General features: G+C 33.5%; 48 protein-coding genes and 1 pseudogene. 30 read left to right on the forward strand and 19 right to left on the reverse strand.

Features of this window, described 5'->3' with window-relative positions; genetic code table 11:
• The first annotated feature begins 220 nt into the window (after positions 1-220).
• Entirely contained in the window at positions 221-1,075 is an 855-nt protein-coding gene (locus tag Q0800_RS01945; protein WP_299127139.1) for a hypothetical protein, read from the forward strand.
• Positions 1,076-1,476: 401 nt separating this feature from the next.
• Here the strand turns inward: Q0800_RS01945 and Q0800_RS01950 are convergent, their stop codons facing one another.
• The 3 genes from Q0800_RS01950 to Q0800_RS01960 all read right to left on the reverse strand — a co-directional run bounded on the left by Q0800_RS01950 (position 1,477) and on the right by Q0800_RS01960 (position 4,098).
• The gene (locus Q0800_RS01950) at positions 1,477-2,754 is read right to left on the reverse strand and encodes a cell surface protein (protein WP_299127140.1); all 1,278 of its coding nucleotides are present in this window, start codon (positions 2,752-2,754) and stop codon (positions 1,477-1,479) included.
• A gap of 77 nt (positions 2,755-2,831) precedes the next feature.
• Entirely contained in the window at positions 2,832-3,413 is a 582-nt protein-coding gene (locus tag Q0800_RS01955) for a DUF4331 family protein (protein WP_299127142.1), read from the reverse strand.
• A gap of 31 nt (positions 3,414-3,444) precedes the next feature.
• Positions 3,445-4,098, reverse strand: a complete 654-nt coding sequence (locus tag Q0800_RS01960) for a DUF4331 family protein (RefSeq protein WP_299127143.1) — start codon at positions 4,096-4,098, stop codon at positions 3,445-3,447.
• Positions 4,099-4,240: 142 nt separating this feature from the next.
• On the opposite strand from Q0800_RS01960, the gene Q0800_RS01965 reads away from it, so the two are divergent.
• Positions 4,241-5,413 (forward strand): LETM1-related biofilm-associated protein, encoded by a 1,173-nt coding sequence (locus tag Q0800_RS01965; protein ID WP_299127144.1) that lies wholly within the window; start codon positions 4,241-4,243, stop codon positions 5,411-5,413.
• 32 nt (positions 5,414-5,445) lie between these two features.
• Here Q0800_RS01965 and Q0800_RS01970 read toward each other — a convergent pair whose 3' ends face one another.
• From Q0800_RS01970 to Q0800_RS01995, 6 genes are all read right to left on the reverse strand, one after another.
• The gene (locus Q0800_RS01970; RefSeq protein WP_299127146.1) at positions 5,446-6,201 is read right to left on the reverse strand and encodes a LytTR family DNA-binding domain-containing protein; all 756 of its coding nucleotides are present in this window, start codon (positions 6,199-6,201) and stop codon (positions 5,446-5,448) included.
• Between the two features lie 158 nt (positions 6,202-6,359).
• Positions 6,360-6,698, reverse strand: a complete 339-nt coding sequence (locus tag Q0800_RS01975) for a 2TM domain-containing protein (protein ID WP_299127147.1) — start codon at positions 6,696-6,698, stop codon at positions 6,360-6,362.
• A gap of 6 nt (positions 6,699-6,704) precedes the next feature.
• Positions 6,705-7,016 (reverse strand): 2TM domain-containing protein, encoded by a 312-nt coding sequence (locus tag Q0800_RS01980; protein ID WP_299127149.1) that lies wholly within the window; start codon positions 7,014-7,016, stop codon positions 6,705-6,707.
• A gap of 11 nt (positions 7,017-7,027) precedes the next feature.
• Entirely contained in the window at positions 7,028-8,380 is a 1,353-nt protein-coding gene (locus tag Q0800_RS01985; protein ID WP_299127150.1) for a histidine kinase, read from the reverse strand.
• Positions 8,381-8,388: 8 nt separating this feature from the next.
• On the reverse strand, positions 8,389-9,009 hold the full coding sequence (locus tag Q0800_RS01990) for a hypothetical protein (RefSeq protein WP_299127152.1): 621 nt from the start codon (positions 9,007-9,009) through the stop codon (positions 8,389-8,391).
• Positions 9,010-9,020: 11 nt separating this feature from the next.
• The gene (locus Q0800_RS01995; protein WP_299127153.1) at positions 9,021-9,443 is read right to left on the reverse strand and encodes a DUF2141 domain-containing protein; all 423 of its coding nucleotides are present in this window, start codon (positions 9,441-9,443) and stop codon (positions 9,021-9,023) included.
• A 185-nt stretch (positions 9,444-9,628) separates the two neighbouring features.
• On the opposite strand from Q0800_RS01995, the gene Q0800_RS02000 reads away from it, so the two are divergent.
• Both Q0800_RS02000 and Q0800_RS02005 read left to right on the forward strand, forming a co-directional pair.
• Entirely contained in the window at positions 9,629-11,434 is a 1,806-nt protein-coding gene (locus Q0800_RS02000) for a serine hydrolase (RefSeq protein WP_299127154.1), read from the forward strand.
• Positions 11,435-11,639: 205 nt separating this feature from the next.
• Positions 11,640-11,876 (forward strand): annotated as a pseudogene (locus Q0800_RS02005) (serine hydrolase); the annotation flags it as partial.
• 906 nt (positions 11,877-12,782) lie between these two features.
• Here Q0800_RS02005 and Q0800_RS02010 read toward each other — a convergent pair.
• Complete coding sequence (locus Q0800_RS02010; protein ID WP_299127155.1) at positions 12,783-13,202, reverse strand: nucleoside-diphosphate kinase; 420 nt, start codon at positions 13,200-13,202, stop codon at positions 12,783-12,785.
• Positions 13,203-13,421: 219 nt separating this feature from the next.
• On the opposite strand from Q0800_RS02010, the gene Q0800_RS02015 reads away from it, so the two are divergent.
• The 3 genes from Q0800_RS02015 to Q0800_RS02025 are packed head-to-tail and all read left to right on the forward strand — an operon-like array spanning position 13,422 to position 16,183.
• Positions 13,422-14,444, forward strand: a complete 1,023-nt coding sequence (locus Q0800_RS02015) for a bifunctional oligoribonuclease/PAP phosphatase NrnA (RefSeq protein ID WP_299127156.1) — start codon at positions 13,422-13,424, stop codon at positions 14,442-14,444.
• A 10-nt stretch (positions 14,445-14,454) separates the two neighbouring features.
• On the forward strand, positions 14,455-14,988 hold the full coding sequence (gldI, locus tag Q0800_RS02020) for a gliding motility-associated peptidyl-prolyl isomerase GldI (RefSeq protein ID WP_299127157.1): 534 nt from the start codon (positions 14,455-14,457) through the stop codon (positions 14,986-14,988).
• Positions 14,981-16,183 (forward strand): peptidylprolyl isomerase, encoded by a 1,203-nt coding sequence (locus Q0800_RS02025; RefSeq protein ID WP_299127158.1) that lies wholly within the window; start codon positions 14,981-14,983, stop codon positions 16,181-16,183. Before gldI ends, Q0800_RS02025 begins: the two co-directional genes overlap by 8 nt.
• Before the next feature lie 111 nt (positions 16,184-16,294).
• On the opposite strand, the gene Q0800_RS02030 is transcribed toward Q0800_RS02025, so the two are convergent.
• Entirely contained in the window at positions 16,295-17,755 is a 1,461-nt protein-coding gene (locus tag Q0800_RS02030; RefSeq protein WP_299127159.1) for an aminoacyl-histidine dipeptidase, read from the reverse strand.
• A gap of 219 nt (positions 17,756-17,974) precedes the next feature.
• On the opposite strand from Q0800_RS02030, the gene Q0800_RS02035 reads away from it, so the two are divergent.
• The 3 genes from Q0800_RS02035 to Q0800_RS02045 all read left to right on the forward strand — a co-directional run bounded on the left by Q0800_RS02035 (position 17,975) and on the right by Q0800_RS02045 (position 23,432).
• Entirely contained in the window at positions 17,975-19,042 is a 1,068-nt protein-coding gene (locus tag Q0800_RS02035) for a DUF3810 domain-containing protein (RefSeq protein ID WP_299127160.1), read from the forward strand.
• A gap of 79 nt (positions 19,043-19,121) precedes the next feature.
• Complete coding sequence (locus Q0800_RS02040; RefSeq protein ID WP_299127161.1) at positions 19,122-22,112, forward strand: amidohydrolase family protein; 2,991 nt, start codon at positions 19,122-19,124, stop codon at positions 22,110-22,112.
• A 12-nt stretch (positions 22,113-22,124) separates the two neighbouring features.
• Positions 22,125-23,432: an amidohydrolase family protein gene (locus Q0800_RS02045; RefSeq protein ID WP_299127163.1), complete on the forward strand. Its 1,308-nt coding sequence runs from the start codon at positions 22,125-22,127 to the stop codon at positions 23,430-23,432.
• A 247-nt stretch (positions 23,433-23,679) separates the two neighbouring features.
• On the opposite strand, the gene Q0800_RS02050 is transcribed toward Q0800_RS02045, so the two are convergent.
• Positions 23,680-24,477, reverse strand: a complete 798-nt coding sequence (locus Q0800_RS02050) for a DUF6503 family protein (RefSeq protein WP_299127165.1) — start codon at positions 24,475-24,477, stop codon at positions 23,680-23,682.
• A gap of 66 nt (positions 24,478-24,543) precedes the next feature.
• On the opposite strand from Q0800_RS02050, the gene Q0800_RS02055 reads away from it, so the two are divergent.
• From Q0800_RS02055 to Q0800_RS02115, 13 genes are all read left to right on the forward strand, one after another.
• Entirely contained in the window at positions 24,544-25,341 is a 798-nt protein-coding gene (locus Q0800_RS02055; RefSeq protein ID WP_299127167.1) for an RNA methyltransferase, read from the forward strand.
• Between the two features lie 130 nt (positions 25,342-25,471).
• Positions 25,472-26,704: a M48 family metallopeptidase gene (locus Q0800_RS02060; RefSeq protein ID WP_299127169.1), complete on the forward strand. Its 1,233-nt coding sequence runs from the start codon at positions 25,472-25,474 to the stop codon at positions 26,702-26,704.
• Positions 26,704-27,876, forward strand: coding sequence for a hypothetical protein (locus Q0800_RS02065; RefSeq protein ID WP_299127171.1), 1,173 nt, complete (start codon positions 26,704-26,706; stop codon positions 27,874-27,876). The genes Q0800_RS02060 and Q0800_RS02065 overlap by 1 nt, the downstream gene beginning before the upstream one ends.
• A 68-nt stretch (positions 27,877-27,944) precedes the next feature.
• The gene (locus tag Q0800_RS02070) at positions 27,945-30,152 is read left to right on the forward strand and encodes a RelA/SpoT family protein (protein ID WP_299127172.1); all 2,208 of its coding nucleotides are present in this window, start codon (positions 27,945-27,947) and stop codon (positions 30,150-30,152) included.
• A gap of 105 nt (positions 30,153-30,257) precedes the next feature.
• Positions 30,258-30,710 carry a transcriptional repressor gene (locus Q0800_RS02075; RefSeq protein WP_299127174.1) on the forward strand — a complete coding sequence of 151 codons (453 nt, stop codon included), beginning with the start codon at positions 30,258-30,260 and terminating at the stop codon, positions 30,708-30,710.
• Positions 30,711-30,721: 11 nt separating this feature from the next.
• On the forward strand, positions 30,722-32,002 hold the full coding sequence (locus tag Q0800_RS02080; protein WP_299127177.1) for an adenylosuccinate synthase: 1,281 nt from the start codon (positions 30,722-30,724) through the stop codon (positions 32,000-32,002).
• Between the two features lie 87 nt (positions 32,003-32,089).
• Positions 32,090-33,874, forward strand: coding sequence for an OstA-like protein (locus Q0800_RS02085; protein ID WP_299127178.1), 1,785 nt, complete (start codon positions 32,090-32,092; stop codon positions 33,872-33,874).
• A gap of 3 nt (positions 33,875-33,877) precedes the next feature.
• Positions 33,878-35,053 carry an aspartate aminotransferase family protein gene (locus Q0800_RS02090; RefSeq protein ID WP_299127180.1) on the forward strand — a complete coding sequence of 392 codons (1,176 nt, stop codon included), beginning with the start codon at positions 33,878-33,880 and terminating at the stop codon, positions 35,051-35,053.
• A gap of 264 nt (positions 35,054-35,317) precedes the next feature.
• Positions 35,318-36,724 (forward strand): tetratricopeptide repeat protein, encoded by a 1,407-nt coding sequence (locus tag Q0800_RS02095; protein WP_299127181.1) that lies wholly within the window; start codon positions 35,318-35,320, stop codon positions 36,722-36,724.
• A gap of 36 nt (positions 36,725-36,760) precedes the next feature.
• Positions 36,761-37,729: a DUF368 domain-containing protein gene (locus Q0800_RS02100; RefSeq protein WP_299127183.1), complete on the forward strand. Its 969-nt coding sequence runs from the start codon at positions 36,761-36,763 to the stop codon at positions 37,727-37,729.
• On the forward strand, positions 37,729-38,748 hold the full coding sequence (locus Q0800_RS02105) for a DUF368 domain-containing protein (protein ID WP_299127184.1): 1,020 nt from the start codon (positions 37,729-37,731) through the stop codon (positions 38,746-38,748). The genes Q0800_RS02100 and Q0800_RS02105 overlap by 1 nt, the downstream gene beginning before the upstream one ends.
• A complete protein-coding gene (locus Q0800_RS02110) occupies positions 38,717-39,478 on the forward strand; it encodes a shikimate dehydrogenase (RefSeq protein WP_299127186.1) in 762 nt (253 codons plus the stop codon). Before Q0800_RS02105 ends, Q0800_RS02110 begins: the two co-directional genes overlap by 32 nt.
• Before the next feature lie 150 nt (positions 39,479-39,628).
• Positions 39,629-41,614, forward strand: coding sequence for a DUF349 domain-containing protein (locus Q0800_RS02115; RefSeq protein ID WP_299127187.1), 1,986 nt, complete (start codon positions 39,629-39,631; stop codon positions 41,612-41,614).
• Positions 41,615-41,956: 342 nt separating this feature from the next.
• On the opposite strand, the gene mazG is transcribed toward Q0800_RS02115, so the two are convergent.
• The 4 genes from mazG to ruvX form a co-directional block, all read right to left on the reverse strand.
• Entirely contained in the window at positions 41,957-42,730 is a 774-nt protein-coding gene (gene mazG, locus Q0800_RS02120) for a nucleoside triphosphate pyrophosphohydrolase (protein ID WP_299127188.1), read from the reverse strand.
• Position 42,731: 1 nt separating this feature from the next.
• Complete coding sequence (locus Q0800_RS02125; RefSeq protein ID WP_299127190.1) at positions 42,732-43,160, reverse strand: DUF5606 domain-containing protein; 429 nt, start codon at positions 43,158-43,160, stop codon at positions 42,732-42,734.
• Between the two features lie 98 nt (positions 43,161-43,258).
• On the reverse strand, positions 43,259-43,849 hold the full coding sequence (gene def, locus Q0800_RS02130; protein WP_299127192.1) for a peptide deformylase: 591 nt from the start codon (positions 43,847-43,849) through the stop codon (positions 43,259-43,261).
• 132 nt (positions 43,850-43,981) lie between these two features.
• Positions 43,982-44,395, reverse strand: coding sequence for a Holliday junction resolvase RuvX (gene ruvX, locus Q0800_RS02135; protein WP_299127194.1), 414 nt, complete (start codon positions 44,393-44,395; stop codon positions 43,982-43,984).
• A gap of 499 nt (positions 44,396-44,894) precedes the next feature.
• Here ruvX and Q0800_RS02140 point away from each other — a divergent pair, with 499 nt between their 5' ends.
• A complete protein-coding gene (locus tag Q0800_RS02140; protein ID WP_299127196.1) occupies positions 44,895-45,710 on the forward strand; it encodes a 2,3,4,5-tetrahydropyridine-2,6-dicarboxylate N-succinyltransferase in 816 nt (271 codons plus the stop codon).
• A gap of 63 nt (positions 45,711-45,773) precedes the next feature.
• Positions 45,774-46,841, forward strand: a complete 1,068-nt coding sequence (locus Q0800_RS02145; protein ID WP_299127199.1) for a glycosyltransferase family 9 protein — start codon at positions 45,774-45,776, stop codon at positions 46,839-46,841.
• On the opposite strand, the gene Q0800_RS02150 is transcribed toward Q0800_RS02145, so the two are convergent.
• Together Q0800_RS02150 and Q0800_RS02155 are read right to left on the reverse strand one after the other, a co-directional pair.
• The gene (locus Q0800_RS02150) at positions 46,838-47,659 is read right to left on the reverse strand and encodes a glycosyltransferase family 2 protein (protein WP_299127215.1); all 822 of its coding nucleotides are present in this window, start codon (positions 47,657-47,659) and stop codon (positions 46,838-46,840) included. The two genes, Q0800_RS02145 and Q0800_RS02150, sit on opposite strands and share 4 nt — an antisense overlap.
• A complete protein-coding gene (locus Q0800_RS02155; protein ID WP_299127202.1) occupies positions 47,652-48,485 on the reverse strand; it encodes a glycosyltransferase family 2 protein in 834 nt (277 codons plus the stop codon). The genes Q0800_RS02150 and Q0800_RS02155 overlap by 8 nt, the downstream gene beginning before the upstream one ends.
• Positions 48,486-48,526: 41 nt before the next feature.
• On the opposite strand from Q0800_RS02155, the gene Q0800_RS02160 reads away from it, so the two are divergent.
• Positions 48,527-49,288, forward strand: coding sequence for a glycosyltransferase family 2 protein (locus Q0800_RS02160; RefSeq protein ID WP_299127205.1), 762 nt, complete (start codon positions 48,527-48,529; stop codon positions 49,286-49,288).
• On the opposite strand, the gene Q0800_RS02165 is transcribed toward Q0800_RS02160, so the two are convergent.
• Entirely contained in the window at positions 49,285-50,052 is a 768-nt protein-coding gene (locus Q0800_RS02165) for a lipopolysaccharide kinase InaA family protein (RefSeq protein WP_299127207.1), read from the reverse strand. The genes Q0800_RS02160 and Q0800_RS02165 overlap by 4 nt on opposite strands.
• A 113-nt stretch (positions 50,053-50,165) precedes the next feature.
• On the opposite strand from Q0800_RS02165, the gene Q0800_RS02170 reads away from it, so the two are divergent.
• The 4 genes from Q0800_RS02170 to Q0800_RS02185 form a co-directional block, all read left to right on the forward strand.
• On the forward strand, positions 50,166-51,170 hold the full coding sequence (locus Q0800_RS02170; RefSeq protein WP_299127209.1) for a glycosyltransferase family 52: 1,005 nt from the start codon (positions 50,166-50,168) through the stop codon (positions 51,168-51,170).
• An 87-nt stretch (positions 51,171-51,257) separates the two neighbouring features.
• Positions 51,258-52,682 (forward strand): HD domain-containing protein, encoded by a 1,425-nt coding sequence (locus Q0800_RS02175; RefSeq protein ID WP_299127211.1) that lies wholly within the window; start codon positions 51,258-51,260, stop codon positions 52,680-52,682.
• Positions 52,683-52,759: 77 nt separating this feature from the next.
• Positions 52,760-53,227 (forward strand): GNAT family N-acetyltransferase, encoded by a 468-nt coding sequence (locus Q0800_RS02180; RefSeq protein WP_299127213.1) that lies wholly within the window; start codon positions 52,760-52,762, stop codon positions 53,225-53,227.
• Positions 53,211-54,084, forward strand: an 874-nt coding sequence (locus Q0800_RS02185) for a COX15/CtaA family protein (protein WP_299127214.1), incomplete at its 3' end; no start/stop codon positions are given. The genes Q0800_RS02180 and Q0800_RS02185, both read left to right, overlap by 17 nt.

The following is a 54,084-nucleotide window of genomic DNA, read 5'->3' on the forward strand; positions in this document are numbered from 1 at the left end:
CGACACTTTTACCATTGTCGAACTCTTTTAAAATCTTTGCAATCTGTTGCGGTGAAAATTTACTTCTTCTCATAATTACTGTTTAAAGTTAAAACTATTTTTATACTTTTAAACAGTTCGGTTTTAAGGGAAGCTTACATAAGCATTATCAGTTTATAATTATTTACTAACTTTAATGCTCAAAAGCACAATATTTTAAACTGAGCAAAGCAGGTAAAAGATGAATAGATTATTAATTATTACGTTTTTAATACTTCTATGCTATTCTTGCGGAATTAAACATGAGATAAAAAAGGAATCTAAACATCACCAATTTGCTTATAACAAAGATCTTTTACTGTTAAATTATGATTGTAAAACAGATGCGGATGACCTTCATACAATCGCTGCATTTGCATCGCTTGTAAGACTTCCAAATTATTCAAAAATAAATTATTATGCCGTTGCAGGAAGTTATGGTATTCAAAAAGGGGAATATATTCCAGCGAACTCATTATTTAAACTGGTATTTAATGACCGTTGGAGCGATGCACATACAAACTACGAAAATGCTATAAATGAGGTTTATAACAAAGCGATTAAAACCCTCAACAATGGCGGAAATATATGGATCGCAGAAGCAGGTCAGTCAGATTTTTCTGCTAGTTTAGTAAAAAAGATTCAGAATAATACCAACCAATTAAATACAAAGAACAGAGTTTTCATAGTTCAGCATAGCGACTGGAATGAACAAATGACTAGAGCAGAAAATCTAGCATTCGTAAAGAAGCATTGTAATTATCAAAAAATACCAGACGGCAATAAAGCAAATAACGGAAGTCCAGGATATGCAACGTCTAACCCTATTGATTGGGAAAACATTTTAGATGATAAAGAAATACTTTCAATTTGGACCTTAGCCACTACGCTTGCTAATACCTATAATGGTGTGCAAAATAGATATCTTAATAAAACAATTAAAGCTGGTGGATTAGATTTTTCAGACTTTAGTGAAGTTCACCATATATTAAACTTAGAAGAACTAAATACTTGTTCAGCGTTTTTCAAATTTATTCAAAACGAAAATCGACCATAAAAACGAGTATGTAATGATAAAACTTAAAATGCCTAGTACAAAATACATACCTTATAAATAGGCTTTTATTTCTTTACTCTGAATACCTTTTTGATTTAAATAGGACCTCTATTAAACACAGAGGGAAATGGAAAACAGTAAGCTTTACCTATAGTTATCTAAAAAAACACCCAAGTTATAACTTGGGTGTTTAACTAACAAAAATCTCAAAATCCAAATAATTTGTACTGGTTTTTAAACCAGATCTAGCTTAAACTAGAATTCATCTTTTTGCTAGCAACCAATCAACTTAACCTAATTTGCTTCCCCACAAATTAAGTATCGTTAATATTTATATAATTAGTCTTTTGTTTACTTAGTTATAATGCGCCTAAGAAACTAAAAGGTTATTATTGTTTGTTTTATAATTGCTTAATTTTAGATGCCATAGTCGGACCTAATTCATATATACTGGCAATAAGTTCGGTTTTTAAGTCATAAATCTTATCTGTTTTACCAACAGCCTTATATATTTCTGCTATGTGATACAGCACTTCAGGCTCAGATGTTTGTCCATCAACATAAGTTTCAACTATAGCATTTGCCTTCTTTATATCACCAGTTTTAAAATAACTCCATGCCAGCAAGTCATAAGACTGAGGTGTAGGTCTATTTGCAACTTCTTTCTCAGCAATCTTTATGGCTAAGTTTGTTAATTCAAAATCTTCAGTATATAGCATTACATTGTATTTATTGTACATATCACCATAAGACGGGTTACTTACTGCTTTTTTATAGTTATTTAAAGCTTTTGATTTTAATACAGTATTATTAGTATAATCTGCTATCTCTGCTCTTAATAAATCGTAATCTGGTGCATAGTAATAGGTTGAAATATGATCTAAAATATGAAGCGCCTCATCTGGCTTGTTTTCATAAGAATATAATATCCATGCTATACCCTTTTTTGCATAAGCATTATTAGCATCTAAGTCTAGTGCCTTTAAATAATGATTATACGATTTTTTTAGGTCACCTGCATGCCCATAAAAGTCGGCCAAATTAGTATAAGACCATTGTTTTAGGCTTTTAGAATTCATTGATTCTGCAATCCGTGTTGCTTTTTCCATTTGTTCTATAGCACCATCAAGATTACCTTTATGATCTTCCCATTTTGCCAATCTAATGAGATAATCAAAATCTGAAGTGTTCCTAATATCATTTAAATAAGACTCAGCCGCTAAATAATTACCTAGCTCTAAATGTACATCAAAAAGCATTTTCTTTGTGCCATTAAGCTTTTCGCCATTAGCCTCTGCCTCTTTCAATAATTCTAATGCTTCTATAAAACGGTGTTGGGAAATATAATTGGTGGCTAAACCCTTAAGAAATGACGGGAATTTTCTCCCTGTTATAGCTATTGCAGCTTTTAAATCATTTTCAGCTTTTATTAAATAGGATATGTCGCCCGTTGCATTAAACAATCTCGTGTAAACACTGGCTCTTTTTGCCATTTGTGTAAACTGGTTTGGAATGGCTTCAATCTTGTTAGAAAGTATTTCTGTTTGCGTAGATAGGTCTGTAATATCTAATTTTGTTGTGATAAAATTAGTATAGTCTTTTTTGTCTGTTACCTCATTAGAATTGCAACTAAAAAATAGAACTAAAATAATTAAGGGAAGTATGTTATTAAGTCTCATGGTTTTTGAAATTAGGATTAATAAAACCTGAAGTAGAGTTACTTACCCTACCTCAGGGTATTATTTATTTAAGTAGCCTACCAAGGTGTAGCTAGATAAGGAAATGATGATAAGAATGGTTTATCATTAGCATCTACATTATCATTTGATAATCCTGGAAATTCTGGGTTAGTAAGTCCTTCCTCACCTCCAAAGATTAATATTAATTCTACCGTAATAACATCGTCTGTTAAAGCTCTACCTGATAAAGTATTATTAGGGTCACCATCAAAGAATGTAGTTGTACCGTCTAGAGATACGTTTAATACATCCGTTGCTAATAGCCCTGTAAAAGTAGCTGAGTCTAAACCTAGTGCGTTTGTATCACCAGGGTTAGCATAAGCCGGACTTAACGCTTCTAAATTAGTTTGAAACATGGCTTGGAAACTAGCACTTTGGTTAGACGGTATTGTAGTATTGAAAGCATTTTTCATTGCACCAGAAACAAAAACAGTATTAATTGCTGGCCTTCCCATTTGATCTTGTTGTACGTAAGTACCAGAAAAATCTGGACCTGTCATCATTGCATCTCCTCCGTTATCATCGTCATCACTACAGTTATATACTGTTAATGATACTAACACTGCTAACGCAATAGCTTTTATATTATTAAATTTCATATCTTTTATTTTAAATTATTAAAAATTGTAATTATTGCTTTCTTTTAGATTCTACCCAAGTATTGATTGTACCAGAACCACCAATAAGTGATTTAGGAACCTCAACAACTACAGACAACACATTGGTACCCGCAAAAGTATCTGTCCCTGGATTTGCAAATTCAGTTTCCGTACCACCAATAATGGCTCCATAACGGTTAAAATCCATAAAGAAAGGATCGTCTCTAGGACCTGCAAAGGCCATAATTCCGTTAGAAGACGCTACAATAGCATCTTGTCCATAAGGTGTTATATCTACAGTTACTTGGTTGTTAGCATCAGTGGCAATAGTACTGTTTAAGCCTGTTTGAGAAGGTACTACCGGACCGAATATATACATTTGCCCATCTCTGGCAACAGCTTGTATAACCAAGTCTTCTACATTATCGCCTGTATTATCGATATTAAACTCAATAATTACATCCTCGTCAAAAGCTGCGGCACCAGTATCACCTGGCATTAGCAATCCTTGCACACTAGCCACAAAAGCAATGTTAGACGTGTTTTCACCTTGAAAGGCAAAATAATCTGTGATATCACTTGTACCACCAGTAACCGCAGGGGCATCAATATGATCGGCTGCGATAGCAACAAACGTTGCAACCCCTAAGATTGCTGTTGCAATTAAAATTCTTGTTTTTTTCATAATTTGAGATTTTGTTAATTATTGTTGTCTCTTTTATGCATACGAGAAAATGGACAAGGAGGTTTTGTTAAATATTTGTTAATCAAAAAAATTAGGCTTCTTTAGAATTTAAAATTAACTTTACATCACTAATTTTTTTGCTATGAATCCATCAGCTAGCGGCTGGATAAAAAAACTACGTGTTGAAGTTGCAGACGTTTCTTATTCTGACATTGATTTGACCGAGTTTTACAATAGATTAAAGCAAACAGGATTTATCTATGGTAGCAACGTTAAATTAATCTTTAACATTGCTGAACCCTTTAATTTTACTCAAGAGGAACGCTGTAAAATTAATTTACTGCTCTCTTTTAATTTTATTTATAAAAAGGAAAATACGACTGTGGATTTCACAGATCATCTTATACGTTACTATAAAGCTATAAGTAACCAAAAGCGTTCGTTTTTTGAAGAACTTTTTGGTGATAAATCACCAGAGAGTCTGCTAGAAAAAATGATACACAAGCGCATTCATATAGACGATAATTTTATTTCGAAAAACTTCAGTTATTTTCTTATAAATGCGTTATTGTTTGTCGATATTTTGGGCTTTCAGCAATTTTTAAAGTACGAAACAAATATTAAAGCTTACGTAAACGATTTGGAGTCTGCTTTAGAAACTATTGTGTTTTCCGTCATTGATACAAAATCTGAAAAAACAGAATATGACCACAACCTTTTGCGCTTGTTTAGTGAATCTGTTCGTCAAAAAAATTCAGAATTACCAACATATAAGAATGCTGTAAAATTTATTCGTCAACCTTTAGAAAAACTATACATTATAGATTTAGTATGTATGGCATCTTGGAGTGATAAGGTTATTGATAACGAAGAACGCGACTTTTTAAACCAACTTAAAAAAGACCTAGCTCTAAAGCATGAAAATATTATAAAATCTGTTGATGATATTAATGTATTTTACGACGCTTACAAAGATCAAGTTGCTTTTTTACAATCCAAAAATCTTGCGCAGAGTTTTTATGATAATAGTAGTAAAGTGGTCTCTAAGTTAATTACTAGAAATAGTAAGCGACTGATAATAGAATTATCTGAAAGCAAAGAAGCCATGGCGCTCTTAGCCGAATCTACCCAACGTAATCTTACCGAAGAAGAACAGAAAAAAATTCAATCACAACTCTTAGATATTTTTAAATCTATACCAAGTTTAGCTATTTTTATGCTACCTGGCGGTATGCTATTATTGCCTTTATTTGTAAAGTTTATTCCAAAGTTATTGCCTTCTGCTTTTGATGATAACCGTATTGAAGATAAATAATACAATACTGGTGTTTTAGAAATACACCATAATTATTCTAACCAATTTTTAAAATCCTTTACACGTTCTCTAGCGACAATAACGTCTTGCTCTTTGTAATGTTTTAACTTAATTTGAAGTCTAGAATTAGTGTAACTTATAATATCTTTTATGGCATTTATATTGACATAGAATTTTCTGCTTACCCTAAAAAAGACATGAGGTTCTAGTTCTTCTTCGAGTTGATCTAAGGTCATATCTAAAAGATAATTTCTACCCTCAACCGTATGTGCATAAGTTCCTTTATTTTCACTGTAAATACATTCTATATCTTCAATATTAACCAACTTTAGATGCTGCCCTACTTTTACTGAAAAGCGCTTTTTATACTCGCGCTCAATGGGGTTTACTAATAGTTTTTTTATATCATTAAAATCTAAAGTTACCGATTGTTTTTTTGGTGTTCTTACCTTAAATTTTTCTACTGCTATTTTTAAATCATCTTCATCTATGGGCTTTAATAAATAATCTATACTGTTTAATTTAAAAGCCTGTAGTGCATACTCATCATAAGCCGTTGTAAATATTACAGCAGACTTAATCTCAATAGCTTCAAAGATTTCGAAAGATAATCCGTCACTTAACTGTATGTCCAAAAAAATTAAACCTGGATGTTCGTTATTTTGAAACCAATTTATAGATTCTTCAACCGAATGTAACATCGTTTCTGCATTAACATCTATTGCTTTTAGCATGCGCTGCAGTCGTCTTGCTGATGGTTTTTCGTCTTCAATTATAATAACATTCATAAATCCTCTTAATATTTTGGTTAGCCTATTTTTTTATTTTATTCAATTTTACAGATAAGTCTAATAATTAACGATCTTCAATAGTCTATTATCTATTATCTAACGTCTTAAGTCTATCATCTAACGTCTTAAATCTATCGTCTAAATTCTATCACAAACTACTCCCAGTTTTGGCGTTCCTTATCCATAAATTCTTCAACTTTTCGCTTTTCCCAATCCTTACCAAAAAAGACATCTGTGCCAAAAACACCTAAGAAATGAAACAGTAGACCTATGCCCCAAAATGTGGCGGTAGCATAAGGTCCAAAACCTTGAAAACCAGCATTAACTCCAATTATAATAATGAGAAAAACATTTACAACCACATAAACTGCAAAATGCCAATAAAAACCAATTAGTGCATTCACTTTCTTTTTTGCACGCCTGTAGGCTTCTTCTTTTCTAAAATCTGAAACCTCCTCATTATTCTTATAAGGTTCTATACTATACTTTTCCATAGACGTCTATTTTGAGTTGTTTGATAATTCTTTGTTCATATATTCTTTAATTTTTCGCTCTTCCCAATCTTGCCCATATTTAAAGGTTAAAAAATGTAATATTAAAAAGACTCCCCAAATTGTCCATGAGCTTAGTACATCTATACTTGTTAATTTATCAGTGAAGGTTGACCAATTTTCAACATTACCCCATACCTTAATTATAGTAATAACCGTATTTACAAGTACATATATTATTAAATGCGAGTAGAAGCCTTTTTCTTTTTCTACTTTATTTTTTGCTCTTATATATTTTAAATTAAATTTTTTAGTTTCCATATTAACTCTTATTAATTATAACGATTACGTTCTTCATCTCTACGCATATATTCTTCGATTTTTTTCTTTTCCCAATTGATACCAAAGGCACCATTATCTACAAAAACACGATAGGCTTGTATAACTAAACTTAAGCCCCAACCTAAAATCGGAAACCAAAACCATTGTATGGTGTACCTGGAGTATTGATACCAAATAAATATTAAAAAAGGAATAACTAAACAGTAAGATATTAAACTATAATAAAACGCCTTTAATTCCTCTACACGATTACGTGCTCTCATATAATCATCATTAAGACGCGAAGATGATTTTTGTAATGATCTCATAATTGACACTTGTTTTGTAAGCATAGGAATTGCTACTGCAAAATCCTTATCGCTTTCATTTATGTACACTTTTCGTTCTGTAAGCAGATTATAGCGTTGTTTTATATTCTCTAAGCCTACACCACTACTTTTCTTTACTATTTGTTTGGGTTGAAGGTTATTCATCACTACTAAATGATTTCCATCTTCATATATTTTAATATGTAAAGGCCGACTAGAGGTTACTGTATTATGCTTAACTGCGTTTTCTAGTAAAAGCTGCAAAGACAATGGCACTACCTTGGCTTCTGGATTTGAAGCTTTATCAGGAATCTCAAAAATAATACTATCCTCAAAGCGCATTTTTAAAAGTAACATGTAGGTTCTTGCAAAATTGAGCTCTTCGTCTACCGTTATAAGTTCTTTACTCTTTTGCTCAAGCACATAACGATATACCTTAGATAAAGACGTTGTAAACTTTTGTGCACTATTAGGGTTTTCTTCAATTAGACTTGTTAATACATTTAAACTATTGAAGAGAAAATGAGGATCTAACTGGTTTTTTAATGCATCAAACTTTGCGCTTGCCGCACCTGCAATAACTTTTTGTTCTTTTATCTTATTTTTCTGCGCTCTATTATAGAAATAAATGATTTGAGCGACTGCAACAACGGAAATTGTAATCCACAGCGCAAATTGATAATTCGCAATATTTTCATTCTTAATAAACTCTGTAATTGTCTTTCCTTCTAAAGTAGTTTTAACTAGCATATTTAAAAGAAACATACATATTAGAGTAATGACAACGGAACCCACAAAACCTACAATTACTCTTTTTAGTTCTTGTCGCTCTTTCCAAGTGCGCGTGTCTAAAAAATCGAAAAACCAAAAATTAGACAAACTAATCACAAAGGAATATAATTGATAATTTAAAAAACTAACTAATCCTTGGTTAAAACTATCGTACTTAAAACCTCCGTTAAACGAACTGTCTAAAACAAATAGCGTAACTCCTATAAAAAAGGCAACAAGTATATTTTTAGTTAGTTTTTTCATTTTTTAAATTATTTACAAGATTCTACGGCTTGTTTAGCACGCTCCTTTCCCCAATTAGGATGAAACTCACTCTTTGGTTTAAAGGTATCAAAAAGTTCTAATGCAGTTTCTAATTGTTTGCAAAACGGTGTGGTATCTTTACCAAAATACTTTGCACTACCCATGGCCCACTCTGTCTTACAGAATTCGGCTCTGGGATTATTAGGTTCTAACGCTGATGCTTTTTCATAAAGCTCTGCAATCTTAGCGGCATACTTCATACCATAGGTCATTCCATCAAAAGCTACCCAATTGGTATAAACTTGCGCCTGCATAATGATAAGCTCAGCATTGTTTTCGCTCTTTGCCATAGCAATATCTAAATGCGCTTGTGCTTTTTCTAACTGCGCTTTTAAAACGGTTTGGTCTTTCTCGTTCCAGCTTTTTAAACTGTTTATTTGAGCAATATAATAACTTGGTAGCCATTGGTTTTCTTCGGCTTTTGCTATACGCTCAAACATATTTTCGGCTTCATCCCATTTATCGGCTTCCCAAAGATTAAAAGCTTTGGTCATACCTTTTTCAAAATTAGTTTGCCCTTGCATAGTTGCTACAACTATAAACAAAGCAATTAGTAATACATTTTTCATCTTTTTAAATATTATAATGTAATTGTTAGTGTTTTGTGTTCTTTTAACTGAAATTTTGCATCATTCCATTTTGGTGGTCCCATAAAGCCAGTAGCATCATTAGAGCACCCATAATCTTCTTTAGGTATGCCAAGAAAATTAGTATCCATTTTACCGTTATCATTTTCGTCATGAAAAATAGACACTGCATAATTGCCTTTTGGTAAATCCTTAAAAGTTACGGTGCACCCTTTATTAGCAATTTCACTTTTAGCACCTTCAAAAGATTGGCTTAAAAAGTTTTTTTCGGCATTATAAACTGCAATAAACATTTTACCTTTATTAGTATCTGCATCTTTAATGGTTACCGTTAATTCATATACCTCTTGAGCCTCGCCTTGCAATACCATAGCAGCAAGAAAAAATAAAACACTAATTTTTGTTAGTATATTCATGATTTGATTAATTTTTTATTACACTACAAATATCTTTTACAATTTTAGATTATTAAAATACTTAATACTGAATTGTCATTTTCTACTGACGAATTGTAATATTAGAAAAATGATCATTAAAAAGACGTAACTTAGTTTATTGTTTTACTACTTATAAAGCATTAATCCATTTTAAACCAGCCAAAATGAATACTAATCTTTTAAACATTGCGCTTATCGTATTTGCCTTTTTTTCTTTTGCTCAAACAGACAAACGTCTTAAAGGCATTGAAAAACATTTTAATTCCGTTTTAGAAACTACAAAAGCACCCAGTTTTGCCATTGCTATTGTTGAAGGCGATAAGGTTGTATATGCCAAAGGCTTTGGGTATGCTAATTATGAAAATAAGATTACCGCAGATGCTAATACGCTTTATGCCATTGGCTCATCAACAAAAGCTTTTACCTCTGCTTTACTAGGTGTTTTAAGAGCTGATGACAAACTATCTTTTAACGATAGTCCTTTAAAACATGTACCTAAACTAAGATTTTATAATAATGAAATGAACAATACTGTTATTATTAAGGACTTGATGCGACATAGTACAGGCTTGCCAAGACACGATGGTGCTTGGTATTTTTTCCCAAGTCAAAATAAAGATTCTTTAGTAGCTCGCATACAATACCAAGAGCCTTTTACAGGTGTAAGACAACAATGGTACTACAATAACTTTGGATTTTTATTACAAGGTGTCATTACCGAGAAAATAACTGGCAAAACATGGGAAAAGAATATTGAAGATAAATTCTTTAAACCTTTAGGTATGAACCGTTCTAAAACAACAATAGAGGGCCTTAAAAGTAGCACAAATGCGGCTTTTGGCTATTCTTTAGACGAAAATAGAGCCCTTAAAAAAATGGACTCTTACGACATTGCAGGTATGTCACCAGCAGGCAGTATTAATAGTAGTGCTAATAACATGGCTAAATGGCTTAAGCTTTGGATCAATAATGGCAAATTTGGAGAGGAACAAATTATACCAGAAGATTATATAAAAGAAGCCATAAGCTCTCAAATGGTAGTTGCTGCTGGTTTACCAAACGAAGAATTACCTAATGTACACTATGCTAATTATGGCTATGGCTGGTTTTTACATTCTTATAAAGGCCATTATATGGTTGAGCACGGAGGTAATATTGACGGATTTACCGCAAGTGTTGCATTTTACCCAACAGACAAAGTAGGTATTGTAGTACTTACTAACCAAAACGGATCTGCCCTACCACGATTAATAAGAAATATTGCTGCAGACCATATACTCAAACTAGATAAAACAGAATGGGCAAAAAACCATAAAGAAGATATGGAAGCGGCACTAGAGACTCAAGAAAAGGTCAACGAAGATTCCGAATTATCTAATGTGAAAAATACCAGACCGTCACACTCTAAAATAGAATACACAGGCAAATACGAGAATAAAGGTTACGGTAAATTTGAAATAGTTTTAAAAAACGACAGTCTGTTCGCAACTCTTGATGGCGAGAAAAGTTATTTTAACCATTTTCACTATGATACTTTTGAGTTAATTGATTATTCCAAAAATAAGCCAGATACCACACAAATAGGTAAATCCTTAAAAGTAACTTTTACCACTAACATAGCTGGTGATATTGATTATCTTAAAACCAATATTGAACCAATGACGGAGGCTATTAAATTTAAGCGTACACCCAATACCATTGATGTAGACCAAGAAATTTTAGAGAAATATATTGGTAAATATGAACTCTACGGAACTGAAATTAAAATCTATATTAAAGAAGAAAATGTGCTTTACGCCTTTGTACCCGGCCAGCCAGAATATGAGCTTGTAGCCACTGCTGAGCATAAATATAACCTTAAAGTATTAGAGGGTTACAAAGTAGAATTTATGGAGACCAATGGCGAATTTAATGAGGTGAAATTTATACAACCTAACGGAACGTTTGTGGCCAAACGGAAGAAAGAGTAAGCTAAATTGTTTTGTGTTCTTAATTATGTTTAAACAAACCATAAGTAAAATGATTACAACCATTATTAATTGTTTAAAACCATAAGCTATCAAAATATAAATTTGTTTTATTTCTATGCTGTTCTTTGGTAATCTTCAGTAGTTGCCAAACCATTATAAACAAGGATATTGCGCCATCTGCTATTGTTGAAAATTCTTAGACGATGATCGAATACACTCTGTTTCTGTAGTCATAGTTATGAAGCACAGTAGCTATTTTTTTCACTATAGAGATAAAAATCCTGGTAAAAATAATCCGCCAACAGATGCCACACTTTATGCAATTACTTCGGTAAGCAAAACGTTTTTAGATGCCATAACAGCAAAAGCAATTATTGATGGTAAGCTTACTTTAAACCACATCATAAATAAATGTCTACCAAACAAATACTCAAACGGATGACTTTCTTTTTTAAATGATTCTTCATTATTAAAATTTATAAAGTTTTTAGATGCTTTTAACACACCACCTCGCATATTTGCTATTAAGGTAAAGTGCGGTATACTGTTTGCGTTTTTTCATCTAAAGTACCTAAGGTTTATACTATTTTACGAAATAATTATGCACCTTGGTATTTTCTTGTACTCAGGCATTTGCTTTTGGATGTGGATACTATTACTAATAACCGTACTTACGTTAGTATATCAAAAGAAAAAGCATATACAAGATATTTTTAATAGGATTTGGATCTTTATGGACCTCAGCAGGAAGATTAATATGGCACGACATGTCACTATCCTACACTTATCAAATAGAAGGGGAAACGGAAGATGGTAAAACCTACCATTTACCGCCTAACTTTTTTCATCCTACGATTATCAGTTTGCGCTTTGCGATTTTAAATATTTATTAGATCAACCAAGACTACCTATAGTCTGGGGAGCTACAGATAAAACAACGAGCAGTTATTTTAAGTCTGTAAGGTCTTTAGAAGCCATTTTTGAATATGAACGTAAAAAAGGCTTAACTCATAAAAATGAAGCTTCAAAACAGAAAATCAAAGCCGTTTTACCGACTATATAAAGGCTCCTGCGCTTTATTGGTTACAACTATACATCCACTCCCGTTTCAACAAAAAAATAAAACAAATTACTATGAACGAGTTAACCACGCACTATTGCCGAAATGATGGGTACAGAAAAATCCGTGATCTCAAGCTACTGCAAATAGCCATTGTTTAAATGACCTAAAAAGGTGAAAAAAACACCAAATTAAATGCTTTCCGCTATTTTAAAAATGCCTAAAAAAGGGAAGAACTTTAATTAAGTTCTTCCCTTTTTTATCAAAAACTCCAAAATAGGATCTTATCTAAAACATCTCTCTACCAGAAAAATGGAACGCACTTTCAATAGCAGCATTAGCATCACTATCACTACCGTGTACTGCATTTTCGCTAATAGAATCTGCAAACATTTTACGTATAGTACCTTCCGCAGCATCAGCAGGATTAGTAGCTCCAATCAATGTTCTAAAATCTTCAACTGCGTTTTCTTTTTCTAAAACTGCTGCAACAATAGGTCCACGTGTCATGTATTCTACCAACTCACCAAAAAATGGACGTTCTTTGTGTATACCGTAAAATTCTTCAGCATTAGCAGTAGTCATTTGCGTTAACTTCATCGCTACGATTCTAAAACCCGAAGCAGTAATTTTTTCTATAATTGCGCCAATGTGTCCTTTTTCAACAGCATCTGGCTTTAACATTGTAAATGTTCTGTTAGTTGCCATGTATATTTATTTAATTGAGGTGCAAAAGTAATGCATTTCTTTAATTTATCAAGTGCTTTTTTTGTCATTCCACATTTGAGATAGAATCCGCAATTTAACTGGTAAATAGTTTTGTTCCGTAGTTGATCTTTAGCGAATTCAAAAGGCAATAATAACAAGCTTCTTAAAATCATATTAAAACGTTTTTACAAATCTCTAAAAATCGTAAATTCGCTTCCTATGATTAAGACAGAAATAAAAGCATTAAAAGAATTACTAAACACACCTAAAAACATTGTGGTAGTCCCACATAAAAATCCAGACGGAGATGCTATGGGTTCAACATTAGGTCTATATCATTATTTAAAAACTTACAATCACAATATTACGGTTATAGCACCCAATGATTACCCAAAATTTTTAAAATGGTTACCTGGCAATGACGAGGTCTTAATCTTTGAAAATATACAAACAGAAAGCATCGCATTAATAGAAAATGCGGACCTAATATTTACGCTAGATTTTAATGCATTACACCGTTCGGGAGAAATGGGTGAACACTTAAAGATCGCATCCGCAACTAAGATTATGATAGACCATCATCAACAACCCGATGATTATGCCAAATACATGTACTCTGATGTAAGCATGTCTTCTACCTGCGAAATGGTGTTTAATTTTATAGAGCTTTTAGATGACAGCAATAAGATAGATACAAAAATAGCCACGTGCCTTTATACAGGGATTATGACCGATACAGGCTCTTTTCGTTTTCAATCAACCACAAGTAGAACCCATAATGTGGTTAGCCAACTTATATCTAAAGGTGCCAACAATGCTGAAATTCATAATAACGTATTAGATTGTAACAGCTATAGCCGACTACAACTTTTGGGCAAAGCACTGCAAAACCTTAAGGTTATCCCAGAATTATCAACAGCCTACATAACGTTATCTCAAGCAGAACTAGACGCATATAATTTTAATAAAGGAGATACTGAGGGTTTTGTTAATTATGGCTTATCACTAAACGGTATTGTATTTGCTGCTATTTTTATTGAAAGTAAGCATGAGGGCCTTATAAAGATATCACTTCGAAGTAAAGGTGAATTTTCAGTCAACGAATTTTCTAGAGCTCATTTTAATGGCGGTGGCCACACCAATGCAGCTGGAGGACGCAGTCACGAGGATTTAAAATCTACAGTTGATAAATTTATTAGTATATTACCAACGTATAAAAATGAATTGTCCCCAACACATTAGATTATTCAAAATGAGGAACCTACTATTATTATTCGCAATTTCGTTCGTTTGCTTCAACTGCAAATCGCCAGAGGCCAGAATTCCAGAATCAGCGCATTCTGGTTCTTTCTTAAAAGAATCTGCAGCGCGTAACAAAAAATTGAATGAAGAAGAACAACAACGTATTAAAGCTATTATAAAAACCAATCCAGACATAGATTATATCGCTTCTAAAAGTGGATTTTGGTATTATTATACTGTAAAAAGCGATAACCAATCCGTATTTGCAGGTTTTGGAGATGTTGTTAATTTTAAGTACAATATCTCAGACCTCAACGGTACAGAAATCTACAGCAGCACTCAGAGAACCTATATAATGGACAAACAAGAATTGTTTACAGGTCTTAGAGAAGGCTTAAAACTAATGAATCCTGGAGATCAAATAACCTTTATTTTCCCATCACAAAAAGCCTATGGCTACTATGGTGATGATAAAAAAATAGGAACAAATGTTCCTCTAATTTGTGACGTAACCTTAAATACAATAACTCAAGAAAATGATTAAAAAAACACTTACAGCCCTCGTTGTATTATTAGTATTAGTAAATATCTCATGCCAAGAAAACCATCCAAATTTAGAGGATGGGCTTTATGCAGAAATAGTAACTACTAAAGGTACTATGATTGCTAAATTACATTATGACAAAGTCCCTGTAACCGTAGCAAATTTTGTAGCTCTAGCTGAAGGCAATCATCCTATGGCAGAAGAGCAATATAAAGGTAAACCATTTTATGATGGTCTAACCTTTCATCGTGTCATGAATAATTTTATGATACAAGGTGGAGATCCCTTAGGAGATGGCCGAGGAACACCTGGTTACAGATTTGCAGCAGATTTTAGCGCAGAGCTAAAACACGACAAACCAGGTATTTTATCTATGGCTAATAGTGGTGGAATAAACACCAACGGCAGTCAATTTTTTATTACTGAGAGACCTTACCCAAGAGGTAATTTCTATGATGACAGCGGTAGTCTTAAACCCTGTGATCAAAGAGGAGTAAGCTGTCACTCGGTTTTTGGTGAGCTCGTTGAAGGGCTAGAGATTCAAGATTCTATTTCTAACGTAAAAGTAGAAGGACGAAATAAACCTGTAGACGATGTTTTAATTACTAAAGTTAACATAATCCGTAAAGGAAAAGATGCTAAATTCTTTGACGCACCAAAAGTATTTGAAGAAGAAATGCCTAAGGTTGAAGAGACTTTTAAAAGCATGAGAGAAGAAGACCAAAAGAAAGCCGAAGACTTGGCAAGACAAGCTAAAGCCGCATGGTTAAAGAAAAACGAATCCTTAGATGGAAGACGTATAGATTCACCAACTGGTATGGCTATGATCTTTACCAAAGAAGGTAATGGCACGCAGCCAAAAGCTTCGCAAAGTGTAAATATAGACTGTGCTGGCTATTTTGAAGATGGCACTTTATTTTGGACCACTTGGAAAGATGTGGCTGAAAAAAATGGCAAATACGATCAAAGACAAGACGATGCTGGTTATTATGCCCCATTTGCAATGCCATACAACGAAACTGCTACCCTTGTCGCAGGTTTTAGAGAGGCTATGTTAAATATGAAAATTGGAGACAAAGCCAGAGTATTTATACCTTACTACTTAGGCTATGGAGATCGTGGAAATCCACCAGTGATTCCACCAAAAAGCAACTTAGTTTTTGATATTGAATTAACTGGTATCGCTACGAAGTAGAAAGGCAAATATTACATATAAGCAGACCTGCAAGGTTTAAACAACCGTGTAGGTCTTTTTTTGATCTATAATCATACTTAGAGCATCAGATAGACCTTGTAAAATAATCTATCATTTCTTTGGAATGTGCTTCAAAATCTCTAAAACAAACTCCCAATATTTCTGTATAGAAGAAATCTGAGCCCGTTCATCTGGTGAGTGGGCTCCTCTTATATTTGGACCAAAACTAATCATATCCATATCTGGGTAATTTTGACCAAGAATACCACATTCTAAACCTGCATGGCAGGCTGCTACATGAGGCTTTTCACCATTATTTAAGCGCTCATAAATAGGCACCATAACTTTTAATATGTCTGAGTCCATATTTGGCGTCCAACCTGGATAATCACCTGAAAACTCTACGGTACAACCAGCAAGTTCAAAAGTTGCCTTTAGGGTATTAGCCATGTCCATTTTAGACGACTCTACAGAGCTTCGGGTTAAACACCCTATTTTTATAGCACCATCTTTAACAATAACACGAGCAACGTTATTAGACGTTTCTACCAAATCTGCAATATCAGCACTCATACGATACACTCCATTGTGTGCTGCGTAAAGTGCTTTTACAATTACGTCTTGTACGCTTGCTGGCATAACATGTTTTGGCATATCTGTTTGCTCAAATACAATCCGTAACTCTGGCTCCATAGTCTTTAGTTCTTTCTTAATAGTCTTAGACAAGGCCTCTAAAAGATTAAGAATAAGTGCTTTTTTATCCGATCTAAAAACAACAATAGCATTACTTTCTCTCGGTATGGCATTTCGCAAACTGCCACCATCAATTTCAGCTATTTTTAAATCTTCAATAACAGCAAATAGAAGTCGGTTCATAATTTTATTAGCATTACCTAAACCTTCATGTATTTGCATCCCAGAGTGTCCACCTTGTAAGCCTTTAACTTCAATTTTAAAGGCAGACTCACCTTCATTTGTAATTGGCTCTTGGGTATATGTACGCGTTGCTGTAACATCAATACCACCAGCACAACCGACTCCAATTTCGTCATCCTCTTCGGTATCTAAATTTAAAAGAATATCACCTTGTAACACACCACCTTTTAATCCCATTGCACCTGTCATACCTGTTTCCTCATCTATAGTAAATAAAGCTTCTAAACTAGGATGTGCTATGGTTTCACTTTCTAGAATTGCCATTATTGTAGCAACACCTAAACCATTATCAGCTCCCAACGTAGTTCCTTTGGCTTTCACCCAATCGCCTTCTACATACATCTCAATACCTTGAGTATCAAAATTAAAATCGGTATCATTATTCTTTTGATGAACCATGTCTAAATGCGATTGCATCACTACAGGTTTACGATCTTCCATACCTTTAGTTGCTGGCTTTCTTATAATTACATTACCAACTGCATCTTCAATAGTTTCTAAGCCTAAACGCTTACCAAAATCTTTCATAAATTTAATAACACGTTCTTCTTTTTTTGAAGGTCGCGGCACAGCATTTAAATCTGCGAATTTATTCCAAAGTACTTTAGGTTCTAGCTCTCTTATCTCTTCACTCATAGTTATGCCCACAAACGTGGGTATCTTTTAAATTAATACAATAGTCTTTTGGATTGTAAAATTACGAAAACACGATATATTAATAGGTCATACCGTCCCGAAGTTTCGGTAGATTCAGCATCTCATGCTATAATATTCTTTAAAAACGTAGATTTAACTTCACTCCAATTACACGCTACATAAAAACGAGGTATGCCAAGTTTTTTCTATTTTTGATTTATGCTGAAAAACAAAAAACTAGTCATCACATTATTTCTTAGTGTTCAGATTTTATTGATTTCAATTTTAAAAAATTATCCAGAATTTGTTGAACAATTTTACAGCAATGGTCTCTACCTTTTTATTTCTAAGTTAATGCGCTATGTCTTTGGTTGGCTACCCATTTCTATTGGTGACATTTTGTACACATTAGCTGGTATATATATAATTAGATGGTTAATTATTAATAGAAAACGCATAATTAAAGACACCAAAAATTGGTTGTTAGACGTTAGCGCTACCTTATCTATAGCCTATTTAGCATTTCATATGTTATGGGCATTAAACTATTATAGACAACCGCTTTACAAATCGTTACAACTTAAAGCAGACTACTCAACCGAACAGTTAATAGACTTTACCAAACGACTCGTAGAAACGTCTAATAAAATACACCAACAACTGGTTGTAAATGATACTATAAAAATAGAAATACCATATACTAAATCTGAAGTATTCTCAAAAGTAAAAACGGGTTATGATCATCTCGCTAAAACGTATCCGCAACTTAAATATAAGCCAGAAAGTATTAAGAATTCTATTTACAGTACACCTTTAACCTATATGGGCTTTGCAGGCTATTTTAACCCTTTTACTAATGAAGCACAGGTAGACGCACTTATACCTCGGTATAAATTTATCACAACGTCTTGCCACGAAGTGGCTCATCAATTAGGTTATGCCGCAGAAAATGAAGCTAATTTTATTGGTTGCTTAGCGGCAATTAGTAATGAAGATCTCTATTTTAAATACTCTGGATACACTTTTGGACTCCGTCATTGCCTAGTCGAATTATATAGAAGAGACCAAGACGTCTACGAAGATATACTGGCTACTATAAATAAAGGTATTCTTAAAAATTATGAAGACGTTGCACTATTTTGGAAATCTTATGAAAACCCTTTAGAACCAATTTTTGAAAAAACTTTTGACAATTTTCTAAAAGTTAATAACCAATCGGCAGGTATGAAAAGCTATAGTTACGTCGTAGCTCTATTGGTTAATTACTACAATAACAAACCTCTTTAAAACGTTAAATTAGTTTCTTAGGATTTCTCTTTTGTTGTTTATTCATTATCTTTAGAGGTACAAACAAATCAACTTATTTATGACGAAAACACTTCTTCAACTGCTCATTTTTATGTGCAGTTTTTCACTATTTGCTCAAGATTACTTTCCGAGTAATACAGGCGTTAAAGCAAACAACTCTAATTACACCGCATTTACCAATGCAACCATACATGTATCGCCAACAGAAACTCTAAATAATGCCACACTTTTAATAAAAGATGGCAAAGTTGTAAAAGTAGGAACAGCGATTAATATACCTAAAAATACTACTAAAATAGACCTTACTGGTAAACGTATTTACCCTTCTTTTATTGACCTCTACACAACCTTTGGCGTTAAAAAACCAGAACGCGGTGGCACTGGCCCACGTTATGGCGCAGGCCGCAGTGGTTTTTATTGGAACGACCACATTATGCCAGAACAAGATGTAATGGCAAGCTTTACATACGATAGTAAAACAGCTTCACAGATGCACCAACTTGGTTTTGGTGTTGTTAATACACATTTGCCAGATGGTATTGCACGAGGTACTGGTGCACTCATAGCATTAAATAATGATGCCGATAACTCTAAGCGTGTTATAGACGGTGAGACAACGCAACATTTTTCGTTTACTAAAAGTGTTACGTCTCGCCAAGCTTATCCATCCTCAATTATGGGAAGTATGGCATTGCTCAGACAAATGTATAACGACGCTAGTTGGTATGCCAATGATAACGCAGATACTAAAGATTTAGCACTAGAGGCTTTAAATGGGAATAAAAAATTATTACAAATTTTTGAAGCTGGCAGCAGAGCAAATTTAATGCGAGCAGACAAGGTTGGAGATGATTCTAACGTGCAATACACAATTGTAGGTGGTGGTGACGAATATGAACGTATTAACGAAGTTAAGCGTACAAATGCTACTATCATTTTACCAATTAATTTTAGACTCGCCTATGACGTTGATAATGCATTACTAGCGTCTACACTTTCGTTAAGCGATATGCGTGCGTGGAACCAAGAACCGCATAACCCAAGACTTTTAGCCGAGAATGCTATTAATTTTACACTAACAACCCACGGTTTAAAATCCAAAAAATCCTTTAAATCTAATTTAATGAAAGCCATAGAAAGTGGGCTTTCAAAACAAAAGGCTTTAGAAGCCTTAACTACTGTACCAGCTAAATTATTGGGTAAATCTGACGTATTAGGAACCTTAAAGTCTGGCAGTTATGCCAATTTCTTAATCACCTCTGGTGATGTTTTTGATAAAAAAACAACCTTGTTTGAAAATTGGGTTCAAGGCACACCACATACTATTAACGCTTTAAACGTTAGAGATATTGATGGTGATTATACTTTTAAACTCGCAGGTAACGACTACAAGCTTTCAATTTCAGGTAGCACGTCAAAACCTAATGCAAAAATAGAAAGTGGTACTAATAGCTTGGGAACTAAAATAAATTATGCAGACGACTGGGTTAATCTCACTTTTAAAACAGCCGATAGTTTAAAAAAAGAGTATATCCGTGTTGTTGCTAACACAGCAAGTGGTAATGGTCTTAACGGTAAAGCCATACTTCCTAACGGAAACGAGCTAACGTTTTACGCCAGTAAAACTCAAAACGTAGCTGATATCAAAATAATAGATAAAAACGATAAGCCCTCTAAAATTAATGATGTGTTTATGAGTCCGATTACCTATCCCAATCTAGCATTTGGTTTTAATACAAAACCACAGTCAGAAACCTTATTATTTAAAAATGCTACGGTTTGGACCAACGAAAGTGATGGTATTCTTGAAAACACAGACGTATTAATCAAAGATGGAAAGATTGCTAAAATTGGTAAAGACCTCTTTAGCAAAAATGCTACAGTAATTGATGCCACAGGAAAACACATTACTGCAGGTATTATAGACGAACACTCGCATATTGCAGCTGCATCTATTAATGAAGGTGGTCATAATTCTTCAGCAGAGGTAACAATTGAAGATGTTATCGACGATGAAGATATTGACATCTACCGTAATCTTGCTGGCGGAGTCACTTCAATTCAGATATTGCATGGCTCTGCTAATCCTATTGGTGGACGTTCAGCCATAATAAAACTAAAATGGGGAGAAGCTGCTGACGATTTGGTATATGCTAATTCTCCAAAGTTCATAAAGTTTGCTTTGGGCGAAAATGTGAAGCAATCGCGCTCTAGTAGGAATGAACGTTTCCCACAATCAAGGATGGGCGTAGAACAAGTATTTATGGATTACTTCACTAGAGCAAAAGCTTACAACGATGCAAAGAAAAGTGGTAAACCGTATCGTAAAGATGCCGAAATGGAGGTGTTAACCGAAATTTTAAATAAAGAACGCTTTATCTCTTGCCACTCTTATGTTCAAAGTGAAATTAATATGTTAATGAAGGTTGCTGAAAAATTCAATTTTAACATCAACACCTTCACCCATATTTTAGAAGGTTATAAAGTTGCTGATAAAATGAAAGATCATGGAGTTGGTGGTTCTACGTTTAGCGATTGGTGGGCTTATAAATATGAAGTGAATGATGCTATACCATACAACGCAGCCATTATGCATAATGCAGGAGTTGTTGTTGCTATAAATAGTGATGATGCAGAGATGTCTCGTCGTTTAAATCAAGAAGCAGCGAAATCTATCAAATATGGTGGCGTTAGTGAAGAAGATGCCTTAAAGTTTGTAACCTTAAATCCTGCAAAACTATTGCATTTAGACGACCGTGTTGGTAGTCTCAAGGTTGGTAAAGATGCAGATGTAGTTCTATGGTCTGACCATCCGCTATCAATTTATGCAAAAGCAGAAAAAACAATTATTGAAGGTGTTACCTATTTCGACATTGAAAAAGATAAACAAATGCGTGACTCCATTAAGAAAGAAAAAAGCGAGCTCGTGCGTCTAATGCTTCAAGATAAAAACAAGGGTCTAAAGACACAGCCCATTAAAAAGAAAGAAAAAGAGCTATTGCATTGCGATTCTATGGACAATGAACATTCAACTCATAATCACAACTAAAATTAAAATCAAATGAAACTACTAAATAAAATAAATAGCGTATTGTTTTTGTTGTGTATAAGCTTAAGTTTTGCACAGCAAACACCAGCACCTGAGCAAACTAAAGATTTTGCAATAGTTGGTGCAACAGTACACGTAGGCAATGGTGACGTTATAGAAAATAGCATTATTGTAGTAAGTAATGGTAAAATCACAACCATCGGACTTGCTGATTCTACACCAGTAACAAAGCAAGCTATAGATATTATTGATGCCAAAGGCAAGCATGTTTACCCAGGCTTTATAGTATCAAATGGCACCTTAGGTTTGGTAGAAGTTGATGCTGTGAAGGCGTCTAACGATTTATCAGAAATGGGCACTTTTAATCCACATGTTAGAAGTATTATAGCTTACAATGCAGAGTCTAAAGTCATAGAATCTATGCGTCCCAACGGAGTACTTTTAGGACAGGTTGTACCTAGAGGTGGACGCATTACAGGTACCTCATCGATTGTACAATACGACGCTTGGAACTGGGAAGACGCCGCCATTAAAACAGACGATGGTATCCATATTAATTGGCCAAACGGCTTTAGCAGAGGACGTTGGTGGCTGGGTGAAGACCCAAGTCTAAAACCAAATAAGGACTATTCTAAACAGGTTAAGGAACTTACCGATTACTTTAACGAAGCTAAAAGCCATAATAATGGAGAAAAAAAAGAAACCAATCTACCATACGAAGCTATGGCTGGTCTGTTTAACGGTTCAAAACATTTATACATAAATGCTGGTGACGAAAAAGGAATAACAGACGCTGTAAATTTTGCAAAATCCCAAGGGGTTTCTAAGGTTACTATTGTAGGTGGTTATCAAGCCAGTAAAGTTGCTAATTTGCTGAAACAAAATAACGTTTCAGTAATGTTACAGCGCGTACATACAAGACCAGAATTAGAAGATGATGATTATGATTATACTTTTAAACAAGCTAAAGCGTTAGTAGATGCAGGTGTGTTGGTAGCTCTAGAGCCTAGTGGACAAATGGAACGTATGAATTCTAGAAATTTACCTTTCTATGCAGGCACTACGGTTGCTTATGGCTTAACTAATGAGCAGGCTCTGCAATTAATCACTAGCAATGCCGCCAAAATTATGGGTATTGATGATATGTATGGCACCTTAGAAAAAGGTAAAAGTGCAACACTATTTATAAGTGAAGGCGATGCTTTAGATATGCGTACTAATTTAGTGACTCATGCCTTTATTGATGGTAGATCTTTAAGTTTAGAATCTCACCAAACTACACTTTGGAAGCGTTATGCCGAAAAGTATGGACAGAACTAGAAATTGAAGGAACATACAATTTCAGTACTATTAGAATTTATTGCAGAAATAGCTATAGGCACTACTAAAATTACATAAATAGTTACAGTATTAATTGTAATCATATTTATAGTTTTACTTTTGTGATAAGACTAAAAAAAGCGAGCCAATTGGCTCGCTTTTTTTGCATTCTGAACTAGGTTCAGAGTCTTCACTTTAAAACTTATAATTAGCTACTGAAATAAATTCAGATTGACAATACGGAATTCTATTCTATTATTTTCGCTCCTTCTGGCTTTGCGAATATTTTCTCGTCTGGTGCTTCTTCACCTAGTACAATATCCTTAAAATTAACGGTATTTCTTAATTCTGTTGGCACATTATCTTCAACGTTGTACCAACTAATACTACTTGGTAATATTAGTCCATTAACCGTTTGCCAGTCATTATAGCGTATATACTTAAAGTTTGTGCTTTTTTCATTCTTACCAAAGGTTACTGTATAGCTCAACCATTTCATTTGGCCAGTTTCAGCATTATAATAGACAACATATTGGTCATCTGGTGAAACTCCAATTCCAGCTTCATAAGAGATTAAAATCCCAGGATAACTTTTACCTTCAAAAACTAAAGGCTCTACATCTTCATAAATAATACCTTCATCACCAACAATAAAAGGCATCGCATAGAAATACATCATTAAACCTTTATAGAACTTGGCATTACCCTTATATTCTTGATTATCTTTTTCATTCAACCATAGCGTTGCACCATCGTATCCCATGGCGTAGCTTGGTGTATCTATAAGTTCAGCTCTTGTTTTTAAATTAGTGGTAGTTACCTCTTTACCATTGGGTTTATCCATGGTAAAGGCTAAAGTTTTCATTTTATTCCAGGTATCAATACCACCATGCGCATCAAAAACTTTGGCAATAGTTTTAGGATAGATGCTTGTAGTAATATCTTCTTTAGTAACCGTTTCAATAACAGTGGACTGTGGCTTAGTATCATTTTTACACGCAGTGATTAAAATTGTAAAAAGAGATAGAAATAGTAAATTTTTCATGATATGGTTTTAGTAGTTATTTAGACGAATAAATAAATCCAAAATTACATTACTTTTGTTGTTATTATGATAAAAAGCATAACAAGTCCTCAAAATCCTTTAATAAAACAATTGGTCCTTTTAAAGGATAAGTCTAGGCAACGTAAAAAAACAGCGCAATTTCTTATTGAAGGCAAACGCGAACTGTCTTTAGCCATAAAAGGTGGTTATATTATTAAAACACTATTGTTTTTCCCTGACTTATTTTCTGAGAGTGAAGCTAAAGCTATGACACAGTATGATATTTCGATTATTGAAATATCAAAAGAAGTTTTCCAAAAATTAGCACATAGAGCCACTACCGAAGGTGTTATAGCTGTGGTAAATTCAAAATTTCATACGCTACAAAATTTAAAACTTACTTCTAAAAATCCATTACTTTTAGTAACTGAAGCACCCGAAAAACCAGGAAATATAGGTGCACTTTTAAGAACTGCCGATGCCGCTAATATTGATGCGGTGATTATAGCAAATCCTAAATCAGATTTATATAATCCAAATATAATACGCTCTAGTGTTGGTTGTGTCTTTACTACAGAAATTGCCATTGCAAGTTCTAAAGATGTTATAGCTTTCCTTAAGAAACTTAATTTTAATATTTTCTCTGCTATTTTGCAAGAATCTGAGCCATATCATCAGCAAGATTACAGATTACCTACGGCCATTGTTGTTGGTACAGAAGCTACAGGATTAACACAAGAGTGGAGAGATGCCGCAACCCAAAATATTAGTATACCCATGCAAGGAGTTATAGATTCTATGAATGTTTCTGTTGCTGCCGGAATTCTTATTTTTGAAGCCAAAAGACAACGAAATTTTAAATAAATAGTATAGCGAAGACAATAGGACAAAGCAATCTTTAAATTGAAAATCATAAAGAAAAGAGTACTTCGTATCTCGCAATGACCCTTAATTTTGAATTTTGAGATTTAAAATTTTAAATTGAAATTTTTATATGACCGCACAAACCCTATTCTACATAATAATTGCCATTATCATCATCAACTTCATTAAAGACAAAATCCTTGATGCGTTAAATGCTAGGCATTTTAATGACCCAATACCAGAGGAACTCAATGATGTTTACGACGACCGTGAATACAAAAAATCTCAGAGCTACAAAGCCACAAATTATAAATTTGGAGCTTGGTCCTCTTTATTTTCATTAGTCTTAACCCTAGGCTTTCTGTGTTTTGATGGTTTTGAATATGTAGATGATATTGCCAGAAGCTATTCTAAAAAGCCAATTAGTATAGGATTAATTTTCTTTGGAATTATACTGATTGCTAGCGACATCCTAAGCACACCTTTTTCTTACTACAAAACCTTTGTTATCGAAGAACGTTTTGGATTTAACAAAACCACTAAAAAAACTTTTGTCCTAGATAAACTAAAAGGATTAATAATGTCCATTATTTTAGGAGGAGGTATCATTGCTTTAATTATATGGTTTTACCAGATTACAAGCAATCAATTTTGGCTCTATGCTTGGGGAATTGTAACTGCTTTTACTGTGTTTATGAATATGTTCTACTCTAAACTCATTGTACCATTATTTAATAAACAAACCCCTTTAGAAGAAGGCGATTTGCGGAATAAAATTTCTGAATATGCCAAGTCTGTAGGGTTTAGCTTAAACAAGATTTTTATCATTGACGGTTCTAAGCGCAGCACAAAAGCGAATGCCTATTTCTCTGGTTTTGGGAGCGAAAAACGTGTAACACTCTATGATACGTTAGTCAATGATTTAGAAGATGAAGAAATCGTTGCCGTTTTGGCGCACGAAGTTGGTCATTATAAACGCAAGCACATCATTTTTAATTTAGCAGCTTCCATCCTACTTACAGGCCTAACCTTATATATATTATCTATATTTATTTCCAACCCATTATTATCAAATGCTATTGGAGTAGAAACACCAAGTTTTCATGTTGGTTTAGTAGCTTTTGGTTTGCTATATGCACCAATTTCAGAACTAACTGGTTTAATAATGAATTACGTTTCACGTGTTTTTGAATACCAAGCTGATAATTATGCTAAAAACACTTACAAAGGTGAACCGCTGATTAGCTCTTTAAAAAAGCTCTCTAAGAATAGTCTGAGCAACTTAACTCCTCATAAAGCGTATGTATTTATGCATTATTCGCATCCTAAACTTTTAGATAGGATAAAAAATTTAAAGAAGTAATGTCTAAAATTCAATTTGAAATATTCAAGGATCCTAAAGACTATAAAAACTGGAATAAACATATTGAATTTGCTCAAAAAACTACTGGATTTGATAAGAACTTCAAATTAGAATTAGAGAATGCATACACCTTTTTGAAAACAGAACTAGGTAAAGGCTTTTTGAAAAATCAAAGTGGTAGTTCTGTTCATCCAATCATAAATCGATTAGCAAATAGAACGGAAGAATCATTTCTCTGGTTTATTTGGCTAGCAAAATCATTAAAACAAATAAAGAGTGCTTGCAACAAGTATGATGCATTGCGAAGCAAATTGAATAAAGGATCCGATTTCAAGGCTGAAGGACTTCCATTTATTCAGATCATAAGCAAATTTATTGATACAAATTTTGAAATTACAATTGAACCATTTAAAGAGGTTAAAGGTTCTGACTTAAAAATTGTAGATTTAATAAACAATGAAACTTTTTATATCGAAGTAACCAGATTAAATGATAGTGAAGAAAGAATATCCAACAGACGCAACTATCATAATATCTTTGGAGAATTATCGAAACCTCCAATAAAAACTCTTTTCTCCGGAAAAATATTAAAATCTTTTGATCAGAAACGTTTAAATGAAATAATGATAGATTTAAAATCTATAAAAGAAAGAGTTTCTGAGAATGAATTGATTGAATATTATTCGAATTCTGATATTGATATTGCCATAACCAATTTATCTAATGAACAAGAACTTATGGTATGGTCTGAATCTAAGAAATATCCTTTTTTAAATATTGAATCAATCGATTTAAATTTTAATGAAATTGATAGAATTATAAATAACAAACTAGGTAACAAGGCCAATCAAAATTTAAATCAAAATAATGTAATAATTTATATTCCTCTAAACCCCTTGTTTTTATATTTAAATAATCCAATAAAATCAATAAATAAAATTCAATCAAAGTTAAGTCAGCTAAAATTTGATAATATCCTTGGCGTTTATATTCAAAGTGAAATTGGTATTTCAACTGAAAATAAAATTCTTAATTACAGAAAACATGTTTATGGGAGTAGAAAATCTGTAAGTAATTATCGTGAGGATTTTCTATTTATTATAAACGAGAATTGCTCAAAAAAGATAAATCAAAAAACTTTAGAAAAAATCTATACCGTTTTATCTTCATGATTAATTTTCAAAAAATTCACATCCAAAAACCCATTGCCCATTAAAAACCAATTCATTACCTTAGTCTTATGACAGACGTGGAGATCGAAAAAGAGAATGCAGAAATTGCAAAAGCTTATAAAGAGTTACTTAGAGTAAGCTACCAAACCTTAACAAAAGACGATAAAAAATTAATTCGTCAGGCTTTTGAGGTGGCTGTTGATGCGCATAAAGAGCAACGTCGTAAATCTGGTGAGGCTTATATTTTTCACCCTATTGCTGTTGCTAAAATTGTAGCGCAAGAAATTGGCTTGGATGCAACGTCTATAGCTGCCGCACTTCTGCATGATGTTGTTGAGGATAATCCAGACTACACCATTGCAGACATGGAACAGCTTTTTGGTGAAACTGTAGCGCGTATTGTAGATGGTTTAACCAAAATTTCGTCTCTAAAAAAGGATATGGATGTCTCACTACAAGCCGAGAACTTCCGTAAGATGTTATTAACGCTAAATGATGATGTTCGCGTTATTATTATTAAGATTGCAGACCGTTTGCACAATATGCAAACCATGGACTCTATGCGGCCAGATAAGCAAGTTAAAATTGCATCAGAAACCTTATACATATACGCACCTCTAGCGCACAGAATAGGACTCTACAACATAAAAACCGAACTAGAGGATTTAGGTCTTAAATATACCCAACCCAATGTCTACAATGACATACTGGGTAAGATGGAAGACAGTAAAGAAGAACAAGACGCTTACATTAAATCATTCTCTAAAGTCATAGAAACATCCTTAAATAAAGAAGGACTTAATTACGAAATTAAAGGACGACCAAAATCTATTTTTAGTATACGTCGTAAAATTGTAAAGCAAGGGGTTTCTTTTGATGAAGTGTACGATAAATTTGCCGTAAGAATTATTTACAAATCCGATTTTAAAAATGAAAAGTTTTTAGCCTGGAAAATATATTCTATCGTAACAGATCATTTTACACCCAACCCAACACGTTTAAGAGATTGGATTTCTTCGCCGAAATCTACGGGTTATGAAGCGCTTCACATTACTGTTGTAGGCCCTAAAAAACGATGGGTAGAAGTACAAATACGTAGTGAGCGTATGAATGAAATTGCAGAAAAAGGATATGCGGCCCATTACAAGTATAAAAATGCAACAGATAAAGAAGACAACCTAGATTTATGGATAAATAAATTACAAGAAGCTTTAGAGAGTAATGAAGCAGATGCAGTAGACTTTGTAGAGCAATTTAAACTCAACTTATATTCTAAAGAAATCTTTGTGTTTTCGCCTAAAGGAGATCTAAAATCGTTGCCAAAAAGTGCAACGCCCTTAGATTTTGCCTTTAGCATCCATACCGAAGTTGGTATGAAAACTAGAGGAGCTAAAGTTAACGGAAAATTAGTACCTCTAAGCCATGAGTTACAAAGTGGTGATCGTGTAGAAATACTAACGTCAGAAAATGCAAAACCTAATGTTAACTGGTTAGACTATGCCACTACAGCCAGAGCTCGTAGTAAAATTAAATCTGCACTCAATGCACATACCAAAGAAATTTCTGCTGAAGGCAAAGAGATATTGAGACGTAAATTAAAACAACTCAAAATTACATTAAATGAAAAATCGATTAATGAGCTAGTTAATTACTTTAAATTAAAAACATCATTAGACCTATTTTATAGAGTAGGTATTGGCTCTATAGATAACACAAAATTAAAGGCTTTTGCTGCCTCTCGCAGCAATGCTTTTATGAGTTATATTAAAAATAGAATACGTAAACCAGACGTACTTAAGGATATTGACAAAGAGGAAATTACCTCTAAGTACGACATGTTGGTTTTTGGCAAAGAAGAAGAACGCCTCAATTACACTTTAGCTAATTGTTGTAATCCTATTCCTGGTGATAAAGTATTTGGTTTTATCACCATTAACGATGGTATAAAAGTGCATAAAAAAAACTGCCCAAATGCCGTGAGTTTGCAATCTAATTATGCTTACAGAATAATGCAAGCTAAGTGGATAGATTCATCACAACGCACCTATACATCGCATATAAAATTATCTGGTATTGATAATCTTGGTTTAGTCAACGATATAACCAAACTCATATCAGGAAATCTACATGTTAATATGAAAAGTATCAGTTTTTCTAGTGATGACGGGATCTTCAATGGAGATATTGTTGTAGAAGTTAAAAACCAAACCATGCTAAAGAACCTTATAAACAAGCTTAAGAAAATAAATGGTATAGATAAGGTATCTCGAGTATAGCTTTAAATTTTAAAATAATCTTGAAAACTTGTTCATTTCTTTAAGACTTAAAGCGCGTTAAAATAATTCATATCCTATAATTTTATGTAAATTTGCAGCTTAATTATGAATGCAACAACAGAAGAAAATAATCAGGAAATTGTAAAACGTGTATTTACACAATACCTTGAAGACAAAGGCCACAGGAAAACTCCTGAGCGTTATGCCATACTTCAGGAAATTTACGATAGTGAAGAACATTTTGATATTGAATCTTTATATATTAAAATGAAAAACAAAAACTACCGTGTAAGTAGAGCCACACTTTACAATACAATTGAGTTGTTATTAGAATGTGCATTAGTTCGCAAACATCAGTTTGGTCAAAACCAAGCGCATTACGAAAAATCTTATTTTGATAAACAGCACGACCATGTCATCCTTACGGATACTGGCGAAGTTATAGAATTCTGTGACCCGCGCATTCAATCCATAAAAAAAACCATTGAAGAGGTTTTTGATATTGAAATTACAAATCACTCACTTTACTTTTACGGTAATCGTAAAACAGATGACTAACTAATTATATAATGGCAGTAGACTTACTACTTGGATTACAATGGGGAGACGAAGGCAAAGGAAAAATTGTCGATGTGTTTACCTCTAAATACGATATTATTGCACGCTTTCAAGGAGGTCCTAATGCAGGACACACCTTAGTTTTTAATGGAAGAAAGCATGTTTTGCATACCATACCTTCGGGTATTTTTCATAACGATACAGTTAACCTTGTTGGTAATGGTGTTGTCATAGATCCTGTTATTTTTAAAAAGGAACTCGATAAATTAGATGAACAAAATGTAGATTACATAGCTTCACTTTGTATTTCTAGAAAAGCACACATCATCTTACCTACCCATAGACTGCTAGATGCAGCTAGTGAAGCCTCTAAAGGTAAAGCCAAAATAGGCTCAACGCTCAAAGGTATTGGCCCAACATACATGGATAAAACAGGTAGAAACGGTATTAGAGTTGGTGATATTGAATTAACAGACTGGAAAGAAAAATACAGAGCTTTAGCCAATAAGCACGAAGCTATGATTGCTTTCTACAACGTGGATATTCAATACGATTTAAAAGAATTAGAAGTCGACTTTTTTGAAGCCATTGAAGCCTTAAAACGTTTAAAATTTATAGATTCTGAGGAATATATCCATCAATCACAAGCCTCTGGTAAATCTATATTAGCAGAAGGAGCACAAGGCTCTCTATTAGATATTGATTTCGGGACTTACCCATTTGTTACCTCATCAAACACTACAGCTGCTGGTGCATGCACAGGTTTAGGTGTAGCACCAAACCAAATTGGTGATGTATTTGGCATATTTAAAGCTTATACCACACGTGTAGGTTCTGGCCCTTTCCCTACCGAGTTATTCGATGAAGATGGTGAAACTATGGCACGTGTAGGCCATGAGTTTGGAGCTACAACCGGACGCCCTAGACGTTGCGGATGGTTAGACTTAGTAGCATTGCGTTATGCTTGCCAAGTTAATGGTGTTACACAACTTATAATGATGAAGGGAGATGTACTTTCTGGTTTTAAATCTTTAAAAGTTTGTACAGCATACAACTACAAAGGAGACACTATTCATCATTTGCCATACAATATTGAAGAAGAAAACGTGACTCCTATTTATACCGAAGTAAACGGTTGGTCCGAGGATTTAACAGGTATGACAGAAGCTTCCGAGTTGCCAAAAGCATTTAATGATTATGTTGAATTCTTAGAAAACGAGCTTCATATTCCTATTACAATAGTATCTGTTGGCCCAGACCGTAAGCAGACGATTGTGAGGAAAACGGTATAGTTATTGCCCTCTTAGATTTTGTTAAATAAACTGTTAACCGATACTAAAGCTCATTTTTAAATGTTACTTTGTAAAAAACATACAGCTTTGAATAAAATCAGGAATCTTATTCTTATTAGTTCATTTTGTTATACGCTCATGCTTTTTCCGCAAAAGCAGCAACGTATTGTCATTGAGTATGCTGGTATAGGATATTCGGACGAAGCCATAGAGGAAGGTGCAAGGGTCTTCCTTAGAGACGAATCTCAGCAAGTACATTTTATCCATGCAGGTGTGGACATGTGGTGCGATAAAGCCATTTATTACGAAGATCAAGATTTTATAGAAGCCTTTAGCAATGTTGTAATAAAACAAGGAGATTCTATAAATATGGTTGCCAAATATGTTGAGTATAGCGGAAAAACAGCATTAGCATATGCCAGAGGAAATGTTGTACTCACAGAACCACAATCCGTACTAACAACGGATAAACTCTATTATGACAGAACACGGCAACTAGCCTATTACAACACCAAAGGCAAGGTAGTACGAGATTCGTCTGGCACCATAACAAGCCAGATAGGACGCTATTACATGAATGCCAAAAAGTACCAATTCACCAAAGATGTCGTCCTTGTTAACCCAGATTATACTTTAAACACGGAGCGCTTAGACTTTTTTCCAGATAATGGCCATGCCTACCTTTTTGGTCCCTCCACTATAGTTGGTGAAGAAAGTAAAATATATACCGAACGTGGTTTTTATGATACTAAAAGTAATAAAGGCCATTTTCAACGCAATGCTAAAATAAATTATGACAATAGAATTATTGAAGGAGATAGCTTATACTTTGATAGAAACCGAAGTTTTGCCTCGGCTACAAATAACATAACGGTTACCGACACCATAAATAATAGCTTAGTTAAAGGACACTATGCAGAAGTTTGGCGAAATAAAGATTCCTTATTTATCACCAAGCGCGCTTTAGCAATTACAGTACAAGACAGAGATTCAGTCTATTTACATGCCGACACCCTTATGGTTACAGGCAAAGCAGATAATCGTATAACCAGAGCATATTACAAAGCGAGATTATATAAGAGTGATTTAGCTGGCAAAGCAGACTCTATAAACGTAGATCATAAAAGGGGTCTAACAAAATTTATAAATTTGGGCCGTTATAATACCGCAGATGTATTTGCAGCAGCAAGAAAACCTGTATTGTGGAATTTAGATAACCAAATGACCGGAGATACGATTCATTTAATATCTAATGTTAAGACTGAAAAACTAGATTCTTTAAAAGTTTTTAACAATGCATTTTTAGTAAGTAAAGACACTATAAGTGATGACGGTTATAACCAAATAAAAGGGCAACGCTTAATAGGTCTTTTTAGAGATAATGAACTTTATAATGTTGACGTTATTAAGAACGCAGAAACCATTCGTTACCTAAGGAATGAAGACAATGACCTTATAGGCATCCAAAAATCTAAATCAGGTAGTTTAAATATTCAAATTGTAGACCAAACCATTGATGAAGTAAGATTTATTAATCAAATAGACGGAAATATTTATCCTGAACCCGACTTCCCAAAAAGCGGTAGAAAATTACGCGGTTTTGATTGGAGAGGAGCGGAACGACTAAACTCAATAGAGGATCTTTTTAAGGATGACCAACCTATTGAGTTACCAACAATAAGGGGTCTTAAAGACTATGTACCGCCAGAAGATTTTATTGACAATAGTGTTACTGAGCGTATAAAAGAGGCTGGTAAAAGCGCTCCCAACAAACCCAATAAGGCCGCACGAAATTTACCTAAAAAAGCAGCTTTAAAACCGCTAAAACAAACCGTAAAAAAATCTAAAACTGCAGAAAAAAACGGAGGCTAATTATTGCAAAACGATTTTTTTAAATATCAGGCTCAGACAACACCTCATCCTTTGGCGATGGAAATTAGCCATGCTAAAGGGTCTTACATTTACGACAAACACGGCAACGCGTATTTAGATTTTGTAGCAGGCGTATCTGCCTGTGCTTTGGGCCATTCGCATCCAAAAGTTGTTGATGCCATAAAAGTACAATTAGACAAATATCTACATGTAATGGTTTATGGTGAGTACATTCAACAACCCGCTGTAGAACTTTGTAAATTACTTTCTAAACACTTACCAAACCCGCTTGAGGCCACCTATTTAGTAAATTCTGGGACAGAAGCCATAGAAGGGAGTTTAAAATTAGCAAGACGTGTCACAGGACGTAGCGAAATTATTGCTGCAAAAAATGCGTATCATGGCAATACTATGGGTTCGCTAAGCCTTATGGATTACGAAGAACGCAAAATCCCCTTTAAGCCGCTCATCCCAGGTATAAAGCACATTACTTTTAATTGCGACATGTGTTTACATGCCATTACAGAAAAAACGGCAGCTGTTATTTTAGAAACCATTCAAGGTGGTGCAGGCTTTATTGAACCTAATCCTAATTATTTAAAAAAGGTTCAAGACCGCTGTAAAAGCGTTGGTGCTCTATTTATATTAGATGAAATTCAACCAGGTATCGGAAGAACAGGGCAACTTTTTGGTTTTCAAAATTATAATTGCCAACCAGATATTGTCGTCACTGGCAAAGGTCTTGGTGGCGGATTACCCATTGGAGCATTTACAGCCTCTAAAGCTATGATGCAAACCTTAAGTAACAATCCTAAACTTGGGCACATTACAACCTTTGGTGGCAACCCTGTTATTGCAGCCGCTGCACTAGCCACATTAAAAGAAATTACAGCGTCTGACTTAATGCCTAAAACCTTAGAGAAAGAACAATTAATACGGCAACATCTTCAACACAACTATATTAAAGAAATAAGAGGCAAAGGTTTAATGCTTGCCGCTATAGTAGAACATGCAGAAATAGCCAACCAAGTTATACTACAAGCACAAGACCAAGGGTTAATCTTATTCTGGTTACTTTTTGAACCAAAAGCCATACGAATTACACCACCTTTAACCATTTCTAATGACGAAATCATTAAAGGCTGTAAGATTATAACTTCAATTTTAGATCGCCTGTAACACCCTAAAACCAGCCTCAATTAATTGATTTTCAGAATAAAAAATCGTTTTTACAGCTAAAATTTTAATGTTAATTAATTTGTTAAAAACATTAAGGCAATAATCGATAAAGAGTAAACGATAACTGTAATTTTATTGAAGTAATATCTACATAGATTTTAAAATTGTTCATGTCAAATTTGAATTATCGTTTCTAAATACAACTGAAAAAGAAACACATTTGAAGTATCAGTTAAAGGCTATTAGATAATATTAAACCAATTTATGAATTACAGTCAAAACGACGAAAATTTTCCACTTACGCGCTTTGAGTCAATGCTAAAGACAAATGATATTTTGTTTTTTGATTCAAGCGAATTTGAAAATATCATTCACCATTATCTGGAGAATGGTAAAATCGCTTTGGCTAAACGCGCCATAAAACTGGGTTTAGAACAACATCCTTCCTCTGTTAATTTGCGTTTATTTGATGTAGAGATATTAGTTATTGAAAATAAATTCTCCGAGGCAGACGATATTTTAGACATGCTTCATAATATAGAACCTACTAATGAAGAGATCTTTATTCAGAAAGCCAATGTACTTTCTAAACAAGACGAACACCAAAAAGCTATTGACACACTATTAATAGCTATTGACATGTCTACAACACCATCTGAAGATGCAGATTTATTTGCACTCGTTGGTATGGAATATTTGTTTTTAGATCAATTTGAAAACGCACTAATTTATTTTAAAAAATGTTTAGAAACTGATACTTCGGACTATTCAACACTACACAATATTGTTTACTGCTACGATTTTTTAGATAAAAATGAAGAAGCTATAAGTTACCTCAATACATTTTTAGACACTAACCCTTATTGCGAAGTAGCATGGCATCAATTAGGACGACAATATTTTACTATAAAAGATTACGCAAAGGCAAATGCAGCGTTTGATTTTGCCATAATATCAGACGATACCTTTATAGGAGCCTATATGGAAAAAGGTAAAGTTTTAGAAAAATTAAAACTTTACGAACAAGCTATAGAAAACTATAAAGTAACTTTAGCACTAGAAGAGCCTACATCTTTTGCTTTATTAAGAATTGGGTACTGCTATGAAAAATTAAACCAAGACGATTTAGCACTTCAATTCTTCAAAAAAACAGTTGATGAAGATGCCCTATTAGATCAAGGATGGATAGCAATCACAAAGTTTTATATGAAACGTTTAGACTATGCAAAAGCGTTACATTACATTAATAAAGCAGTGAATATAGATGGTGATAACGTATTGTACTGGAAGTTATTTGCTACTATTAATAAACGTCTTAACTTTCTTGAAGAAGCAGATATGGGTTACAAGAGAACCCTAGAACTTGGAAATTACGAACTCGATACTTGGTTAGACAGATCAGACATTTTAATAGCATTAGGCGAGTACCAAGCTTCAATACATAATTTATTACAAGCCTCAGAATTTCACTTAGAAAATGCCGAAATTAGTTTTAGGCTTGGTGGTTTGTACTTTACAATTAATAAAACTGAAGAAGGTCGTTTTCATTTAAAAAATGCGATTAAACTAAATCCTGATTATAGTTTTATTGTCCCAGAGCTTTTCCCAAATCTTAATGACAGACCTATGATTAGAGCTATAATTTCAGAAGGGAATAGACTCTCCAACTAAAAAAATGCATACCTTGCAGTTCTTATTTTTTTTAAAATGCAAAGACGCTTTTTAGATTATTTAATCATTACTTTTAAAGGTATTGCTATGGGTGCAGCTGATGTAGTGCCTGGCGTTTCTGGTGGTACAATAGCATTTATTTCTGGTATTTACGAAGAACTTATTGAAAGTATTGACAAGGTCAATTTAGGTGTTTTAAAAACCTGGAAACAGCACGGTTTTAAAACAGCGTGGACCTCTATAAACGGTACATTTCTATTAGCCCTTTTTATGGGTATAGCCATTAGTATTTTATCTCTGGCCAAACTCATAAAATGGCTGTTACACAATGAGCCCATACTATTGTGGTCTTTCTTTTTTGGACTAGTTTTAGCCAGTATACTTTATATCGCTAAGCAAATAAATGGTTGGTCTACAAAATTGATTTTAGCAATTGTAGTTACCTCAATACTATCATATTACATTACAAAAGCAGAACCTTTTGCTTCACCAGATAGTCCGTTTTACCTATTGTTTTGTGGATTTATTGCTATTATTGCCATGATTTTACCTGGCGTTTCTGGTGCATTTATTTTATTGATTTTAGGCACTTATCAAACTGCAATTGACACTATTAATAATTTAAGAGATGGATTGCTTAATGGTAATATGGAGCTATTTAAAGAGGCATTATTAAATTTTATACTCCTAGCAGTTGGTGCAGTCATAGGTCTAAAGGTATTCTCTAAAGCATTAAACTGGATGTTTAAACATCAAAAGAATCTTACACTCGCCATTTTAACCGGTTTTATGATAGGGTCCTTAAATAAAATATGGCCTTGGAAAGACATCTTAAAAACCCGAATTAACTCCAAGGGCGAAGTGGTTACTTTACTAGATAAAAGCATACTGCCATCCTCTTACAAAGGAGATAGCCAATTAATAACTGCCCTAGTATTTATAAGTATTGGTTTTGCTACTATCCTCATTTTAGAACGATTGGGTCGTAATAAAAATAAGCTCTAATGCAGAAAACAAGAACTTTTAAGGATCGTATGTTTTTGGTCATTAAAGGTTTGGCCATGGGAGCTGCTAATAAAGTTCCTGGAGTTTCTGGTGGAGTTGTTGCCTTTGTAGCTGGTTTTTATGAAGAATTTATTTTTTCTCTACAACGTGTCAATAGCACCGCACTTAAATTACTATTAAACGGACGTTTTAAAAGTCTTTACAACTATATTAATGGTAAGTTTCTGGGCTTACTCTTTCTTGGGATGATTATTAGTTACTTTAGTGTTTCTAAACTACTAGACTATCTTATAATTAATTATCAGCTCTATGTTTGGAGTACATTCTTCGGAATGATACTTGGTTCTATTTATTATATAACCAAAGATTTTAAGGCTTGGAATAGTAAAACGATTACCGCACTTGCTTTGGGTGCGCTTGTTGGATTGGGTATTAGCTTTTTAGATCCGTCTAAAGAAAATGATAATCTTTGGTTTGTTTTTTTCTGCGGTATTGTTAGTGTCTCTGGTATGACGCTCCCTGGTTTTTCTGGTTCGTTTATTCTTATTTTATTGGGGAATTATGTTTTACTTCTTGTGGACTCTGTAAATGCCCTTTACGATACAATAGCAGACATTTTTTCAGGTAATTTTGAATTTTTAAAAAATGAAGCTAGAGTACGAATGCTAAAAGTACTGAGTATTTTTACACTAGGTTCTGTTACAGGCTTAGTCACCTTTTCTCATATACTCAACTACATACTAAAACATTATAAAAACATAACGCTTGCAACTATAGCAGGCTTTATTATTGGATCCTTAGGCGTAGTATGGCCTTGGAAAAAAACGATTTACAAAACCGATATTAATGGAAATTCTATTTTAGATTCCACTGGAAAACAAGTGATTGAAAACTATCAACGCTTTTTACCAGAAATAACATCAGAAACTTACATTGCTATGGCCTATATTGCTTTAGGTATAGCTATTGTTTTAGGATTAGAATGGTATGGACAACACACAAGACAACATAAAACTTAAATTTGGACTCGTAGGAAGACAAATCTCCTACTCATTTTCAAGAGGGTATTTTGCTGAGAAATTTAAGCAAGAAAATCTACCATATACTTATGTGAATTTTGACCTTCAAGCTATAACAGAGCTTAATGCTATTATTAAAAACACACCAAATTTAAAAGGATTAAACGTTACTATCCCTTACAAAGAGGAAGTGATTCCTATTTTAGATAGCTTAAACAAACGTGCAAAGAAAATTGGTGCCGTAAACACCATTAGAATAACACATAACAACAAATTAAAAGGATATAACACCGATTATTACGGATTTAAAAAATCCTTAGAACCACATTTAAAAAAACAGCACAAACGCGCTTTAATTCTTGGTACTGGTGGTGCATCTAAGGCCATTGCATACGCACTAAAAAAACTAAACATAACGTATAATTATGTATCGCGTTCTAAAAAAGAAGGCGTAAAGTTTACATATCTAGATCTCACAAAAGACATTATATCTAACTATAATATTATTATAAACTGTACACCAATTGGCACTTTTCCTAATGTAGAAGCCTGCCCAGATATACCATACAATGCATTATCCAAAAACCATATTCTTTACGATCTAATTTATAACCCAGAGGAAACTAAATTTTTGAGCTATGGTAAACGCAAAGGCGCAACTACTATTAACGGATTAGAAATGCTAAAATTACAAGCGGAAAAAGCTTGGACAATTTGGAATAAATCCTAATCAGTAATTAAAGGTAAGTGTCCTAAAAAATCTTCAAAAATTGGTATTAAAAAAGGAGGTGGAAATAACAGCACAACCAACCTAAGCCCTATTTACTTTGTATTTAAAGGAGTTGTTATTATCTTTAACAACATATAAAATAATTGACACATGTCTGAGACTGATAACCTGCGAGATGCAGATGGAAAAAAAGACGTAGTAACTAAAGTAACTACTCCAAACCAAGAAACACTGCAAACAACTGAGATTTCTGAAGATATTAATTCTACTAATGAGTCTTCAGTAACCGAACAACATAATGAAACTCAAAACGACATTTCAGCAGATAAAGCAGACGCTGAAGTACATGCAGAAATAGAAGCGTCTAATGCAGAAGATGCAGAAGATGAATCCAATGCAGAACGACACGAGGTAGAAGAAAAAGACTACCATGCGATGTCCATGCAAGACTTAGCCACGGAACTAAATCGTCTTTTAAAGCACCACAAAATTCAAACCATCTCCAAGCAAGTTAATCAGATTAAGACTGAATTTAATTCAAAATACAGTCAATTACTCGAAGAAAAGAAAGAAGAGTTTGTTAATGACGGAGGTAATGAAATAGATTTCTATTACACCAACGATAATAAAAAGCTTTTTAATCAACTTTATAAAGATTATAAGCAAACCATAAATGCCTATTATAAGGAACGTGAGCAAAATTTAAAACAAAATCTTCAGAATAGACTAATAATAATAGAAGATATAAAAGCGCTACTTTCCGTTGAAGAAAATATGGGTACAACCTATAAAACCTTTAAAGAGCTTCAGGAAAAATGGCGTAATGCTGGCCCAATACCAAGAGATAAGTACAATAATGCTTGGAATACCTATCACCACCATGTAGAGCGTTTTTACGACTTTTTACATCTCAATAATGACTTAAGGGACATGGATTTTAAGCATAACTATGATCAAAAATTAAAGATTATAGAACGTGCCGAAGAATTAGCTAATGACGACAATATTAACCGTACATTTAGAGAACTACAGGTACTCCATAAACTTTGGAAAGAAGAGCTAGGCCCAGTAGCTAAAGAGCACAGAGAGGAAATTTGGGAGCGCTTTAGTAATGCCACTAAAAGCATACACGACAAAAGACAGGCTTACTACGCAGACTTAGACAAAGCCTACGAAAAAAATCTTGAACGCAAAGAAGAATTAATTTCTCAAATACAATCTATAGCAGAAGATACAGCAAACTCACATGGTGCATGGCAGAAAAAAATAAAAGAAGTAGAAGCACTACGAGAATCTTTTTTTAATGCAGGCAAAGTACCATTAAAAGTTAACGAAGCCACATGGGCAAAATTTAAAGATGCCGTTAGAACGTTTAACCGTGGGAAAAATAAATTCTATAAAGAATTAAAAAAAGACCAATACGACAATCTGCAGAAGAAAAAAGAACTGATAAAAATTGCCGAAGCTAATAAAGACAGTGAAGATTTTGCTGTTGTAACTCCTTTGATGAAAAAAATTCAGGGAGATTGGAAAAAAATTGGCCATGTTCCAAGACGCGATAGTGATAACATATGGAAGCAATTTAAAGGTGCATGTAACCATTACTTTGATAGAATGCACGCAGAACGTAAAGCAGAAAATCAACATCTCTTTGATGCCTTTGACAAAAAAGTGAAATTGTTAGATGACATAAAAGCCATGGAACTTAGCGGTGACAATAAAGCAGATGTAGCTACCTTGAAATCTAAAATTGCAGATTGGAAAACTTTAGGACACGTGCCGCAAAACAAACGTTATATTGACGGTAAGTTTTACAAAGCCATAGATAATGCCTTTGATAAACTAAAAATGGATAAGGCCAAACTAGACATGGTAAAATTTGAAAGTAAACTAGAAAACTTAGCTACTGATGCTAACGACACTAGACTGCTTGATAATGAACAAAACTTTATCCGCAAAAGAATTGGCGAAGTACAATCTGAAATCACACAGTTAGAAAACAACCTTCAGTTCTTTTCTAATGTAGATTCTGATAATCCGTTGGTTAAAGATGTACATAAAAACATCGCTAAACACAAACAAGAACTTGAGGCTTGGAAAGCAAAACTTACTAAAATTAGAAGTATGTATTCCTAACTCAGAAAACCATCTATACACTAATAAAAAACTCAAAACCCATCTATTTATAAATAGATGGGTTTTGTCCTAACTAAACTATATTAATCTTAATTAAAACCGCTTAATAATAATTAAGATCCTACTAAGAATATAAAAACATCTTGCCTTTATATATATTAAATACGTTAGACATGACTATTTGGATGTTTTTGTTGTTATTTTTTTAAAATTTTAACAGAATCTCGTTCACAGTTTTCAATCCTGCTACCTGTGCTGAGCTTGTCGAAGTGAAGCAGGAATCCATAAAATGATAGAATAAAAGTGGATTCCGCATCAAGTGCGGAATGACAGGATTATAGATTACAAAGACTTCGCCTCTTCCCAAAAGACATCCATTTCAGATAAGGTCATATCTTTCAGAGGTTTATTTAATTCTTTAGATTTACTTTCGAGATATTGAAAGCGTTTTATGAATTTTTTATTGGTACGCTCTAAGGCATTTTCTGGATTTACCTTTAGAAAGCGTGCATAATTAATCAGAGAAAATAACACATCACCAAACTCACTTTCTATAGCATCTTGGTCTCCTTTGTTAAGTTCAGCTTTTAATTCCGCTAGCTCCTCCTCTACCTTTTCAAAAACTTGCTCTGGTTTTTCCCAATCAAAGCCAACTCCTGCAACTTTATCTTGTATACGGTTGGCTTTCACCATTGCTGGTAGGCTTTTTGGCACACCTTCTAAGACACTTGTTTTACCTTCTTTTAGCTTTAGTTGCTCCCAGTTACGCTTTACCTCGTCTTCATCCTTAACTTTAACATCTCCATAAATATGAGGATGTCTATCCACAAGCTTATCGCAAATACTATTACAGACGTCTGCAATATCAAAGTCATTAGTTTCGCTTCCTATTTTAGAATAGAAAACGATGTGCAACAACACATCACCAAGCTCTTTTTTTACTTCATCTAAATTGTTGTCTAAAATAGCATCACCAAGTTCATAAACCTCCTCTATAGTAAGGTGCCTAAGCGATTCCATAGTTTGCTTTTTGTCCCAAGGGCATTGCTCTCGCAACTCGTCCATAATAACTAGCAAACGCTCAAAAGCTTTTAATTGTGAGGCTTTGTTAGACATCTTATTCTTCCTCGTCCGAAGTTTTAGCTTCATCATCTGCTTCTAAAGCATCCAAAAGATTATTTTTCTGAAGTAAATTATACCAATGAATTACCTTCTTTATATCAGAAGGATAAACACGATCTTCATCATAATCTGGTAAAACATCAAAGAAGTATTCTTCTAAAGCATCTTTACCGTCTTTATGGCTTATTGAAGTTGGGTTGCCTTGCTCTTTATCTTTAACTTTTTTAAGCACTTCTCGCAATGGCACTTCCTCAGCTAAGGTATAAATTGCTATTTCACTTAATATACTAATATTACTATGGGCTCCTACAGTAATACGCTTTTTATCAATTAATGACTGAACAACGGCACCTGTTCTTGTTTGTGTTATAATTTCGTACAAACCTGGTTTGCCCGAAATAGCTAAAATTTGATCTAAACTCATTTTACTTTTGTTTGTCAGGCTGAGCGCAGTGGAAGCCTCTTTTTTTTTGTGTTTTATAAAAAACCCTACGACTGCGCTTAGGGTGACATAATATTTTATTAACGTTTTCTGCTCATTGCAGGAAAACGCATTTTGTAATCTATTTTAATTTTTCCTTTCGAAATGTTGGTTAACTTTCCTTTTATTAAACGCTTTTTAAAGGAGGAAAGTTTATCCGTAAATAAAACACCTTCAATATGGTCATATTCATGTTGAATAACTCTTGCTATTAAACCTTCATATTGCTCTACATGTGTTTCAAAATTCTCATCTTGGTATTGAATTTTAATCTTTGGTTTTCTAAAAACATCTTCTCTAACATCTGGTATACTTAGACAGCCTTCGTTAAAAGCCCACTCCTCTCCTTCTTCTTCTAAAATTTGGGCATTAATAAATGTCTTCTTAAAATTCTTCATTTGCTCTCTATCTTTCTCTGAGAGATCTTCGTCCTCAGAAAAAGGTTCTGTATCTACTAAAAATAAACGAATTGGTAAACCTATCTGAGGTGCAGCCAAACCCACACCAAAAGCTCCATACATAGTTTGGTACATGTTTTCTATTAGCTCATCTAACTTTGGATAGTCCTTATCTATGGCCTTAGCTTTTTTCTTAAGTACAGTGTCTCCGTAGGCTACTATAGGTAAAATCATATTCTGTATGTTTTCGGGAGCAAAAGTATCAAATCCAAAGGATAAATTTTCGATTTTTAAAACTAAATTCTAATGCCGTTGGTCTCAAAGACCATATATACCTATACTATTAAAGCATTAAAACAAAAAATACTACGATCTACTGCTTAGATAACTCTGCAGTATTAATGTTGCACTAATTTCATCTATAAGTGCTTTATTTTGCCGTTGCTTTTTCTTTAATCCACTATCAATCATCGTTTGAAATGCCATTTTTGACGTAAAACGTTCATCGACACGTTCTACAGGAATTTCAGTAAAAATCTTCTGTAACTGCTTTAAAAACTTCTGTATGTGCACTTCACTTTCTGAGGCTGTATTATCCATTTGTTTTGGTTCACCTACAACGAATAGTTCTACATTTTCTGAGGTTGTATATGATTTTAAAAATGAAAGTAAATCTTCGGTATCTATAGTTGTAAGACCAGATGCTATAATCTGTAGATCGTCTGTTACAGCAACACCTGTGCGCTTTGTTCCGTAATCTATGGCTAATACTCTTCCCATGCTTTGCAAAGATAATGCAATAAAAAACGCTTCTTGTAAAAAGAAGCATTTTTTAAATTAGCTATTAATTAAGTCGCAGATTTTATTACCCTCTATAAATAAATCTCGTTAATTATATCTATAAGACACTTGCTTTTTGTTATGGTCACAATTTTCTGATATTTGGTTGAAATTCAATTTCAAACTTTTTTATTAAATCTTATGGATTCTTCTGTGAGATTAGACTGTAAAACTAGGCGCATGTCATTTCAATATATCAAAGGTTTTACTTGGTAAACTTTTAACATAAAGCTCTAAAAAAAAGAAAACCCCTTTATAAAAAGGGGAAAGGGGTTTTCAAAATTAGCTATCAATTAAATTCTCAGACATTTAAATGAATTTAAATAATCATCCAATCTAATGTGTATTGGACACATTAAAATAAACCAAGTCACAATTTTTATTAAATATTTTTAAGGTACAGGCTTATCGTCTTATCTTTATCTCAAAATTTGTAACAATGAAACAACTACAAACCGTTATAGAAAACGCTTGGAATGATAGATCGCAATTAACTAACCACGTTACCACAGATGCTATACGCAGTGTCATTAATCTTATTGATGAAGGCACGCTTAGAGTTGCTGAACCTACTGAAGATGGATGGCAAGTAAATGAGTGGGTAAAGAAAGCTGTGGTTCTGTATTTTCCTATTCAGAAAATGGAAACACACGAGGTTGGTATTTTTGAATACCATGATAAAATGCCGTTAAAAAAGAATTATATGGAAAAAGGTATCCGTGTGGTACCAAATGCCGTGGCTAGACATGGTGCTTATATTTCTAAAGGAGTGATTCTGATGCCTAGTTACGTAAATATTGGTGCTTATGTTGATGAAGGTACAATGGTAGATACTTGGGCAACGGTTGGTAGCTGTGCTCAAATTGGTAAAAATGTTCATCTCTCTGGTGGTGTTGGCATTGGTGGCGTTTTAGAGCCATTACAAGCGTCTCCTGTTATTATAGAAGATGGTGCATTTATTGGCAGCCGTTGTATTGTTGTAGAAGGTGTAAGAGTGGAAAAAGAAGCTGTACTTGGTGCCAACGTGGTATTAACAATGAGTACAAAAATTATTGACGTTACTGGAGACGAACCAGTAGAAATGAAAGGTAGAGTACCTGCGAGATCTGTAGTAATTCCTGGCAGCTACACAAAGACGTTTGCTGCTGGTGATTTTCAGGTACCATGTGCTTTAATTATTGGCAAACGTAAAGAGAGTACTGATAAAAAAACCTCTTTAAATGATGCTTTGCGTGAGTACGACGTAGCCGTATAACAAAGACTTTTAGTAGAACGTCTAGTTCCGCTTTGGAAGACTAAAATATTCAAAAAAATAAATTTGAAGGTTCTCCTTATACAACAAAAAATGATTGGTGATGTTTTAGCTACAAGTATTTTATTTGAAGCTATTAAAAACAAATATCCTAGTGCACAACTACATTACGTTATAAATACGCACACTTACGCTGTTGTTAAGGAGAACCCTTTTATTGATAAATTTTATTTTTTTACACCAGAGCACGAAAATAGTAAACGAAAACTTTGGCAATTTGCTAATCAATTACGCAAAGAAAAGTATGATGTCGTTATTGATGTTTATGCTCAGCTATCGAGCAAAATAATTGCATCACGTTCTAAAGCTGCGACACGAATTTCAATTAATAAAGATTACAATGCTTTAATCTATAACCATAGATTTAAAAATAAGATGGTCCCTAAAACCAATGCTGGTTTGGCTATTGAAAACCGACTGCAATTGCTTCAACCTTTAGGGATTGATACCACTAACATTATTAAACCTAAAATTTATTTATCGGATTCTGAAAAAGACTTAGCGAAACAATTTTTAACATCTAATGGTATTGATTTAGATAAACCCTTATTTATGATTGGTGTTTTAGGCAGTGGAAAAAATAAAACTTACCCTTTTGAATATATGGCTAAGGTTTTAGACACCATTGCTACTAAAAAACCTAATTGTCAGATGTTGTTTAACTATATTCCTAAACAAGAGGCAGAAGCTAAATCTATTTTAAACTTATGCCGGCCAAACACTAGATCGCGAATTTTCTTCGAGCTTTTTGGCTCTAACTTAAGAGACTTTTTAGCTATTACGTCTCATTGTGATGCTTTAATTGGCAATGAAGGTGGAGCTATTAATATGGCCAAGGCTTTAAACATACCTACATTTACTATTTTTTCCCCATGGATTAAAAAAGAAGCATGGAATATGTTTGACGACGGTACTAAACACCTTTCGGTACATTTAAAAGACTATAGATCTGATGTTTACACTAATATTAGACACCCTAAAACTTTAAAACCTTTAACACCTAAATTGTACAAAGAATTTAAGCCTTCGCTTTTTATAGAAGCGCTTCAATCGTTTTTAAGTCCGTTTAATTAATCTTGCTTAATACCAAAATCCGTCCACTTACGATTTTCTTTTTTTGTAGTAGCTCTAATAGCTAAATTTTTATCTATTGATGCTTTGGTTTTATAACCTCTTGGATGGTCTAAATGCAGACAAACCGCACTATACCGTATTTGTTTAGATTTTAATCCATAATTAAATAAACGCTCACCCAACTCTCGGTCTTGCCCACCGTATTGCATGCGCTCATCAAAACCATTAATTGCCAAAATATCTTTTTTCCAACCAGAGGCATTATGGCCATTCCAACTTGCATTAGTTGGTGTTACAGTATTTAAAAACTGACGTTTTCTGCCTTTAGCCGTTAGTTTATTATTTTTAAATGAGTCTTTTAAGCCTTTGGATTTTAACCACTTTAGATTAAAGCAACGTTGAGATAAGATATCCTCTTTTGTTATTAATTTGGAGATATCCATAGGTAACATAAAATAACCACCAGATAAGAAATAACCCTCTTCACGTTCTTTAATATGTACATCTACATAATCTCTTCTTGCCATACAATCTCCGTCACTCATTAAGACATAATCTGCACTACAAGCTAAAATTGCCTTATTTAAAATCTGAGATTTCTGAAACCCGTTATCTTTATGCCAAACGTGTACTATAGGATAGTTAACCTCCTTTTTCATGGTTTCAATAAGATCTATTGTGGGTTGTTTAGAGCCGTCATCTGCAATAATCATTTCAAAATTCTTATAGGTCTGCGCCTCATAGCTCCACATTACTTTTGCTAGCCAATCTTCGGAATTGTAAGTACTTATAATAATTGAAATCTCTGGTTTATGCATCATTAGTTTTGTTTATGCCATAGGCCGTCCAAGTTGCATTTTTGTTGTTTGTAGTAGCTCTTATTTGTTTATTTAAGTATTCTGCCTCATCGCTTTTGTAAGGTCTGCTATGATGCAAATGCATACAAATGGCACTATATCTTACTTGTATAAATAGTATGCCATTATTAATCATTCGCTCACCTACTTCTCTATCCTCTCCACCATATTGCATGCGCTCGTCAAATCCATTAACCGCTACAATATCTTGTTTGTAACAAGAGGTGTTCATACCGTCAAAGGTAGCTTTAGTTGTTGTTATTGCATTTAACAATTTTGATTTAAAAGAGGATCTTGTTAGTTTGTTTAGCTTAAAACTTTTAGGCTGTTTATTAGCCAACAACCAATGCTTATCAAAACAAAGCTGTTGGGTAATAATAGCTTTTGTCATCATTGCAGAGATCCCTTCTGTTAATTTAAAATAACCACCCGAAAGCGCACAATTAAACTTGCGTAACTTAAAATGAGTGGCTACAAAATCTTTTCTAGCTATACAATCTCCATCTGTAAAAATAAGATATTCCGCATTAGAGGCTTTTATGGCTTTGTTTAAAATCTTTGTTTTTTGAAATCCGTTATCTTCTTGCCAAACATGAGTTATACTAAATCCACTGGTTGTTAAAAAATTATCTATAACTAATTTTGTACGGTTATCAGAACCATCATCTGCAATAATGATTTCAAAATTTTTAAAATCTTGCAGTGTATAGCTATGTAAAACCAAAGTCAGCCATTTGGGCTGATTATATGTACTTATAATTACAGATATTTCTGGCTTAGACTGCATAGAAACAAAAATACTATTTTTACAACTGTAAATTAACAAGAATGTTAAAACTCTCTGGTGTTATAATTACCTTTAATGAGGAACGAAGCCTTGAAAAATGCTTAAAATCTTTGGTTAATATTGTAGATGAGATCGTTGTTGTTGATTCTTATTCTACGGACGGCACTAAAGCTATTTGCGAGCGTTATAAGGTCAACTTTATTGAACAAAGTTTTTTAGGCTACATTGAGCAAAAAAATTTCGCCTTACAACAAACCAAATACGACCACGTGGTGTCATTAGATGGTGATGAAGCCCTTTCTAAAAAACTTCAACAGTCTATTATCGACCTTAAAACAAATTGGCAATATGACGGTTATTATGCTAACCGCTATAATAATTTCTGCGGACAATGGATAAAATATTCAGATTGGTATCCAAATAAAAAACTACGTATTTTTAATAAAACAAAGGCCCAATGGCAAGGTATTAATCCACATGATAATGTGCAACTGCATAATAAAACCTCTAAAACCGGACATCTAAAAGGTGACATATTACATTGGACCTATCAGACCTATGAGGAAATGGATAAAAAATCGGATTACTTTTCTACCATTGCTGCAAAAGCCTATTACGATAAAGGCAAAACAGCCCCTTTATGGAACTTAATTTGGAATCCGTCTTGGGCCTTTTTTAAATCGTACATTATGAGACTGGGCATCTTAGATGGCAAAAACGGATACAGAATTTGCTACCAAACATGGAAAATCACCTATTTAAAATACAAAAAATTAAGAGCACTTTATAAGAAAGAATACTAATTAGATTTCCAAAATTTAAGCTTCTTTTTTAGTCGACGCCGTCGCCAAAAACGCTTCTGAAAATCTTGCGTGTAATACCACATTAAACTAAATACTTCATCATAAGATCTTTCTATACATTTAGCATACTCATCACTCATAACTTCTATTAACTCTTGGTGCACGGTAAGTTTAGCAAAGTTTTTAACCCTTGTTTTAAAATCCATTGCTCTAAAATTCATACGATTTAAATCTACTAAGAAAAAATCATAGCCTTTATCTGTTATTTTAATTAAGGTATTCCCGGGAGAATGATCTAAAAAATTAATATGATTTTCGTGTAGCTCATAAGTAAACCGTGTAAATGCCCTTAATATGGCATCTCTATTGGGATAATTTAAATCTTTTGTAAGTTCTCGGTAAGTTAAATCGCAGTCTAATTGTTCTGAGATATAATAACTATTTTTAAATAAAAACGGAGTTTTATACTCGTAATACGCCACAGGTTGTGGTGTACCAATACCTAATGTAGTAAGACGACACGCATACTTGTAGGAGCGCTCTGCTTTACTTTTTCTAAAAAATTTATAAGCAACCTGATTAACAAAATTTGGTACTCTAAACGATTTAACATTTAGCGTTTTATCATTAAGTTGAAATAATTTTAACGCATTTCGGTCCTGATTACCAAAATCTTGCCCTTTGGTATCAAAATTGGTTATTATATCGTCTAAAAACGTTTTATTAACCTTAAAGCGTTCTTTAATTTGGCTAACAGTGTTCACTATAGTATTTGTCTAAATATTAATGAAGTCATTGGGTCGTTACATCTATTAATTAAACTATTACAGTTAGCTAAAATAGTCATATTTTTGCTTATCTAAATTCACTTCCTTCTATGAAATCCAGCGGTTTATTTGTTATCACTTCTGTTTATCATATTCTTCTATCCATTTTATTAATCGAAGAGCGTAAACTTAAAAACAATATTCTTGTTATTGTTGAGATTACGCCAGATATTGAATCTCTAAAAGACAGTTTAAAACAAAGTCCTTGGTTTAATGATGTTATTTTACTTATAGGGCGCAAAAAACAAAAAAAGCTTGCAGGTAAATTATGTTATACCTTTAACAGAAAACACATTGTTAAGTTAATAGATAAAACGAATCTAAAACTTAAATCACTACCAAACCAAAACAATAGTTTTGACGTTTATATTTGCTCACCAGACTCTGCAAAGAACTACTTTATTTATAAGTATAAAGACCATAATATCTTTATGATAGAAGATGGTCTAAAAACTTACGTCTCACAATCACCTAGCTTTTTTAAACAACTCTATGCAAAACTTATTAACCGGCCGCTGGTAAATGGATATGATAGAAGAATACAAAAAGTTTTTGCAACATCTCCCAAAGAATTACCTCCTTTACTAAAGTCTAAATCCGAAAAGTTAGATTGGAAAAACACCTTTAAACAATTAAATAAAGTTAAACTTAACACCTTAGCAACAGCGTTTTCACCCAATAAACAACTAGTTACAAATTCGTTGTTTCCAGAGGGTAAAACTAAGAGTATTATTTTAACACAAACGTTAAATGAAGATGGTGTTATTGAGGAAGAAAGCGAAAAAATAAATATCTACACGAGTTTTGTAAAGCAAGCAAAAACAGATCTTATTTACATAAAGCCGCATCCTAGAGAACGAACAGATTACAATACCTTATTTGCTGAACATAAACATATAATAGTGCTGCCTAAGTTGTTTCCTGCAGAACTATTAAACATGTATCCAAACCTAAAATTTAAAATGGCTTTTACAGCATTTTCTACTGCTATAGATCATTTAGAACATGTTGAAGAAAAAATAAGCCTTGGCCACGCCAAATTTAAACGTAAGTAACTAATTTCTTAAAAAAGGTTTGGTTTCATTTTTAAAAATTTAGAAGCTATACCGTATCTTTGCAACACCAATTTTGGAGGTGAAAAAATGAACCACAAACACGCTTTACAACACCCTATTTTTCAGATTATTTCGGAGGCTTCAAGCACATTACAGATAGATGCTTATGTCATTGGCGGATTTGTAAGAGATTATTTTCTAGAACGTGGCAATGCAAAAGATATTGATATTGTGGCTGTTGGTAATGGCATAGCACTTGCCCAAGAGGTTTCTAAAAATTTACCAAATCAACCAAAAGTGCAGGTATTTAAAACTTATGGTACGGCCATGCTGCGCTATGATGATATTGAAATTGAATTTGTAGGCGCACGCAAGGAAAGTTACACTGAAAATAGCAGAAACCCTATTGTTAAAACCGGAACATTAGAAGACGATCAAAACCGACGCGACTTTACTATTAATGCATTAGCATTGAGTTTAAACCAAGCAAATTTTGGTGCATTACTAGATCCTTTTAAAGGGCTTTCAGATTTAGACAAAGGCATTATTAAAACACCTTTAAACCCAGACATAACTTATAGTGACGACCCACTGCGTATGATGCGCGCTATTCGTTTTGCAACACAATTAAATTTTAAAATTGAAGATACCTCGCTTAACGCAATAACAGCCAATAAAGATAGGATTACAATTATCACTAAAGAGCGCATAGTAACCGAATTGCATAAAATAATTGCAAGTAAAAAACCCTCAATTGGCTTTATTCTATTAGAAAAAACAGGGCTATTAAACTATATTTTACCAGAGTTAACTGCTCTAAAAGGTATTGACGAAATTGAAGGACAACGACACAAAGATAACTTCTATCACACACTAGAAGTTGTGGATAACATAGCACTAACCACAGATAATTTATGGTTGCGTTGGGCTGCATTATTACATGATATTGGTAAAGCACCAACAAAAAAATTTAATAAAAAAGTAGGTTGGACCTTCCATGCCCATGAGTTTGTGGGCTCTAAGATGGTTTTTAAATTATTTAAACGTCTAAAAATGCCACTGAATGACAAACTGAAATTTGTTCAGAAAATGGTACTAATGAGCTCTCGACCTATTGTTTTAGCAACAGATGTTACTGATGCAGCCGTAAGGCGTTTAGTGTTTGATGCAGGTGATTATGTAGATGATTTAATGACGCTTTGCGAAGCAGATATAACTACTAAAAACCCTAAAAAGTTTAAAAAATACCATAATAACTTTCAGAAGGTAAGAGACAAAATTGTTGAAGTTGAAGAACGCGATCAGGTTCGTAATTTTCAGCCGCCAGTTACAGGTGAAGAAATTATGAAGACCTTTAACTTAAAACCATCAAGAGAAATTGGTATCATTAAAGAAGCCATTAAAGAAGCCATACTAGAAGGTGATATACCAAACGAACACGATGCAGCATTTCAGTTAATGCTAAAAAAAGGAAAAGCACTTGGATTGAAGATTGTAGATTGTAGATTGTAGATTGGAGATTGGAGATTGGAGATTGGAGATTGGTGATTGGAGATGGAAGATTGAATAATAGATCGTTAGTTTAAACAATGATAAAACTGATAAGAACAAATTCTAAACATCCAGATTTTAGCAGCTTAGTAAAACAACTAGATGCTTACCTTAAAGTTACGGATGGAGATGAACACGATTTTTATAATCAGTTTAATTCTATTGAAAATATCAACAACGTTGTTTTGGCTTATACTAATAACGACGTTGTCGGTTGTGGTGCTTTTAAAACATTTGATTCTGATACCGTTGAAATTAAGCGCATGTTTACCTTACCTGAAATGCGAGGAAGAGGAATTGCTACTCTAATTATTAAGGAACTTGAGTCTTGGGCTACAGAATTAAATTTTACATCTTGTAAACTAGAAACAGGGATTCGTCAAGTTGAAGCTGTTCAATTTTACAAAAAGAATTTATATGAAATTATATCCAACTATGGTCAATATTTAAATATTGAGAATAGTTTGTGTTTTGAAAAAATATTGAAAAATGAAGACGAAAAATAAAGCAGTTATTTATTGGTTAATCACGGGTTGTGTTTTAATTTTTATAATGGTTATTGTTGGTGGAATTACAAGACTAACACATTCTGGATTATCGATTTCTAATTATAAATTAATTTCAGGTACAATTCCGCCATTGAATGCGGTTGAATGGAACGAAGCTTTTGATCTTTATAAACAATACCCAGAGTATCAAAAACTAAATTATAATATGAACATAGATGAATTTAAAGACATCTATTTTTGGGAATGGATTCACAGGGTTATAGGTCGTTTTATTGGATTAGTTTTCATCATTCCATTTTTGTATTTCTTAGTTAAAAAGCAGCTTACCAAATCAACTATAAAAAAAGCTATTGTCCTTTTAATTATGGGTAGCTTTCAAGGTTTTTTAGGTTGGTACATGGTAAAAAGCGGCTTAGTAGATAGACCAGATGTGAGTCATTATAGACTTGCTGCACACTTAACTACAGCGTTTTTAACCTTTGCTTACACGTTTTGGGTGGCTTTAGATTTAATTTTCCCAGATAAAAAAGTTATAGATAAAAAATTCAGAAATTTTATCAGAATTAGTTTAGTCGTTTTAATGTTTCAAATTATTTATGGTGCTTTTGTAGCAGGTTTAGATGCAGGTTGGATTCATAACCATTGGCCATTTATGAATGAAAGCAAATTAATCCATGAAACCGTTTATACAGAACAAAACCCTACTTACCTCAACTTTATTGAAGGAAAAAGTGGTGTACAGTTTGTACATAGAACTTTAGCTTATGTGGTTGTATTTTGCATTTTAGCCATTTGGTACAAAGCAAAACGAATAGCATTAACTTCACTTCAAACTAAAGGAATTAATGCTTTAT

It is taken from the genome of uncultured Winogradskyella sp. (assembly GCF_937958655.1).
Classification (GTDB): Bacteria; Bacteroidota; Bacteroidia; order Flavobacteriales; family Flavobacteriaceae; genus Winogradskyella.

Bases quoted from the DNA above. Each gene is read 5' to 3' on its own strand.
- Q0800_RS01955 (WP_299127142.1), bottom strand. From the start codon at position 3,413: ATGAAATTTAATAATATAAAAGCTATTGCGTTAGCAGTGTTAGTATCA.
- Q0800_RS02040 (WP_299127161.1), top strand. From the start codon at position 19,122: ATGACGAAAACACTTCTTCAACTGCTCATTTTTATGTGCAGTTTTTCA.
- Q0800_RS02050 (WP_299127165.1), bottom strand. From the start codon at position 24,477: ATGAAAAATTTACTATTTCTATCTCTTTTTACAATTTTAATCACTGCG.
- Q0800_RS02045 (WP_299127163.1), top strand. From the start codon at position 22,125: ATGAAACTACTAAATAAAATAAATAGCGTATTGTTTTTGTTGTGTATA.
- Q0800_RS01995 (WP_299127153.1), bottom strand. From the start codon at position 9,443: ATGAATATACTAACAAAAATTAGTGTTTTATTTTTTCTTGCTGCTATG.
- Q0800_RS02075 (WP_299127174.1), top strand. From the start codon at position 30,258: ATGAATGCAACAACAGAAGAAAATAATCAGGAAATTGTAAAACGTGTA.
- Q0800_RS02000 (WP_299127154.1), top strand. From the start codon at position 9,629: ATGAATACTAATCTTTTAAACATTGCGCTTATCGTATTTGCCTTTTTT.
- Q0800_RS02100 (WP_299127183.1), top strand. From the start codon at position 36,761: ATGCAAAGACGCTTTTTAGATTATTTAATCATTACTTTTAAAGGTATT.
- ruvX (WP_299127194.1), bottom strand. From the start codon at position 44,395: ATGGGAAGAGTATTAGCCATAGATTACGGAACAAAGCGCACAGGTGTT.
- Q0800_RS02115 (WP_299127187.1), top strand. From the start codon at position 39,629: ATGTCTGAGACTGATAACCTGCGAGATGCAGATGGAAAAAAAGACGTA.
- Q0800_RS01950 (WP_299127140.1), bottom strand. From the start codon at position 2,754: ATGAGACTTAATAACATACTTCCCTTAATTATTTTAGTTCTATTTTTT.
- Q0800_RS02105 (WP_299127184.1), top strand. From the start codon at position 37,729: ATGCAGAAAACAAGAACTTTTAAGGATCGTATGTTTTTGGTCATTAAA.
- Q0800_RS01985 (WP_299127150.1), bottom strand. From the start codon at position 8,380: ATGAAAAAACTAACTAAAAATATACTTGTTGCCTTTTTTATAGGAGTT.
- Q0800_RS02035 (WP_299127160.1), top strand. From the start codon at position 17,975: ATGCTGAAAAACAAAAAACTAGTCATCACATTATTTCTTAGTGTTCAG.
- Q0800_RS01945 (WP_299127139.1), top strand. From the start codon at position 221: ATGAATAGATTATTAATTATTACGTTTTTAATACTTCTATGCTATTCT.
- Q0800_RS02065 (WP_299127171.1), top strand. From the start codon at position 26,704: ATGTCTAAAATTCAATTTGAAATATTCAAGGATCCTAAAGACTATAAA.
- Q0800_RS01960 (WP_299127143.1), bottom strand. From the start codon at position 4,098: ATGAAAAAAACAAGAATTTTAATTGCAACAGCAATCTTAGGGGTTGCA.
- Q0800_RS01970 (WP_299127146.1), bottom strand. From the start codon at position 6,201: ATGAATGTTATTATAATTGAAGACGAAAAACCATCAGCAAGACGACTG.
- Q0800_RS02150 (WP_299127215.1), bottom strand. From the start codon at position 47,659: ATGCATAAACCAGAGATTTCAATTATTATAAGTACTTACAATTCCGAA.
- mazG (WP_299127188.1), bottom strand. From the start codon at position 42,730: ATGTCTAACAAAGCCTCACAATTAAAAGCTTTTGAGCGTTTGCTAGTT.
- def (WP_299127192.1), bottom strand. From the start codon at position 43,849: ATGATTTTACCTATAGTAGCCTACGGAGACACTGTACTTAAGAAAAAA.
- Q0800_RS01965 (WP_299127144.1), top strand. From the start codon at position 4,241: ATGAATCCATCAGCTAGCGGCTGGATAAAAAAACTACGTGTTGAAGTT.
- Q0800_RS02140 (WP_299127196.1), top strand. From the start codon at position 44,895: ATGAAACAACTACAAACCGTTATAGAAAACGCTTGGAATGATAGATCG.
- Q0800_RS02025 (WP_299127158.1), top strand. From the start codon at position 14,981: ATGATTAAAAAAACACTTACAGCCCTCGTTGTATTATTAGTATTAGTA.
- Q0800_RS02080 (WP_299127177.1), top strand. From the start codon at position 30,722: ATGGCAGTAGACTTACTACTTGGATTACAATGGGGAGACGAAGGCAAA.
- Q0800_RS02015 (WP_299127156.1), top strand. From the start codon at position 13,422: ATGATTAAGACAGAAATAAAAGCATTAAAAGAATTACTAAACACACCT.
- Q0800_RS02060 (WP_299127169.1), top strand. From the start codon at position 25,472: ATGACCGCACAAACCCTATTCTACATAATAATTGCCATTATCATCATC.
- Q0800_RS02070 (WP_299127172.1), top strand. From the start codon at position 27,945: ATGACAGACGTGGAGATCGAAAAAGAGAATGCAGAAATTGCAAAAGCT.
- Q0800_RS01980 (WP_299127149.1), bottom strand. From the start codon at position 7,016: ATGGAAACTAAAAAATTTAATTTAAAATATATAAGAGCAAAAAATAAA.
- Q0800_RS02030 (WP_299127159.1), bottom strand. From the start codon at position 17,755: ATGAGTGAAGAGATAAGAGAGCTAGAACCTAAAGTACTTTGGAATAAA.
- gldI (WP_299127157.1), top strand. From the start codon at position 14,455: ATGAGGAACCTACTATTATTATTCGCAATTTCGTTCGTTTGCTTCAAC.
- Q0800_RS02170 (WP_299127209.1), top strand. From the start codon at position 50,166: ATGAAATCCAGCGGTTTATTTGTTATCACTTCTGTTTATCATATTCTT.
- Q0800_RS02175 (WP_299127211.1), top strand. From the start codon at position 51,258: ATGAACCACAAACACGCTTTACAACACCCTATTTTTCAGATTATTTCG.
- Q0800_RS02160 (WP_299127205.1), top strand. From the start codon at position 48,527: ATGTTAAAACTCTCTGGTGTTATAATTACCTTTAATGAGGAACGAAGC.
- Q0800_RS02125 (WP_299127190.1), bottom strand. From the start codon at position 43,160: ATGAGTTTAGATCAAATTTTAGCTATTTCGGGCAAACCAGGTTTGTAC.
- Q0800_RS02180 (WP_299127213.1), top strand. From the start codon at position 52,760: ATGATAAAACTGATAAGAACAAATTCTAAACATCCAGATTTTAGCAGC.
- Q0800_RS02110 (WP_299127186.1), top strand. From the start codon at position 38,717: ATGGACAACACACAAGACAACATAAAACTTAAATTTGGACTCGTAGGA.
- Q0800_RS01990 (WP_299127152.1), bottom strand. From the start codon at position 9,009: ATGAAAAATGTATTACTAATTGCTTTGTTTATAGTTGTAGCAACTATG.
- Q0800_RS01975 (WP_299127147.1), bottom strand. From the start codon at position 6,698: ATGGAAAAGTATAGTATAGAACCTTATAAGAATAATGAGGAGGTTTCA.
- Q0800_RS02055 (WP_299127167.1), top strand. From the start codon at position 24,544: ATGATAAAAAGCATAACAAGTCCTCAAAATCCTTTAATAAAACAATTG.
- Q0800_RS02010 (WP_299127155.1), bottom strand. From the start codon at position 13,202: ATGGCAACTAACAGAACATTTACAATGTTAAAGCCAGATGCTGTTGAA.
- Q0800_RS02155 (WP_299127202.1), bottom strand. From the start codon at position 48,485: ATGCAGTCTAAGCCAGAAATATCTGTAATTATAAGTACATATAATCAG.
- Q0800_RS02095 (WP_299127181.1), top strand. From the start codon at position 35,318: ATGAATTACAGTCAAAACGACGAAAATTTTCCACTTACGCGCTTTGAG.